This window comes from Saccharothrix sp. NRRL B-16348 (assembly GCF_001280085.1).
Taxonomy (GTDB): Bacteria; Actinomycetota; Actinomycetes; order Mycobacteriales; family Pseudonocardiaceae; genus Actinosynnema.
Window position 1 is genome coordinate 1 of sequence record NZ_LGED01000196.1, and the last position, 57,671, is coordinate 57,671.

Consider the following 57,671-nt stretch of genomic DNA (forward strand, 5'->3'; position numbering starts at 1 on the left):
GTCCAGGTCTGGCAGGTCGTGGGGCTCGTGGTGGTGGGGTTCGTGGGGTGAGGGCGGGGTGTAGGGGGCGGTTGGTGGGGAGTGGAGGTGGGGTGGGAGGGCGTGGGGGTGGGCTCAGGAACACGGTCCGGGCCGTCGCGCCACCCCTTCTTTTCCCGGCAACAAATTCTAGCTTTCCATTCATCCCCAAGGCTTGTGCCACTTTTGGGTGATCTCCGGTGGCTCTCGGGGACCCTCACCGGTCGGTTGGGTCGGGCTCCTCGCGCGACCCGGGGCTCTCCTCGGTCCTGGGGGCGCCGATGACGCCGTCCGACGACATCACCCACCGCGCCTCGCCGTGCGGTCGGGCGGGGTGGGGGGTTCGGGCCTTGGCCCGGATGCCCCGTAATGCCAAGTCCACCACGTGTCGAAGTGCGGCTGGGTCCCTACTCGTCACAGCCCTGCTCGTCACGGCCTTTCTCGTCACGGACCGGACATCCGACATGTCAGATCATCCCCTTCCGAAGGGCGTAGGCGACCGCGTGCGGCCGGTTGCGCAGGTTGAGCCGGGTGGTGATTCCGTAGAACACGTTCTTGATGGTCCGCTCCGAGTACGACAACCGGCCCGCGATCTCGGCCGTGTCCAACCCGTCGGCCATCAGCCGCAGCACGTCGGTCTCCCGGGCGGTCAGCCGGTCGCGACTCCCCTCCGGCGCCAGCACCTGCTGCTGCAACTTCTGCACGTGCCGCAGCAGCTCGGCCACCATGTTCGGCGGCATCGCACCGCCACCCGACGCGGCGGCCAGGACGCTGCGCAGCACCAACTGGTCGGTCACCGTGGCGCGCGGCAGGATCGCCACGATCCGGCACTCCACGGCCGTCAGCACGTCGGACTCGCCCACCTCGTCGACGATCAGCACCACCGGCGCGCCCACGTGGGCGGCGGCACGGCGCAGCCGCGACACGACCTCGGCGCCCAGCCGGTCGACCGCCATGACGACCACGTCGGGCTTCACGCGCACGGTGCTGTCCAGCACTTCCACATCGGGCCTCGAGCCGAGGTAGGTGATCAGGCCCGTCATGCTCAGGTGATCCGCCGCTTGGACGACGACCCGGATTCGCTCCACCGCTGCCTCCCGCAGTCTCGGATTGCACCACCGAGTCTGCGAGCCGCGGCTTCACGTGGTCTCAAGAGCGTCTAAAAGGATTCTTCACGCCGGCTGGATGACGTGAAGAGACGTGAAGAGACGTGAAAGAAGGGCCGGCGCGTCACGAGAACCCAACGCCTTGCACTCAACACCGCGGCCAAGCCGGTGGTCAAGAGGCGCTCAACCCGTTCAGCCCGGTCGGGTCGACGTCGACCCACCGCTCGTGCACCGACCGCAGCGTGTCGGCCAGGTCGTGCGCGGGCCGCCAGTCGGGGTAGTCGCGGCGGAACTTGCGGTTGTCGGTGATCCACCACCGGACGTCCGCGAACCGGTGCCGGGGCACGTACTCGAACCGCACCTCCTGCCCGGTCAGGTACTCGTACCGGGCGATCAGCTCCAGGATCGACGTGCCGCCCTCCCGCCCGCCGCCCGCGTGGTAGACCTCGCCGGGACGGGGGTCGCGGTAGAAGTGCCAGAACATCTCCACCAGGTCACGCGCGTCCAGCACGTCGCGCACCTGCTTGCCGCCGTGCCCGATCACCGGGAACGTCGCACCCCGCACGGCGCTGCGCACCAGGTGCGACAGGAACCCGGCCTGCTCGACGCCCGCATGCCGCGCGCCGGTGACGCTCCCGCACCGGAACACCCCGACCCGCAACCCCAGCAGGTCGGCGTACGTCTGCGCGGCCAGGTCGGCGGCCAGCTTCGACACCCCGTGGAACGTCCGGTTCCCGCCCAGCCGGATCGACTCGTCGACGCCGTGCTCGTGGTACGGGTGCGCCGGGTCGAGCTCCCACCTCGTCCCCGTCTCCACCAGCGGCAGGGAGTCCGGCACGTCGCCGTACACCTCCGTGGTGGAGGTCAGCACGACCACCGCCTCGGGGCAGTGCCGCCGGACCGCCTCCAGCACGTTCACCGTGCCGACCGCGTTGACGTTCAGGTCCACCACGGGCCGCCCGGCCGCCCACTCGCCGCTCGGCTGCCCGGCCGCGTGCACGACCAGCCGCACGTCCGTGCCGTACTCGCCGAACAACGCGGTGAGCGCGCTCTCGTCACGCACGTCCACCCGGTGGTGCCGGTAGTTCGGGATGCCCTCGACCTCCGCCAGGTTCTCCGCGACGGAACCCGCCGGCCCGAACAGGTGCCGCCGCATCCCGTTGTCCACGCCGACGACCAGGTCGAACCTCGACGCGAGCGCCCGCACCGCCTCCCCTCCCACCAAGCCCGCCGAGCCGGTGACCACTACCACGTCCATCTTCCGCTCCTCTCCGTCTGCAATGGACACTCAAGGCCGGCGGAAGAACTCCACCTCGCCCAACGCGATGTGCCGTCCCGCCGCCTGCCCGGCCGAGGCGCGCACGACCAGCCGGATCCGCACGACGCCGCTCACCGCCGTGTCGACGCGCTGCGGGCCGACCCGGTCGGCCAGGGGCAGCGGGACGGTGCGGGTGCCGCCGTCGGCGGTGGTGACGACCATGTCCAGCGCGGACACCCTCGCCTGCCCGGTGAACGCGCGTTCCTCCACGCCCGCGCCCGTGTGCACGACCACCGACAGCAGCCGGAACGGGGTCGCGAAGCCGAACTCCACCGCGTCACCCACGGCGGTGGCGCCCCAGTACCGGTTCGACAGGCCGTCCGCGGCCGCCGCCGCCGGGTGACCGGGCACCTCGGCGGTGGCGGTGGTGCTGCTCGGGCCGACGGCGACGGGCGTGGACGTCTTGTCGCGAACGTCCTCGATCAGCGCCAAAGCCGTGGGGTAGAACAGGATCGCGACCAGCAGCAGCACCGCGCCCGCGGCGAACGCGACCAGGCGACGCAGCCACCGCGAGGTGTCGCCGCGCCACCGCCACCTCCGTTGCGCCTGCCTGCCGCGGACCTCGCCCGCACCGGGGACCAACGGCGTGGCGCACCGCCGGCAGAACCGGCGTCCCGGCGGGTTCGCGACGCCGCACGCCGGGCACGGCGGCCCGACGACCACCTCGTCGTCCACCGCGCTCGGCAGCGGTCGCCGTGCCTCCGGTCGACCCGGCAGCACCGGTCCCGGACGCTCTTCGGTCTCGTCCTGCGGCGGCTGCGGTTCGGCGGCGGCCCAGCCGAGGTAGGTGCCGCAGTTGCCGCAGAAGTCGTCCGCGTCGCGCACCGGCGCGCCGCACTGCGTGCACAGGCGCATGTCAGTCCCCGTTCCCGCTCGGCACTTCGACGGCGCAGGCGACGTGCAGCGGGCACACCGCGTCGACCAGCGCCACCACCCGGTCCCGGTCGACCGGCCCGGACCGGCCCGGCCACACCCGCACCAGCACGACGTCCGACGGGCGGGGCAGGGTGGTGTCGGGCCGGGTCGACCAGGTCACGCCGGGGCCGTCCACCACTTCGGCGCGCACACCCAGGCACAGCTCCAGCCGGGCGACGAGACCACGTGCGGTGCCGCGCAGGCGGTGCAGCTCGACGGCGCGGCGCACCAGCTCCCGGCGCAGCGGCTCCGGCCACGTCGGGTCGAGGTCCGCCGCCACCCAGGACGACAGCCACGCCACGAAGTCGGCGGGCGCGAGGTCCGGGTCGAAGTACTCCGCCAGGTTGTCCAAAGTGGACAGGATGGCGGACAGCACGGCGTCCAGGCCCGAGGTGAACCGCTGGGCGAAGTCGTCCGCCGCGTACAGCGAGGGCAGCATCCCGCCCAGCGGGTAGCGGCTGGGCAGCTCGGGGAGCGCGACGCGGCTCATGACCCCACCACCACGGCGCGGCTCACGACCCCACCACCACGATCTGGTGCTGGTAGGAGAACACCAGCGCGTTCGGCGCCACCTCGACCCGGTCCACCGGCGCGCCACGTGCCCCGGTGATCGGATCGGCCGGGAACAGCCGGATCTCCTCCACCAGCCGCACCCCGCCGACGCCTTGGAGCACCGCGAAGACCTCGCCGTACTGCACCGGTCGGCCGAACTCCCACCCGGCGCCGTCCGTGCCGCCGCGCAGCGGGTTGAGGTAGCGGTAGAGCGCGTCCAACGCGTCCTCGCGCACCCGGTTGCCCTCCGCGTCCGGCGCCAGCACCCGTGCGACCACCGTGATGCCCTGGTAGCGCGGCGGTTCGACGACCAGCCGGGTGCCGAGCAGCCGCCGTTCGTCCAACCGCCTGGCCACCGCCGACACCACGTCCTCGGTCGGCACCAGCTGCTCGAACCGCAGCCGGTCGCCCTGGTCGGCCACCGCGTCGGGCACCACCAGCACCCGCGCCGCGCCCGGACCGGCGGGCAGGCACCGCACCCTGGCCAGCGACGGCGCGGCCAGCTTCGCGATGTGCTCGTGGTCCGCGGCGGTCACCGCGCGCTCCTGCACCCGGAGCTGGTGCGGCGCGCGCACCTTCGCCTCGGCCACCGTCTCGCCGTCGACCCCGCCGCGCGCGGCCTCGCGGTTCTCCACCGCCGCCACGTACGGCACGGAGCTGCGCAGCGCCGAGATCGCGCCGCGCGCCACGTTGCCCGCCCGTCCGCCGCCCGTGCGGTAACGGGGCACCTGCACCACCGAGCCCTTGGGCGGCACAGCGCCGTAGCGGCGCAGCGTGCCGTCCGCCTCGCGGACCGCGGGCGGGAAGTGGAACTCGCCGCGCACCGCGTCCAGCACCACGTGCCGGTCCTCCGGCGTCGACTCGCCGAAGTGGTCCACCACGGTCCAGTCCTGCCACCCGTCGCCCGCCGACACCCGCACTACCGGCGGGTCGCCGTCGAGCAGCACGGGGGCGCGCGGCACGGTGAACCGCTGCCCCGGCACGCCCGCCGTCTCGCCGAGCAGCACGTCGGCCTCGGCCTCCGCGTGCTCGGCCGCCGTGGTGCCGCCGATGGTGAACGCCTCGGCCTCCCGAACGGTCGGCGACTCCGAGTAGAACGGCTGCTCCCGCACCGGCTCGGTGACGCGGCAGCGCAGCCACCCCGCGCGGTGACCCGCCACCACGGAATCGGTGTGCCCCGCGGGCACGTGCAGCACGACCTCGCCGGGCCGGTTCAGGCCGCCGGTGCTGTCCTCGTCCACCTCGCACGGCTGCCAGTCCTGCCCGGTCCACGCCTCCCACACCAGGGGCGGCTGCCGGGGGTCGACGCCGATGCCCTCCACCCGGCTGTCCAGCCGCAGCACCACGACGCAGCGCGGCACGGCCGCCGTCAGCCCGAACAGCGTCGCGTCACCGGGCGTCGGCGTGGCCTGGAAGCACCGCACGTCCCGGCCCGCCTCCAGGTCCCTGGTGCGGTCGGTGTGCTCGCCCGACGCCGCCCTCGTCACCAGCCGCCCGACCGAGCACGGCACCACGGCCAACTCGTCGGTGGTGGCGAACACGACCGCCTCGGAGTTCTCCGAGCGGGCCGTGGCGACCTCGGTGCCGACGGCCAGCACGACGGCCTGCGGCTGCGGCGCGGACAACCAGAACGTGACGTCGGCGCGCGCCGCGGTCGGCGGGAACAGCGTGACGCCGAGCAGGTCCAGGAACGCCAGGTGGTTGCGCTCCGGCACCCGGTTGAGCCGGTAGACGAGCTGGTCGACCATCTGCGCGAACGTCTCGATGAGCGTGACGCCGGGGTCGGACACGTTGTGGTCCGTCCACTCCGGACAGCTCTGCTGGACGTACCGCTTGGCCTCGTCCACGAGCTGCTGGAAACGCCGGTCGTCCAGGTTCGGTGCGGGCAGCGCCATCAGTCCGCGCTCCCTTCGGCGGGGATGGTGTAGAAGGGGAAGACCAGGTTGCGCCGGTCGTTGGTGGACCGGATGGTGTAACGCACGTCGATGTACAGCGTGCCGACCTCGACGGCGTCGAACGCGACCACCACGTCGTCGACCTCGATCCGCGGTTCCCACCGGTCCAGCGCGGCGCGCACCTCGCGGGCGACGTGGCCCGCGGTGGCGCCGTCGGCCGAGGCGAACACGTGCTCGTGGATGCCGCAGCCGAACTCCGGGCGCATCGGCCGCTCGCCCGGCGCGGTGCCGAGCACGAGCCGGATGGCCTCGGTGATCTCCTGCTCGCGCTCGACCATCCCGATGCCGCCGGTCGGACCCGTCCGCAGCGGGAAGCCCCAGCCGCGCCCGATGAAGCTCTCGCTCATCACCGGCCTCCGATGTGGACGGTCAGCGCGCCGCTGAGGACGTTCGCCTGGCACGTGGTCGTGTCGCCGACCCGTGCCGCGACCACGCCGCCGATGAGCACCTGGCCGCCGATGCGGGGTTTGAGGACGTTCAAGGGCCCCATGGCGAGGTCTTTCGGCACGACGCACACGTGCAGGCTGCCGCCGACGGCGGCGGGCTTGCCCTCGATCAGCACGGTGGCCACCCGGGCGGCCACCGCGGGCGGCGGCGTGCCGATCGTGCCGCCGTGCGACGTCTTGTCACCCAGCCGGGCGGCGGGGGGCATGGTGATCTCCTTCGGGTCAGTTGATCCGGACGACCGCGCCCTTGAGCACGGCCTGGGCGCGGCCTTCGACGGAAACGTCGGTGCCGCCCCGCACGGACGCCGAGGTGGTCGCCTCGACGGACACCGTGTTGCCCTTCAGCACCAGGTCGCCGAGCCCGGCGTCGACGGTGATGCCGCGCGCGTTCATGCTGATCGAGCCGAGGACCCGGCGACCGCGCGGCGTGCTCACCCGGATGTCGATGCTCCCGGTCTTCTCGTCCAACGTGATGTCGAGCCGCTTGTCGCCGGTCTGCACCCGGACGCCGGCGGCGGTGAGGCCGTCCAGCAGCTCCAGCCGGTTGCCCGTGCGGGACACCAGCGACCGGCGGTTCACCCGGCCGCTCGTGCGGTCGACCAGCGGCACGTCGTGCGGCGAGGGGAGGTCGACGCCGTTGTACAGCCCGCCGAGCACGTACGGGCGGTCCAGGCTGCCCTGCTCGAAGCCGACCAGCACCTCGTCGTTGACCTCGGGGCTGAACACCCCGCCGCCGCGGACACCGCCCCACTGCACGGTGCGGACCCAGTCGGTGACGTAGTTGTCGTCCAGCCACGGGAACTTCAGCCGCACCCAGCCCCGCTGGTCGCGGCCGACCTCCTTGATGTCGGTGACGATCCCGGTCGCCAGACCCGGCATCCGCGGCGAGCGGCCCGGTGCGTTGCCGCCCAGCGCCAGCCCGGCCAGCGACCGGTCCGGCGAGCTGCTCACCGTGACGATGCTGCGGTAGCCGTGCTCGGGCTCCAGCACGTGACGCACCGACGTGGCGGTGTAGCGCCCGCTGAACGCGGGTCCGGCGTCCGCCAACGCGATCGGCACGCCCGCGCGCAGCGTCGGGTGGCCCTTGGCGACCGCCTCGATCTCGGCGTACCCGGCGCTCACCGCCTCGGCGAGCGAGCGTGCGGCGGTGTCCGCCTCGGCCTGCGTGCCGTACGGCGTGTCGGACACCAGCATGGTGGTCCTCCGGCCGGCGACGGACCCGCCGAAGCCGGGCAGCACGGTCTTGCTCCGGATGGCCGGTTCGACCGCCACGAACGCCTTCTTCGTGGCCACGTCCCAGGCGCGCACCTCGACCTTCTCGACCTGGTCGGAGCCGGTCAGCGAGGCGCGCAGCGACAGCAGGTCGCCGTGCCGGAGCACCAGCGGGCTGGTGGCGGTGAGCGCGGGCGCGCCGGACGCCGGCTTGGGCTTGAGCAGCTCCAGCTTGCCCTTGTCGTCCACCTGGACGGTCACGCCGTGCTCGTGGGCCAGTTGCTGGAGGAACTCCCAGTCCGACACGTTCGCCTGGCTGAGCTGCGCGTACCTGACGGGGGAGAGCTCGACGCGGCCGACGGTCAGCCCGGCGTTGCGGGCCACCTGGCGCACCACGGTGGCCGCGGGGACGTTGTGGAACGCCTCCACCCGGCGACCGCGGAACAGCCGGTGCGCCTTGCTCATGGCGCGGATGACGGTGAACGAGCCGGTCGAGTCGCCGTCCGTCTCCAGCCCGGTGACCTCGCCGCCGAACAGCTGCACCTGCGCCTTGGTCTCGACCGTCACCACCGACACCGTCAACGGCGTGCCGATCTCGATGCGGCTGTCGGTCAGCAGCTCGTGGTTGCCGTCGCGGTAGGTCAGCACCGCGAGGTCCGGCAGGCCGACGTTCTCGTCGACCACGCAGCTGACCAGCCTCTTGTCCCACGTGCTCGACAGCGAAGCCGCCTTCACGATCGGGTCGGCGGCGAACGACCGGAACGACTTGCCCGCGGACGGCTTCACCGGGCCTCCTCCATCGCGGGCACCAGCAGTTCGGCGCCCGGCGCGAGCAGCATCGGGTCGTCGATGTCGTTGGCCTCGGCGATGACCCGCCAGGCGGTGGCGTCGCCGTACTCGCGCCACGCGAGCTGCGGCAGGCTGTCGCCGGCCACGACGCGGTGCGTGCGGCGGGCCTCGCGCGACCCGGACGTCGGGTTCTGGCCGGGCGTGTCGCTGCCCGCCTCCTCGATGGACAGCGAGCACTTCGCGCGCAGCGGCCTGCCGTCGACGTCGAACAGCGAGTAGTCCACCGACAGGTTCGACAGCACGCCGTCGAACGACGTGGTCTTGGACGTGCCCCACTCGAAGCGGACCCACGGGCTCGCCGGCGTCTTCTTCGCCAGGCTCTTCTTGGTCGGCACGCAGGCGGTGAGCAGTTGCTCCACCCGCGTCTCGACCGAGTTGTCGTGCGTGGCGGTGGCGTCGAGGAGCACGTCGACCGACAGGTTCCGCGGTCCGCTGCCGACGAACTCGGGCATCGACGTCTCGTCCGCCAGGCGGGACGGGTTGCGCCGCCACTCGGTGTTCTTGCTCAGCGCCAACGTGTTCGGGTTGAACTGGAACTTCACCGTGGCCAGCTTGGCGCCCGGCTTCGCGCCCGCCTGCACGGGCGGTTCCATGATCACGAGCTGGGCGCGGGTGAGGCTCGCCCCCGGTTTCCCTGCCATGTCTGATCCTCGTCTCAGGACGCGTCGATGCCTTCGTGGGCGAATTCCAACGTCTCCACGGCGGCCTGCGAGTTCGCCGGGTCGAACGACGGGCCCTGCCAGCGGACCGGGACGATGCCCTGCACCTGCCAGCCGGCGATCCGGCTGCCGTCCGGGGCGAGGGCGACGATCTCGCCGTCCTTGCGCTCGACCTTCTTGATGACCTCGTTGAGCCACTTGACGACCTTGGCGGTGTCCGCCGTGACCGGTCGCGTCATGGTGATGTTGGACCAGGTGATGCGGGTGGGCAGCTGCCAGGCGAACCCGTTGTTGCCGCCCTCGGCGAACTGCTCGACCTCCATCTGCGCGCCCATGCCGTCGCAGGTGTGGAAGGCGCCCAGGTCGTTGCCCGCGATGGAGAGCTGGAAGAAGACGCTGGTGGCGAAGAGCGTGTCGGACATCGGTACCTCCTGGTTGGCTCGGGCCGCCGTGGTCAGCGGCGGCGGTCGTGCAACAGGCCCGCGCGCTCGCGACCGTGGCGCAGTTCGGCGCGCAGGAGCCTGCTGAGCGGGTCGAGCAGCCGGCGGGCGAGTTCGTCGAGGTCGGGCCGTTCCGGTCGGGTCGATCCGGGCCGTGTGGTTGGGGTCGGCCGGTCCTCGGTGTGCTGGGGGATTCGTTGGACGGTGACGGTCGGGATCGCCGGGGTGACGCGGTTGGTCTTCTGGACCGGCGTCGGGGCGGTCACGGGCGGGTGGGCGCGGGTGATGGGCTGGTGGGGCGGTTCGGGCGGACCGGCCACCGGCGCCGGCCGGACCACCGCGCGCTGGACGTGCTGCGTCGGTGTCGTGCGGGGTGGCGCCGGGGCGTGATGCGCGGGTGCCTTGGTCGTCGCGCGTTCGGGCCCGGTGCTGCCGGAGGGCCGGCGTGTCGCCGAATCCCGGGACGTCCACCGAAGCGGTACCGGCCGGGGCAGGTTCGTGGAGTTCGGCGGGTCGGCGGTGGCGGGGGAGACCAGTGGCCGCCGGTTCGGGATCAGGGGGGCCGTGGCGAGGTGGCGTTGCACGGCCGGGCGGGTCAGCTGGGCGACCGGCAGCTTCGCCTGGCCGGGTGACGTCTTGGTCGGGGCGGCGCTGGTGGGCGGGTTGTCGGCGGGTGCTTGTCGTTGTGCCGTGGGTTGGGTTGATCTGGTTGCGGTGGGTGGCACTTCTTGGCGCTGCACCACGGCGCTGGCTGGTAGTTGCGTCAGCGGTGGGCCCAGGACCGGTCCGGTTCTCGGCTTGACGTGGGTGGAGGGGCTGGCGGGGCGATGTGCCGGTCGTGGTGTGCCTTGGCCGGTTACCGGGATGCGTTGGACTACGGCGTCGGCGGGCATCCGCACCAGGGGCGCACCCAGCATCGGCTCCGTTCTCGAAGTGCGTGGTGGTTGCCGGTCCGGTGACGATCGTTCGGGCGAGGTGACTGTGGGTTCGGGCGGCGCGGCGGTGGTCGGTTCGTGCGGCACGGGTGTCGTCGATGTCGGATGGGATGCGGACCGGCGCTGCACCGCCGGCCCGCTCCCCGCCCGCGCGACCGGGATTGGCCGAAGGGGCGTCACCTCTCGGCGCGCCACGGTCAGCGGTGCGCCAAGCGGGTGCAGGGGGACCGGTGTGGTGGCCGGTGACCGCTGTGCGATCACGGGCTTCGGGGCGATCGAGCCGGAAGGGGCAATCGGACGGACCGGGCTGACCGGTGCGATCGGGGTGATTGGACTGGCTGGGGCGACCGGATCGGCTGGACCGGCTGGACCGGCTGGGGCGATCGGGGTGGCTGGATTGGTTGGGGCGACCGGGCTGGAAGGGACAATTGGGCGGACCGGTGCGATTGAGCTGGCGGGAGAGGCCGCTGACCGCTGCGCGACTGTTGGCCTTTGGTCGGCTTGGCTCGCTTGACTTGCTTGGCTGGCCTGCCCCGGCTGACTCGCTTGCCCCGCCTGGCTCGTTTGAGTCGCTTGGCCTGCTTGAGTCGCTTGGGCCGCGTGGCTCGCCTGGTTGGGCTGGCTCGCTTGCCTGGACTTTTCCGCCGCGCTGGCCTGACCAATCTGGCGGACCGGGCTGGCCGCCGACCGCTGCGCGACTATTGGCAGCTTGTCGGTCGGGCTCGGTCGGGCCGTCTTATCGACCCGGACGGCTTCGCCTCCCTGACCCACCCGGCTGCCCTGACTCCCTTGGCCCGCCACCTGGCCGACTTGGCCGACACCGGTCTGGCCGACACCGACTTGGCCGGCCTGGCTGGCGGGTGACCGCTGCGCGACTGTTTGCAGTTGGCCCGCCTGGCTCGGCCGGTCAGCCAAGCCCGCTGGACCTGGCTGGCTCGGCCGTTCCGTTTGATCCGCTTGAGCTGCCTGGCCCATCCGGCTGGTCTGGCTGGTCGCTGATCGCTGGGTGACCGTTGGCTTCCGGTCGATCCCGCCGGTCGGAGGCGCAGTGCTGTGGGCAGGGCTGTCGGTCGTGCTGCCGGTCGTGCCGGTGGGTGTCTGGGAAGGCGGCGGGCCAGGAGTGGCGGGCAGTGCGAACGTGAGCTGGTCGTTCCCCGCCCGCCCGCTGGGCTCGCCGGTCGGCCGTGCCAAGCCGTGCATCACGCCCACCGGAGCGCCGGGCAGGACCGCGTGGCCGAGTTGTCCGCTCAACGTGTGGTCCTGCCACGCCGCCAGGCCACCTCGGAACCGGAGGCCGTCGCTCACCGCGATGCCCTTGCGCTGGATCACCCCCGCCATCGGGCGGGTCGCGCGCCAGCCGCCGTCGGAATCACGGCGGAGCGCCGGAGCAGGCGGCTCGGGCACGGTCTTGCGGCGGAACCTGTCCCAGAAGCCCATCGGGTCACCCCCCTTCGTTCACCCTGGTGTTGATGCGTGCGATCTCGCGGACCCAGCGCCTGCGCTCGTGGTGCTCCAAGTCGAGGATCTGGCCCCGTTCCCAGTGGAAGTGGTAGGCCACGTACGCGACCTCCTCGTGCAGCCGGTCGGCCGCGTACGTCACGATTCCCCCAGGCGACCACCGGCCAGGTCGACCTCGAACCCGCTGCCGCACGACGGGCAGGTCACGCCGGCGCGGGTGTGCCCCTCGCTGTTGATCCGCCGGTAGAAGTCCTGGAGGAACGCGATGTCCGTGGCGTACATCCGTTCCACCACGCCGACGTTCACCTCGTCCACGGCGCCCAGCTCGGTGATCACCATGCTGAGCAGCAGCACGCTGAGGTAACCCGGGTTCTCCTTGACCCGCAGGTCGATCTGCGGTCGCAGCTCGTCCCGGGCCGTCGCCAGCCGCATCCGCCCGTGGCGGTGCACCACGCCCTCGCCGTCCACGTAGCCGCGCGGCAGCTCGAACTCGAACTCGGTGCGCAGCGCCGGTTCCCGGGCCGGGGAAGAGCGCCCGACCCCTCCAGCCGCGTCGACCGGCTCGGCCAGCTCGTCCAGCGAGTCGAGCCCGATCACCCGACGCCTCATCAGTCCTCCAGGGTGATGTCCTCGAAGGTGATGGTCACCTTCTCCAACGCGGCACTGGACTCGCCCGCCTTGAGCGACGGGCCCTCCCAGCGGCTGACCCACCCGTTGACCAGGTTCAGCCGCCGCTCGGTCTCGCCCTTGCTGTTCATGATCTCGATGGTGATGTTCTGGCGCGCCGTCTCGACGTCACCCTTGTTCACCGTCTCCTTGAGCCACTTGGTGAACTCCTTGCTCTTGTCCATCCCCCTGGTGACCGTGATCTCGCCGCCCTTGCGGGCGCCGGGCTGCTTGCGCAGCAACGGCTTGCCCTGAGGGGTCACCTGCGAGATCTCGACCACGTCCTCCTCGATCGTCACCCCGCTGACCTCCTGCAAGGACTCGACCATGTACGCGCCGAGCTGGAGGCCGAAGATGTGGGTGGAGAGAGCGTCGCCGTCTGCCATGACTGGTGCTGCCTTTCCGGATCCGCGCGGGCTATTCGCTGACGAGGCTGGTGTTGTCGGAGAACTGGGCGAGGCGGAAGACCACGAACTCGGCGGGCTTCACCGGCGCGACGCCGATCTCGCACACCACCTGGCCGAGGTCGACGGACTCCGGCGGGTTGTTGTCGCGGTCGCACTTGACGTAGAACGCCTCGTCCGGCGTGCGGCCGAACAGCGCGCCCTGACGCCACTGCTCGGTGAGGAACGCGGTGATGTTGCGCCGGATGCCGGCCCACAGCCGGTCGTCGTTGGGCTCGAACACCACCCACTGCGTGCCCAGGAGGATCGACTCCTCCAGGTAGTTGAACAGCCGCCGCACGTTCAGGTAGCGCCACGCCGGGTCGGACGACAGCGTGCGCGCGCCCCAGATGCGGATGCCGCGGCCGGGGAACGTGCGCACGCAGTTCACGCCGACCGGGTTCAACAGGTCCTGCTCGCTCTTGCTCAGCGCGACCTCCAGGTCGACCGCGCCGCGGATGACCTCGTTGGCCGGCGCCTTGTGCACCCCGCGTTCGGTGTCGCTGCGCGCCCACACGCCGGCGACGTGACCGGACGGCGGCACGAACGCGTTGCGACCGCTCGCCGGGTCGAAGACCTTGATCCACGGGTAGTACAGGGTGGCGTAGCGGGAGTCGTGGTTCGCCTCCTCCATCCGCCACTTGTGCACGCGCTGCGGCGACATCCCGGGCGGCGCGTCCAGCACCGCGACCCGGTCGCCCATCTGCTCGCAGTGCGAGATGACGGCCGCCTGCACCGTCTGCACGCCCTCCAGGTCGATGAGGCCGCGCCGGTAGGCGCTCATCAGGTCGGGCACCGCCACCATCGTGACCTCGTCGACGTTCTCCAGGCCGCCGAACCCGGTGCGCGCCGCGGCGTCGCCGACGTACTCCTGCGCGTCGAGCTTCACCGGCGCGGGCGCCTTGCCGGCGGCGGGCAACGGGACGGACTGCTTGTCCGGCCTGGTCAGCGCCGTGCCGGGCTGCTCGGTGACCTCGATCAGCTTTGAGCGCTCGGCGACCTGCGTCACCACGTAGTTCTTGAGGTTCCTGCGGGTCGACACGTCGAAGGTCTCCACGACCTTGTCGCCCTGGCGGACCAGCAGCTTGAAGCGGTCCTCCGGCGGGTTCTCGCCGTCGGGGTCGGCGACCTCGACGGAGACGTCCGGGCCCGCGGCGGGCAGGGCGGAGATCCGCAGCCCGCCCAGCGTCACGGGGACGGGCGCGGCCGGCGCGGTGTCGCCGTTGCCCGCGGCACCGCCGACCCGCACCACGTACGCCGCGCCACCCCCGTTGGCGAAGTAGCCGTAGACGGCGTGCGGGAGGTAGGCGTCCTCGGTGAACCCGCCGAAGTCGCGCACGTACTGGTTCCAGTTGGTGACCAGGGTCGGCTGGTGGAACGGTCCCTGTTCGGCGAAGCCGACGAAGGCGGCCACCGCGGTGCCGACTCCCTCGATCGGCCGGGCACCGGTCTGGACCTCCTCCACGTACACGCCGGGCGAGAGGTACTGCGGCATGGTCGCTCCTCGTCTGCTCTTCCGCTCTGGCACCACAAGCGTCGCCCGCGCACGACGGCGGCGGCAGGACCGGCGGGCCCCGGTCGAGGGCATCACCGGTGCCCCAACAGGCAATCAGCCGCGTCCGGGCACGCCGACGAGCGCCCGCGGCGGACGGGCGCTCGGCGTTCGCGGTGTCACCGGGCCTGGTCGGTCTCCAGCCACGGCCCGAAGTCGGCGGGCAGGACGAGCCTGCCGAGCTTGCGGTACTCCTGCCGCACGGCGGCCAGCACGTCGGCCATCCGCAGCGGCCGTCCGGCGGCGGCGGCCAGGTAGGCGGCGGTCACCGCGCACGCCCGGATCGACCCGCCGGCCAGCTCGAACCGCTCGGCGCAGAACGCGAGGTCGAGGTCGTCCGCCCGCGGCATCCGCGAGCCGAGGCAGCGGTCCCACAACGCGAGCCGTTGGGTGGCGTCCGGCGCCGGGAACTCGGCGATCACGTCGATCCGCCTGGTGAACGCCTCGTCCACATTGGACCGCAGGTTGGTGGTGAGCACCGCGATGCCGTCGAAGGACTCCATCCGCTGCAACAGGTACGCCGATTCCATGTTGGCGTGCTTGTCGTGCGCGTCCTTGACCTCCGAGCGCTTGCCGAACACGGCGTCCGCCTCGTCGAACAGCAGCACGCCGTGCACGCCCTCGGCTTCGGTGAAGATCCGCTCCAGGTTTTTCTCCGTCTCGCCGATGTACTTGTCCACCACCGACGACAGGTCGACCACGTAGAGGTCCATGCCGATCGCGCCCGCCACGACCTCGGCCGACATCGTCTTGCCCGTGCCCGACTCGCCGGCGAACAACGCCACCACCCCGCGTCCCCGGCCGCCGCCGGGACGCATGCGCCACTGGCCGAGGACCCGTTCCCGGTGCCGGGCCCGCAGCACCAGCTCGTCGAGCTGACGGCGGGTCGGTTCGGGCAGCACCAGGTCGTCCCAGTCGACGCCGGGGGTGATCCGCCGGGCCAGCTGCTCCAGCCCGGCTCCGTTCTGCGCCCGCACACCGGCCCGGACGTGCGCCAGGCCGACCGGCCGGTCCTCCAGCACGGCCAGCCGCGCGGCGACCGACACCGCGCGGTCCACCTGGTCCGTGCCGAGCCGGTACCCCGCCAGGTCGGCCACCAGCGCGGGATCGGCCGCCGTGCCGGTGGCGTCGGCCAACGCCCGCGCCCACCGGTCGGCCCGCCAGTCCTCCGCCGGCGGCGGCACGGGCACCGACACCACGGGGTGGGCCGTCCACCGCGGATCCCAGTGCCGCCTGCTGTGCAGGACCAGCGGCACGTCGCCGACCAGCGCGGTGAGGTCCCGGATCAGCCGGGCGCGTTCGGGCAGCAGCGGTTCCAGCGGGCCGAACACCAGCCCCGCGCCACGCAGCCGGGCTTCCCGGACGATCTCCGCGAACGGCGGATCGGTCCGGCCTGCCACCGCGGGCACGTCCAGCACCAGCGCGTCACGACCGGCCGCGGCCAGGGCGTCCAGGGCGAGCCGGCCCGCGTCGCCGTCGGCGTCACGCAGGTGGACCGACCGGATGCCCGCCCGCAGCCCCGCGGCGATCCTCCCGGCCAACGACTCCACCCCGGCCGCCGCCACCCGTTCGGCTGACGGCGACTCGATCCCGGCCGATGGCGACTGCGGCCCGGTGGTGATGCGCTCGGCCCACGAAGACTCCGGCCTGGCGGCGATGCGCCCGGCCGATGGCGATTCGAGGCCGGTGGTGATCGGCTCGGTCCACTGCGATTCCGGCCTGGCGGTGACCATCCCGGCCGGCGGCGACTCAAGCCCGGTGGTGGTGATGCGCTCGGCCCACGGCGACTCCGGCCCGGCGGCCATCCGCTCGGTCCACGGCGACTCCGAGGCACCGCCCGCACGCACCAGCCGGGCCGTGACGCCGATCGCCGGGTCGGGTTCGTCGTCGCCGAGCAGGTGGGCGACCACCCGGTCGGGTACGCGCAACGGCCGGGACAGCGCGGGCAGGCCGTTGTCCCGCACCTCCACCAGGCCGGCCGCCACCAGTGGCGCGGAGGAGGCGAACCGGAACCGTCCCCCGCCCGCCGCGGGCAGGCCGCACAGCTCCAGGGCCAGGCCCACGGTCGCCCGGCGACGGGTGACGTCGTCGTTGAGGTAGCCGTAGAGGCGTTCGAACCGGGCGTCCACGTCCGGCGCCACGGCCACCAGCAGGAACTCGACGTCCACCGGCTCCAGGGCGAACCGCCGGGCCAGGGTCAGCAGCCGGGGGCCGGGACCGGGCACCATCGCGGCGAGCACGTCGAGGTCCGGGTCCGCGTCCGGTGGCGGCAAGGGCTCCGGGCGGCCGTCGAGGACGCGCCGCACCGCCTCGGCGGTCAGGTAGAGCCCCCGGTGCGGGTCGTCGGGAGCCGGGTCGTCCGCCATCCGCGCCGCGACCGCCCGACGCACCCGCCACTCGACCGCGCCCAGCCTCGCCCACAGGTACGCCAGGTCCGACGACTCCGCCGTCGTCGCGGTCATCGGATCGGGCCGCCGCGTCGCCGCCGGTCGGCGGGGCGGGTGCGGGCGGGCGCGAAACCGCTGTCGCCGGCCACGTCGTCGTAACGCAGCCTGCGGGCGTCCTCCTCGGGTCCGCCGACCAGCACCAGACCGCCGGCGGCCGGTGGTGCGAGCGGGGTCAGGACGCCCGCCACCGGCGCGGTCACCACCAGGTTGACGGCCGGTTTGAGCCGACCGCCGAGCGCCGACCACACGTCCGTCGCCGCACGGCCCTCGGACACCGGGCCGCCCGACTCCACCAGCACGGTCAGGTCCAGCTCGGCCAACGACCCGGTCAGCCACTCGGACGGCAGCCTGCTGTGCCCCGCCAGGCACGCCAGTGCGCCCGACAGCAGCCGGTGCTCGTCCTGCGGCCGGTTCGTCCACGCCGTCACCAGGTAGGACAGCCGGAACCAGCGCGGCGGCTTGCGGTGCGCGACCAGCTCGTCGCCGTCGAACACCTCCAGGTCGCCCGCGCTGCGCCGGCTCGGGTCCTCGCGGATGTCGTAGAGGAACACGTTGACCGTCGGCGCGTTGCGCCGTGCCGTCCAGTCGGTGGTGGGCGCCTCGAACGCCAGCTCACCACCGCCGCCGGGCACGCCGCCGGCTTCGAGCAGCCGGCGGATCCCTTCGTCGACTTCGTGGATCACGACAACCTCCTCGGGAATCACCTGCGCCGCACCTCGTCGGGCGGTCCGACGGAGCCGGTCACGACGAGGAAGTCGGTGAGTGCGGGTCGGAAACCGGCGCCGGTGGCGGTGATCGTCCGCGGCCCGGTCCGGTCCTTGGCGAGGATGAGCAGCTGGGCGGTGAACCCGCCGTCCGGCCGCGGGATCGTCGGCGTCGCCGCCGCGGTGATGCCGGGCGACCAGGACAGCCGCACCGGCACGCCGGGCGGGAAGTCGACGCCGCGCACCGACGTGACGAAACCGGGTTCGCCGATCTCCGTCACGGCGACGATCCGGGGCAGCAGCACGCGCATCGGCGCGGCGGCCACGTTGTCCGCCGGGTCGGCGTCGGTGCCGGTGGTGCGCAGCGTGCCGCGCACGGTGGTCTCCAGCGGCGCGTCCGGCGCCAGGACGACCTGCACCACCTGCGACGCGCCCGGCGGCAGGTCCGGCAGCGGGCACCCGGTGGTCGCGCACCCCGGCGGCAGCGACGCCACCGGCACCGGCGCGGGCAGCGCGAAGTCCAGCCGCAGGCCGGTGGCCAGGGCGCCGCCGCCGTTGCGGACCGTGTAGGTCACCGTCGCCCGTCCGCCCACATAGGACGGGTTCGGCTGCACCACCACGGCCAGCGAAGGACCGGCCGGCGGCACGACGGGCGGCGGCGCGGGCGGCGGCGGTCCGGCCACCGGGTCGCGCACCGGGACCGCGGTGGCCGCGGCGTTGTCGGACGGCAGCACGTCGAGCACGGAGCCGGCCACCGACCAGGTGACGCTCCGCCGCCCGGGCACCACGCCCACCACGTCGGCGACGACGTCCACCGACGAACCGGGCTCGACCACCCCGAGGTCGCACCGCAACCCGGCCACGTCACAGGTCCCGCGCGCGGGACGCAGCGCCTCCAGCCGCACGCCGTCCGGGACGGCGACGGTCAGCGCGGTGCCGGGTGACGCGGCGGGACCGCGGTTGACGACGGTCACCGTCACCGGTGTCGTCGTGCCGGTGTCCGCGTCCGGCGTCGTGTCCGGCGCCTGGACGGCCAGGTCGACGGTCTGCTGCCAGGTCGGCTCCTTCTGCCTGCCCGGCAGGTCGGCCGTGATCCGCCGCAGCTCGCCCGTGCCGAGGTCGACCACGGCCAGCTCCTCCGGCGACGCGAGATCACCCTCGCGGCGCGCGGTCAGCACCACGCGGTCGCCGTCGGGGGCGAACGACACGTCCCTGGGCTGGAACGGCCCCGACGGCGGCGCGGTCAACGGGGTGGCGCACGTGGTCGCCCCCGAGGGCAGCAGCACGCGGCACCCGTTGTCCGCCAACGACACCAGCAGCACGCCGTCGGCCTCCCGGTTGAACGCCAGCGCCCGCCCGTCCGGGCTGAACACCGAGCTGTCGTCGGTCACCTCGCAGTCGAACCCGCAGACCGCCGCGGACACGTCCCGCTGCCGGTCGAGCGTCCCGGCGCGGGCGGTCCACACGTGGTTGTCGCGCACCTCGCCGGCAGGGCCGTCGAAGACCCGACCGCGGGTGAACGCCAGCGTGGTGCCGTCGGGCGACCACGCGGGCTGGGTGTCCTCCTGGTCGGCGGCGGACGGCGGTGGCGTCAACCGCCCCACCACGGCGCCGGTGGCCGCCTCGACCACCACGATCCGGCTCGCACCGCCGTCCGGCCGCACCCCGCCGGGCGTGCGGCGGGCGAACGCCAGGAACCGGCCGTCCGGCGACCAGACGGCGTCGAACTCCCAGTCCGCGGGCTGCCGGTCGGCGACCGGCAGCCGCCGCGCGTTGCCGCCGTCGGCGTCCACCAGCCACAGCCGCTGCACCCGCCGGCCGTCGACGTCCTCGAACCGGCTCAGCGCGATGGTGCGGCCGTCGGGGGAGTAGGACTGCCGCTGGGTCCACGGGTCGAAGCCGGCCCGCGGGCGGAACAGCAGGTTGGGGTCGTCGGCGACCCCCGGGTCCTCGCGCAGCACCGGCACGCCGAGGTCGCGCGGGTCCGAGCCGTCCGGCCGGACGTCCTGGAGCGTCGCGGTGAAGAAGGTCTCGGCGGACGTGCGGGCCACCACCAGGTGCTCGCCGCGGGCGTCCACCAGCCACGTCGGCGAGCCGACCGCGCGGTTCTCCGCCAGCATCAGGCCGGGCGCGGCCGTGACGGGCAGCCCGGGGCCGGTGTCGACCTGGTACACCTTCTCGACGTCCGGGTCGGCCGGGCAGGAGCACACCTGGTCCGTGCTGAGGAACAGCAGACCCGTGCCGTCCGGCTTCCAGGCGGGCCACCGGCCACGCCACCCGGCCTGGTCGCCGCCCAGCAGCGGCGCGCCGACCCGGCCACCGTCGAGCACGCGCAGCCGCGGGACGCCGCCGACGTCGAGGGTGTAGGCGATGCGGCCGTCACGGGGGTTCCAGTCCGGCTCGCCCGCGTCGCCGTCCGGCTCGTCGGTGAGCCGGGTGGCCCGGCCGCCGCCCACCGGGATCCGGTAGAGCTCGCGGGCGCCGTCGCGGTCGCCGGAGAACGCGACGCTCGCGCCGTCCGGTGCGAACGTCGGCCACGTCTCGTCGGACGGCGTGTCGGTCAGCCGGCGCAGCCCCGTGCCGTCCACGCCGACCAGCCACAGGTCGCGCCCGTCGTCCTCGCGCGAGTCGAACACCACGGTCCGCAGGTCGGGGGACAGCCGGGGGTGGCCCGCGTCGAGGCCCTCGGTGAGCCGGCGCACCGGACCGTCGGCCGCGCGCACGTACACCTGGGGCTTCGGGCCGTCGCGCAGGCTGGTGAACACCAGCAGCCCGCCGCGCGCCGAGACGTGGTCGTCGTGGTGCGCGGGTCCGGCGCCGAACAGCGCCGCGCTGGGCCGCAGCTGCTCGGGCACGGGACCGGAGACCGCGCCGAGGCTGCGGTGCCCGGTGCCCGCGTAGGCGATCCGGCCGGACACCGGGTCGTCCTGGAGCACCGCCGCCGACACCGACGTGGCGACGTCGTGCACCACGACGACCGCGGCGCTCAGCGCCAGCGCCGCGCCGATCGTGGCGAGGGGCCGGGTCGGCAACCAGCTCGACAAGGTGTCCACCTCCGTCTGGGGCATGTGCGGAGAATCGTCGGCCGGCGGACCGCCCGGCGCGGAGGTCCCGGCGGGCACGGCCGGGGCACGACTCCGGGCCGTTCGGGCAACTCAGATCAGGCCGTGCCGCATGGCGTAGCCGACGGCGTGCGCGCGGTTGCGCAGTTGCAGCCGGGTGGTGACCTCGTGCAGGACGTTCTTCACCGTGCGCTCCGAGAACGACGTCTTGGCGGCGATCTCGCCCGTGTCGAAGCCCTCCGCCACCAGCCGCAGCATGTCCGCCTCGCGCGCGGTGAGCGTGGACAGCGACGGGCCGTTGGGGTCGAGCACGCTGCGCTGCAACCGGCCCACGTGGTCGAGCAGCGTGCCGAGCAGGTCGCCGGGCAGCACCGCTTCTCCTTTGACCAGCGCGGAGATCACGCTCACCAACCGGTCCTGGTGCGCCTCGGACCGCCGGATCACCGCCGTCACGCCGCAGTCGATGGTCGTCTGGAGCGCGTCCTGGTCGAAGCGACCCACCACCAGGCCGATGCGCGTGCCGGACGACTGCCGCAACCGGCGCAACAAGCGGGCCGCCTCGTCGTCGACCCGGTCCACCACCACGAGCGACACGACGGCGCGCGGCTCCTCGTCCGGCCGCACCACCTCGACCTCCGGGCGGGGCCGCAACTGGTGCGTGATCCCGGCCCTGAGCACCGGGTCCTCGGCGTACACGGCCACCGGAATCCTGGTCATGACAACCCCTCCTGTGGAACGGCCGGCCCGCGTGGTCGGCGACCTCGATGTGAACCATCGTGGGGCGCGGCGGCGCTTCGGGGCACCGGCGTGGGACCTTCGGTGCACGGGTTTGCCCGTATGGTGCCCTTTTCTCCCTGCCCCGGGCGGTGGAGGCGTCCCTACCGTTCGTCGGGTGACCACAACGACCGAATTCGGTCTCCCCACCGTGGTTGTCACGCCCGGTCAGGAGACCAGCACGACGATGACGGTGCGCAACGACAGCGACATCGTCGAGGCGTACGAGTTCGAGGTGGTGGGCGGGTGCGCCCCCTGGACCACCGTCGAACCGGCACGGCTGTCGCTGTACCCCGGCACCTCGGAGCAGGTCGCCGTGGTGCTGCGGCCACCACGATCACCCGACGTGCGGGCGGGCGAAGTGCCGCTGGGAGTGCGGGTGCTGCCCGCGGAACGACCGGAGTCGGTGGTCGTGACCGAGACGACCGTGATCGTCGAACCGTTCGCGAAGCAACGGGCCCGGCTGATCCCCAAGCGCCGTCGCGCGTGGCGCAGCGCGCGCTACCGCGTCGAGGTGCAGAACGACGGCAACACGCCGACCGTCGTGACGCTCTCGCTGCCGGAAGCCGACGACCACCTCAAGATCGCCGTGTCGACCGCACCGGCCACAGTGGACCCCGGCGCGAAGGCCGAGCTGGAACTGCGGGCCCGCGTGGCGAAGACGCTGTGGTTCGGCAAGCCTGCGGTGTGGCCGGTGTGGCCGGTGCGGCTGGACGCGGTGGCGCTGGCGGCGGAGGAGCGGCACGAGCACGAGCTGGCCGGTGAGCTGGTGCAGCTCCCGATCCTGTCCAAGTGGCTCCTGTCGTTGCTCGGCGCCTTGCTGGCGCTGCTGCTGGCGTGGCTGCTGCTGGTGCGCCCGGCGGTCCTCAGCGCCGCACGGGAAGCCGCCGACGGCCGCGCCCAGGAGATCGCGCAGGCCGCCGAACCGCAGGCGCCCGCCGAGGAGCCGGGTGGCGCGCCGGACCAGCAGCCCGCCGGGGAACAGGGGCAGGGCCAAGGTCAGGGCCAGGGCACGAGTGGTGGCGGCGAGCAGAGCTCGGGCACCGTCGAGGTCCGCACGAACGCCGGCCAGCGGGCGACCGGCACCTACGTCGTGCCGGAGGGCAAGGTCTTCCACATCACCGACATCGTGCTGGCCAACCACCAGGGCGACGAGGGCGTGCTGACGATCGCGTTCGGCGAGCGCACGATCACCGTGATCGCGCTGGAGACGTTCCGCAACCAGGACTACCACTGGGTGACGCCGATCGACATCCCGGAGAACGGCACGGTGACCGTGACGGTCGACTGCGCCCGACCCGGCACGCCGGCGAGCGGCCGTCAGGCGCCGAACTGCGCGCAGCTGCTCAACGTGAGCGGCGAGATGGGCGACATCGCCCGCTGAACCCCGTTACCGCCGCGCACCCGTTGTGGTGCGCGGCGAACTCGTGCGTGGCGAAGGTCGGGGGTACGGCGAGGTTCCCGAACGCCTCCGCTCCGCTCACCGGCGTCGGGTGCGGCGGTTCCACTCGTCGAGCAGCGCGTCGATCCAGGCGTGCATCAGCTCGACCGTGGCGTGGTCGTCGGTTTCCCGGTAGTAGCGGAGGTCTTCGACGGCGGCGGCCAGCTCGAACCGCAGGTCGCACGACGCGATGTCGCCGGCCGCGGGCTTCACGGCTCACGCGTCGGCGAGTTGCGGGCCGCCATCCGGAACGCCTCGATGTACTTCGGCAGCTCGACGAGCGCGCGCTCCCACGAGCCCGCCATGATCTGCTCGGCGAACACCGTGTCGACCACGAGCCGGTCGACCTCCGGGTCGATGTCGTCGCCCGCCGCGTTCCGCAGCCGCCGCGACACCTCGATCCGGTGCGCGCGCGACCGGACGACCTCCAGGGTCCGCTCCAACCCGGCGATGACCCGCGCGGCCTCCTGCGGCTGCACCACCAGCCACCCCTTGGCCGCCAGGTCCAGGAACAGGTCGCCCGCGAACCTCTCGGGCGTGGAACCGTCCGCCACGCGACCTCCGCCCTCGTCGGACCACATCGCCTTCGCACCTCCGCACCGGCACCGGGGCCGGTACCGGTCCTCCGGAACCCCCGTCCGCCCGGCGGCAGGGAGCCGGCTTGAGCCCACCACGCGGAACGGGTGTGTCGGAAGCCCGTCGGGGCAGGTCTGCCCGTCCGTACCCGGGACGTGCCCCGCGATGGTCGACTCGGCGGCCTCCGTACTCCGCCGAACGGGTGACACGGTCTGGACCTGAACCGACACAGAACGTCCTGGTGCTACCGCGCGACGCTCCACTGTGCACCCCCGGTCCGCGTCCACTCCGACCCACGGGTGGTGGCTCACGTCGCCGTCAGCGCCGGCCGCAGGCATCCGTGATTCGGGCACGTCCGAGAGCTGGAGGAAGCCCGAATGGGTGTCGCGTTCCGAAGCACCGGAAGCACCACCGGCGCCGGCGCCGTCCGAGATCGTCAGGTGATCGGCAGGACGGCCGACGCCACCTCGGGGCAGGATGGCGGTACGGTGCCAGGACCGTTCGGCGCGTCCTGGCCCTGTCCTGACGTCGCGCCTGCCGCGATGACGCGCGGCTGTGCACTTCGGACAGACCGCGCGTCTCGAAGAAGGGGGTTGCGTTATCCGTCCTGTGTGGACTGTGCTGCCCGTGTGGACCGTGACCGTGGTGGCCCGTGGACCGGGGGTCGCGTCGTGAACTTCTGGGAGTTCGTGGTCGACCGGTGGAACCGGCTGCTGGTCGAAGCCCTGTTGCACGTCAGCGCCGTGGTGCAGTGCGCCGTGCTGGCCGCCCTCATCGGTGTCGGGATCGGGGTCGCGGTGTACCGCAGCCCTCTCGGGTCGACCGCCGCGACGGCGTTGACCAGCGCGATCCTCACCATCCCGTCGTTCGCCCTGCTCGGCCTGCTGATCCCGGTGCTGGGGCTCGGCGTGCCGCCGACCGTGGTCGCGCTCGTGCTGTACGGGCTGCTGCCGGTCGTCCGCAACACGATCGTGGGCCTCGGCGGCGTCGACCCGGCCGTGCGCGACGCGGCCCGCGGCGTCGGGATGAGCCGGCTCGGCGTGCTGACCAAGGTCGAGCTGAGACTCGCGTGGCCCGCGATCCTGACCGGGACGCGGATCGCCACCCAGATGCTGATGGGCATCGCCGCGATCGCCGCCTACGTCCGCGGCCCCGGCCTCGGCGTGGAGATCTTCGCCGGGCTGACCAGGGCGGGCAGCGCGAACGCGACCAACCAGGCGGTGGCGGGCACGCTCGGCATCGTCGTCCTCGCGCTGATCCTGGACGGGATCTTCGCGCTGATCGGCCGGTACACCGTTTCCAGGGGGATCCGTGGCCAGTGAGATCCAGCTCTTCGACGTGACCAAGCGCTACGCGGGCGTCGCGACGCCCGCGGTGGAGTCGGTCAGCATGACCATCCCGGCGGGGGAGACCGTGGTGCTGGTCGGCCCGTCGGGGTGCGGCAAGACCACCACGATGCGGATGATCAACCGGTTGATCGAGCCGACGTCCGGTCGGATCACCATCGACGGCGAGGACACGCTGTCGTTGAACCCCGACGAGCTGCGCCGCGGCATCGGGTACGCGATCCAGCAGGCCGGGCTGTTCCCGCACCTGACCGTCGGCCAGAACGTCGGCACGGTCCCGGGCCTGCTCGGCTGGGGCCGCGCCAAGGTGTCCGACCGGGTGGACGAGATGCTGGACCTGGTGGGGCTCGACCCGGCCGAGTTCCGCGACCGCTACCCGCGGCAGCTCTCCGGCGGCCAGCAGCAACGCGTCGGCGTCGCCCGCGCGCTCGCCGCGGACCCGCCCGTGCTGCTGATGGACGAGCCGTTCGGCGCGGTGGACCCGATCACCCGCGGCAACCTCCAGGACGAGCTGATGAGGCTGCAGTCCGAGCTGTGCAAGACGATCGTGTTCGTCACGCACGACTTCGACGAGGCGGTCAAGATCGGCGACCGGATCGCCGTGCTCGGCCCCCGGTCGCGCCTGCTGCAGTACGACACCCCGGAGGCGATCCTGGCCAACCCGGCCGACGACACGGTCGCCGGGTTCGTCGGCGCCGGCGCGTCGCTCAAGCAGCTCAGGCTGCGCCGCGTGCGCGAGGTCGGGCTGAGCGGGGCGCTGACCGCCCCGGTGACCGACCGACCCGCCGACGTCGTGCGCAGGCTGGCCGCGTCCGAGCACCGCTACGCGCTGCTGCTGGACGCCCGCAACCGGCCGGTGAGCTGGGTGCACGGCCTGGGGCAGCCGCAGCCCGTCGGTGACTCGGTGACGCTCCAGTCGACCCTCCAGGACGCCCTGGAGGCCATCCTCACCGAGGGCGGCGCGGCGGTCGTCACCGGCTCGCGCGGCGAGTACGTCGGGCTGGTCGAGATGGACGCCGTGATCGGCACGGTGCAGAAGCTGCGCGACGAACACGCGGAGGCGGACGCGTGACGGCGGCGACCGGCGCCCGCACCGCGACCTCCACCGCCACGACCACCGCCTCGCCGCAGCGGGCCGAGCGGCTGCGCCTGCTGGTCCAGCCGGTCGTCGTGGTGGCGCTGGTCGGCGGCGTGCTGCTCTGGGCGTTCACCCGCGACCTCGACTCGATCGAGCGGCAGAGCCTCAACGCGTCCGCGCTGGTGTCCGCGACCTGGGACCACCTGGTGATCAGCCTGGTGGTGACCGGGCTCGTCCTCGTCGTGGCCGTGCCGCTCGGCATCGTGCTGACCCGGCGGTGGGCCCGCCGGTCCGCGCCCCTGTTCCTCGGCATCGCCACGATCGGCCAGGCGTCGCCGGCGATCGGCATCCTGGTGCTGTTCTTCCTGGTGTCGGGCATGGAAGGGCTGTGGGCGGCGGTGCTGCCGATCGCCTTCTACACGCTGCTGCCCGTGCTGCGGAACACGATGGTCGGGCTCCAGGGCGTCGACCCGGCGCTGGTCGACGCCGGCCGCGGCATCGGCATGTCCGCCGCGACCGTGCTGCGGCGGATCGAACTGCCGCTGGCCGTGCCGCTGATCCTGGCCGGGCTGCGCACGGCCCTGGTGCACGCGGTCGGCGTCGCCACCCTCGCGGTGTTCGTCAACGGCGGCGGCCTCGGGCTGCTGATCGACACCGGCTACAAGCTGGCCAGGGTGCCCGTGCTGATCACCGGGGCGGTGCTGGCGGTCGGTCTCGCGCTGCTCGTGGACTGGCTCGGCGCGCTCGTGGAGACCTACCTGGGACCGAAGGGGCTGCGATGAGGCGGAGGACTCGACTGGCGGTCGCGGCGATGGCGCTGCTGACGACCGGCTGCGGGCTGGAGTCGTCGTTCGCGCTGCCGTTCGACGTGGGGCCCGGCTCGATCCGTCCCGTGCCCGAGCTGGCCGGGTTGGAGATCGCGGTCGGCTCCAAGGACTTCACCGAGAACCAGGTCCTCGGCTACATCGCCGAGGTCGCCCTGGTCGCGGCGGGCGCCGAGGTGCGGGACATGACCAACATCCAGGGCTCCAACAGCTCCCGCCAGGCGTTGCTCACCGGCGACATCGACCTGTCCTGGGACTACACCGGCACGGGGTGGATCAGCTACCTGGGCAACACGGACCCGATCCCGGACGAGCAGGCGCAGTACGAGGCGGTCCGCGACGCCGACCTGGCCCGCAACGGCCTCGTCTGGCTGGACTACTCGGCGATCGACAACACCTACGCCTTCGCCGTCACCGAGGAGTTCGCCCGCGCCAACGGCCTGCGGACCACGTCGGACATGGCCGCCCTGATCAGCAGTTCGCCGGACAAGGCGGTGTTCTGCCTGGAGACCGAGTTCGTCAGCCGCAACGACGGGTTCCCCGGTGTCGCGGAGGCCTACGGCTTCGACCCGGCGTCGGCCGAGGTCAAGACGTTCGGCACCGGCACGATCTACACGGCGACGTCCACGGGGCTGTGCAACTTCGGCGAGGTGTTCACCACGGACGGCCGGATCGTCGCGCTGAACCTGGTCGTGCTGGAGGACGACAAGAAGTTCTTCCCCCGGTACAACGCCACGGTCGTGCTGCGCCAGGACTTCCACGCCGCGCACCCGCAGGTCGGGGAGGTGTTGGCGCCCGTCGTGGCGAAGCTCGACAACGACACCGTCCGGGCGCTCAACGCCGAGGTGGACGTCGACGGCCGGGATCCGGCCACCGTCGCCCGGGACTGGCTGGTGCGTGAGGGGTTCGTGTCGCTGCCCGCGTCCTGACCCCGGCTCACGACCGCGCGTGGAGGCGTGCCAGCGCCTCCCGCGCGGTCAGGCAGCCGGCCGTGGCGAGTTCCAGGTTCGCCAGCGAGGCGGTGTGCGTGGCGTCGTCGGCGGCGGTCACGCAGTCGCTGATCACGTGCACGGTGAAGCCGAGGTCCGTGCCGTGGCGGGCGGTCTGCTCCACGGTCAGGTTGGTGGCCACGCCGGTCACGAACAGCGTGTCGACGCCCTGCTCCGCCAAACGGGCGGCCAGGTCGTTGCCGGCGAGGCCGGACAGCTTCTGGTTGTCGACCACGGTCGGCGTGCCGCCCGCCATCTCCGGGATCAGGAGCGCGCCGGGCGCGTCCGGCCGGAACGCCTCCTGCGCGTCGCCGACCGCCCGCATGAAGGCGGTGTTGCGCACCAGCCCGCCCTCGCCCTCGGGAACGGTGAACCTGGTGAAGAACACCGGCACCCCGGCCGCTCCGTGGAAACGCGCCGCCCGCTCGACGACGCCGCTGCGGGCCACCGGCTCGGCGAGCATCGGCCCGAAGAAACCCTCCGGCTTGACGACGTTGACCTGCCAGTGCAGCGCGAGCACCGCTGCCCGCGGTTGACCGTGGTTCATGCCACGATCCTGCCTCACCCGCGTGCTACGTCCCGGCGCGGTCCGGGGTGTTCCAGGCCACCTGCCCGCGCGGCCGGGCGTGCGCGCCGCCCAGCAGTTCGATCAGCACGCGGGCGCGGTCGGCTCGCCCCCGCGCGATGTAGACCGAGGCCGCTTGGTCCCACCACGACCGCCTGAACGCGGACCGCCGGCCGGGCGACGTCGTGGTCGCCGCGAGCACCCGCCGTTCCCGGGTGAGGTCACCGCTGTCGACGGCGAGCCGCAGCGCTTCGAGGTAGTGGGCCAACGCCGACTCGTCGCGGTCGTCCTCCCGCGCGAGCGCGCCCAGGAACAGCAGCGTGTCGATCCGCCCGGTCCGGTCGCCCAGGCGCAGGTCCAGGCGGAGCGCCGCCTCCAGCTGGAACCGCGCGCCCCGCAGGTCGCCCGCGCGCTGGACGCCGACCCCGAGCCGCCGCCGCGCCAACGCCTCGCCGCGACGGTCCCGCGACCTGCGGCACCGCTCGACCAGTTCGCCGTAGTGCGCCCGGACGGCGGCGTAGTCCCGTCGTTCCCACGCCAGTTCGCCGCTGTTGCCCACCGCGTAGGCCAGGTCGACGCCCGTGCCGACGCGCCGTGCCGCGGCGAGCGCGATGGGGAAGAGCACGTCGCAGTCGTCCAGGTGACGGCGTCCGAGCAGGAACTCGGCGAGCCGGAACACCAGGCGCATCGCGTACGTGGCCTCGCCCAGCTCGTGCGCGAGCACGGCCACCTTGACCAGGGTGGACCGCTCGGTCTCCAACCACCTGGCGTGCTCGGACGCCGTGCCGTGCACGTCGTCCCACTGGTCCATGGCGGTGATGTAGTAGTTGAGCATCCGCACGATCGCGCCCTCGCGGTCGCCGTCGTCCGCCGCCTGCTCCTCGGCGTACAGGCGCAGCAGGTCGTGGAAGCGGAACCAGCCGCGCGGCTCACCGGTTTCGATCATGTGCGCCAGTCGCAGCGACTCCAGCAGCTTCGCGGTCTGGCGCTCGTTGCGGGCGGCCAGCGCGGCGGCGGCGCCCACGCTGACCTGCTGGCCGGGGTTGAACGACAGCAGGCGGAACAGCCGCGCCTCCTCGGGCGTGAGCCGGTCGTAGGACAGGTCGAACGCGGCACGCACGCCCAGTCCTTCGCCGTAGGACAGCTCGCTCAGCCGGGTCACGTTGTCGCTGAGCGCCTCGGTCAACTCGTCCACCGGCTGGTCCGGGTCGCTCGCCAGGATCGCGGCCACGATGGTCAACGCCAGCGGCAGGTTGCCGCACAGCCGCGCGAGCTTCTTCACCGACTCCGGCTGCTCCACGACCCGGTCGTCGTCCGGGCGGGCGGCCCGCAGGACCTGGTCGACGAGCGACGCCGACTCGTCGCGGGCCAGCACGCCGAGGTCGATCAGGCGCGCGCCGGTGAGGTCCGCCAGCGTGTGGCGGCTGGTGACCAGCACGCGGTGCCGCGGCGTGCCGGGCAGCAGCGGCCGGACCTGTGCCGCGGACGACGCGTTGTCCAGGATCACGAGCGTGCGCTCGGACTCGGCCAGCCTCGACCGGTACAGCACTTCGCGGCCCGCCTGGTCGGCGGGGATGTGCTCGGACGGCACGCCGATCGCGCGCAGCAGCACGAGCAGCGCGACCTCGGGCAGCACCTGCTGCTGCGGGTCGTACCCCCGGACGTCGAGGAACAGCACACCGCCCGGGAACGACCCGGCGGCGTCGTGCGCGGCGCGGACCGCCAGCGTCGTCTTGCCGACCCCCGCCAGACCGGCGACCACCGACACCACGGCGCCCGGCGCGGTGTCGGCGCGCAGCACCGCGGCGAGCTGCGCCAGCTCCGGCTCGCGCCCGGTCACCACCCCGACCGGCGGCAGACCGGCCCGCGCGTGCGGCACCTGGGACGCGAACAACACGTCCCGCGCCTGGATGAGCGAACCCGCCACGGTGCCGCTCACGTCGTTGTGCGAATCGACCACGAGCCTTTCTACACTGAAGTCCCGTTTGCCGGGATGCTGCCACCCCGACGAGCCGGATTCGGGGATCAGCCCTGCTGACCGGCCTGCCGGGATTTCACCGGGGCCTGGACACGCAATTCTGCGGATAAGCCACTCGGTGGTGGTTCGACGTTATTCAGCCGAACACCGCGGACGATAAGGCGAACGGCCGGTGACGAACCGACAGAGGGGGAGCGGCTCAGGGCGCGGCGAGGCGGGAGAACCCGGCCGACCCGTGCCCGGCCTCGACCGCCCGTCTCACGGCTGCACGTCCGGCGCTGAGCACGCTGTCGTCCAGGCCGTTCGCGCGGACGGTGTCGATGACGTCGTCCAGGATCGCCGCCGCCGAGTCGAGGGTGGAGGCGTCACCGGGGAAGTGGTCCGCGGCGACGTGCTCGGCGACCACGTCGACGAGGCCGGGTAGCAGGCCGGTCATCACCTTCGCGTGCCCGGCGAGGTCGGCCGGGGCGATGTGCTCCGCGGCGGCCAGCCGGAACGCGTGCACCACACCGAACATCGCCGTCCAGAACAGGTCCAGCAGCGACACGTTGAACCCGGCGGCCCGGCCGGGGTCCTCGCCCAGGTGCACGCCGTTCTCGCCGAGCGCGGACAACGCGGCCCGGTGCGCCCGGTAGACGGCGTCCGGTCCGCTGTAGAGCAACGCCGCGTCCGGTCCGCCGACGATCCCGTTCAGGATCACGCCGTCGAGGTAGTCGATGCCGTGCCCCGCCGCCCACTCGGCCATCTCGCGGGCCTGCCGCGGCGAGCCGCCGGTGAGGTTGACCAGGGTGCGGCCCTTCAGCGCGTCGGCGTCGAGGATCGACTGCACGGCCTCGTAGTTCAGCACGCACACGACGACGAGGGGACTGGCGGCGATCGCCTCGGCGGCGGTGGCCGCGGTGGTGGCGTCGAGGTCGTTCCCCTTGCCCGGCGTGCGGTTCCACACGGTGGTGGGGTGGCCGGCGGCGGCGAACGCGGTCGCCAGCGCCCGGCCCATCGGTCCGAGTCCCAGGACGGTCACGGGTGTCATGGCGGCTAAGCTAAACCTTGACGTTGATGTCAGAGTCAAGCCGGGAGCCGTGGTGCGGATCGGGGAACTGTCGCGACGGACCGGCGTCAGCGAGCGCGCGCTGCGGTACTACGAGGAACACGGCTTGCTGCGCCCGGAACGGCGGCCGAGCGGCTATCGCGTGTACCGCGAGGCGGACGTGCCCGCGGTGCGGCGGATCAGGGTCCTGCTCGCGGCCGGGCTGAGCATCGCGCAGATCGTGGCCGCGCTGCCGTGCATGGTGGACGACGACGGCCTGCTGCTGCCGAGCTGCCCGGAGTTGGTCGACGAGCTGGTCAAGCACCGGGACCGGATCGGCGAGGCCATCGACGAGCTGGAGGCGACCCGCGGCAACCTGGACGCGATCATCGCCGCCGAACGGCGTGCCGGCTGACGGGGTTGTTACCGCTAACAGACTCACGTCGAACGCCTCCGGCAGCCGTAACCCACCTCCTGCTATACGAATCGCCACTGTCTCGAAAGGAGGTATTGAGCTTTCCGAACGTCCGCTGTTAACGTTCACACTTCCCTGAGAGCGAGGTGCCCATGACGGCCGCCAGCCGCACGACGCCGACCCGTTCCCGACACGCGTTCGCGGTCGCCGCGGTGGTCGGCGCGCTGCTGACCGGCTGCGGAACCGACCAGGGTGCGGCGGCGGACTCCGTGGTGCGGCTGTCGTTCTGGAGCGGCTACGCCGGGCCGAACGCCGTGGCGCTGGAGGAGATCGTCGACGAGTTCCACGCGGCGAACCCGGGCATCCGGGTCGAGATGAACTTCATGCCGTGGGACGTCTTCTTCAAGAGCCTCCTGCCCGCGTACTCCTCCGAGGGCGGGCCCGACCTCGCCGCGTTCGACAGCACCCGGCTCGCGCAGTACGCGAAGAAGGGCGTGCTGGCGCCGGTGGACGACTGGTTCGCGGCGAACCCGGAGTCGAACGTGCTGGTGACGGCCGCCACCGAGGCGGTGACCTACGAGGGCCGCAAGTACGCCGTGCCGATGACGTTCACCAGCCTCAAGCTCCACTACAACCGGACGGCGTTCGCCGAGGCGGGCCTCGACCCCGACCAGCCGCCGACCACGTGGGACGAGTGGCGGGACGCGATGACCAGGACGACGAAGGACCGCGACCGCGACGGGACGCCCGAGCGCTACGGCATGGTGCTGCCCGACCACGACACGACGCCGACGTGGCCGATCGCGCTCTGGGGCGGTGGCGGCGACCTCCTCGAAGCCGACGGCACGAAGTCCGCGCTGACGCGTCCCGAGTCGATCGCCGCCGTGCGGACGTGGGTGGACCTGCTGCGGGAGGAGGAGGTCTCGCCGATCGGCCTCACAGGGGAGGAGGCCGAGGCGTTGTTCCGCGACGGCAAGGCCGCGATGATGATCACCGGTCCGTGGGCGACCGCCGGCTTCCAGTCCGCCGGCGTCGACTTCGACGTGGCGCCGGTGCCACCGGGTCCGGTCCGCCAGGCCACCTTCGGCGCGACGACGTCGTTGGCGCTCAACGCGCGGCTCACCCCGGCCAAGAAGAAGGCCGCGCACGAGTTCCTGACCTACTGGGTCAGCGAGCGGGCGCAGGAGGGGTGGATGGAGGGATCGGGCTACCCGTCGATCCGGCTGGACCAGAACTCGTTGCCGGGCAACCCGTTCGTGGCCGAGTTCGCCGACGACGCGCGCATCGCCCGACCCCTGATGCCGGGCACCGTGGAGTTCGCGAAGATCTACGAAGACGTGTTCGAGCCGGCCATCCGGGACATCGTCGCGGGCGAGGTCGAGGTGGCGGACGGGTTGGACGCCGCCGGGCGCCGCATCGACGAGATCCTCACCGGGTGACGGCCCGTCCCTCCCGAGTGGCGCCGCTGCGCCGCCACAGCACGCCGACGCCCAGGGCGGCCAGCACGCCCAGCGCGCCGCCCGCCGCCACGACCTGGTGCGGCGGCACGTGCTCCGCGGCGAGCCCGGCGGCGGCGACGCCGAGGCCCTGGGCGATCTTGAGCGCGGTCACCGCCAGGCCGTAGACCTGCCCCCTGGCCTCGTCCGGTGTCCACAGGGCGAACGTCGGCGAGGCGATGGCGTGGTAGCTGGACGCGGCGCCGGACGCCACGAACAGCAGCACCAGGGCCGGCAGGCCGGGGTGCAGGACGCAGACGATCAGCGGCGCGCTGGTGGCCACCGCCAGCACCGGCAGGGCGCGCAGCTGGGTCGCCTCCGGGCGGGTGGCCACGACCAGGCTCGCCAGGGCGCAGCCCGCCGGGTAGGCGGCGAACAGCAGCCCGGCCGCCACCGGCCCGCCGCCGAACTGGTCGGCCAGCGGCACGGCCAGCGCCTCACCGCTGATGTAGAACGCCGACAGCGACGCGAAGCAGATCAGCGCGAGCAGCCTGCGGTCACGCCACACCAGGGTCGCGCCGGCCGTCATCGCACGCCACCACCCCGGCCGTGCCACACCGGCGCCACCGGGCGCGGGACGGCTCTTCACCCACGAGGCCACGGCCGCGGCCGACACCGCGAACGACACGGCGTCCAGCAGCAGCACACCGCCCGTGCCCACCGCGATGACCAGGACACCGCCTGCGGCGAACCCGGCCACCTGGGCGGCCTGGCTCACCGTGGACAGCGCGGCGGCGCCCGCGCGGAACGCGGGACCGGGCAGCACGTGCGGCAGCAGCGCGGTCCGGGCCGGCACCGCGGGAGCCCCGGCCAGTTGCAGCAGCACCAGCAGCCCGCACACCACCGGCCACGGCAGGACCGGCACGGCCATCAGCGCGACCAGCACGGCGCGCACCAGGTCGGAGCACACCATCACGGCGCGCCGCGGGTACCGGTCGGCCAGGCCCGCCAGCAGGGGACCGCCGATCAGGTCGGGCAGGAACGTCAACGCGTAGGTGATCGCCGCCCACGCGGGCGAGCCGGTGTCGCGGAACACCAGGACGGTGAGCGCGACCCTGGCGAACTGGTCGCCGATGGTGGAGATCGTGTGGGCGGCGAACAACGCCCGGAACTCGGCGGAGGCGAACACTTCGCGGTACCGCACCGGCCCGCCGTCCTGGTCGACCATCCCGTCAGCCGGCGGTGCCGGACGGCGCGGTTTCCACGCGGTCCCGACCGTTGTTCTTCGCGCGGTACAGGGCGGTGTCGGCGGCCAGCAGCAGCTCGTCGACCGTGCCGCCGTTGACCGGGAACACCGCCACGCCCAGCGACGCGGTGATCCGCAACGCGCCGCCGACGCCGACCCCGGCGCCGGGCACGTCGGTCAGCGGCACCCGCACCGCGGCGCGGATGCGTTCGGCGACCTGCCGGGCGTCGGCCGGGTCCGTCCCGGGCAGCAGCACCACGAACTCCTCACCGCCCCACCGGCCGACCAGGTCGCCGTCGCGGACCTGGCGGCGCAACTCGTCGGCCACCGCCCGCAGCGCGTGGTCACCGGCCAGGTGCCCGCGGGTGTTGTTGATCTCGCTGAAGTGGTCGAGGTCGAGCAGCAGCACGGCCATCGGCACGTTGGTCGCCGCGGAACGGGCCAGCTCGGCGGCGGCCCGCTCGGTCCAGGCCACCGAGGTCAGCGTGCCGGTCTTGCCGTCGACCCGCGCTGCGGTGCGGTAGACCGGCAGCAGCAGCCCCAGGTGCATCCCGAGCATGGTCACCACCAGCACCGGCACCACCCACGGCGCCGTGACCAGCACCACCGCCAAGCCCGTGCCCAGCCCGATCGACGCGGCGATGACCAACTGCTGGCTCAACGGCCCCAGCACGTCGCGGCCCGGCCGGACCGGCGTGGACAGCAGGATCGCGCCCACCACCAGCGCGAGGTTGACCAGCCAGTACGCGACACCGGCCGCCACCAGGGCGCCCAGGTCGACCGGGCCGGTCAGCTGCGCGGCGTGCGGCAGCGCCGGATCGGGGTGCACCACCAGCAGGATCGCGCCCGCCGACCAGGAGCCGAGCAGCACCGTGGCGGCGGAGAAGACCTTGCGGTGCAGCGGGCTGCGCCGGTAGATCCGCAGCCAGCCGTAGCCGTAGCTCACCGCGACCAGGCAGGCCAGCAGCGGCGGCGGCAGCACCAGCACGCCCGCGAACAGCCAGATCGACTGCGGATGCGCGTACGGGCTGCCCTCGGCCGCCACCTCGCGCACCCGTTCCAGCCCGCGCGCCGCCTCGAAGTGCACCACGGCCGCGCCGGCCAGCACCGCGAACCACACCCAATGGCGGCCCGTGACCGGCGTCAACGTGGCCACGGACGCCACCGCGGCCACCGCCACGACTTCCACCGCCAGCACGTACACCAGGACGACGCGCGGCAGCCGCCACAGCGACCAGCCGCGCCACCACCCCAGAGGGGATGCGCGCAGTCGTCGGCCCCCAGCGACCATATGGGTGTCACCGCCTCACACAGGTGATGACACCGTAACCAAGCCCTCACACAGAGTCGAGCACCCCAGGAGAGCACATGAGCACCGTCACCATCACCACCGGCAACGGCCGCCCCAACGACTGGCGCACCGGCCGTCCCAACGACTGGCGACGCTGAGCACCACCCGGCCCGGCCGCGACCCCTCACGTGCGGCCGGGCCGCCCACTCCCACATCACCCGTGCTCGTCCACGTTCAGGCGCTCGATCTGCGGCGATCAGGACGTCACGGCATCGACGCGGACCTCGTCGCCCCGCCACCGCGAGCGCAGCCTCCGGTCGTGGCTCGCGAGCACGACCGCGCCCGGCCCGGGGCCCAGCGCGTCCTCCAGCTCGTCACAGAGAGTGGGGGACAGGTGGTTCGTCGGCTCGTCGAGCAGCAGCAGCCCGGGCGGGTCGGCCACGACGAGCGCCAGCGCGAGCCGCCGCCGCTGGCCCACCGACAGGTCACCGACGGGCTTGTCCACGTCCCACTCGTGCAGCAGGCCCAGCGAGAGCAGCGGCACGGCCTCGGCCCGCGCCGGGCCGAGCACCGACTCGTAGGTCTCCCGCGCGGTGCGGCCGGGCCGGTCGAACCGGGTGTCCTGCCCCAGCAGGCCGACCCGGAGCCCATCGCGCCGGCGCACGCCGCCCGGTTCGAGCAGGCCGGCCAGCACGAGCAACAGGGTGGACTTGCCCGCGCCGTTCGGCCCGGTGACCAGCAACCGCGCGGTCGCAGGCACGTCGAGGCGGTCGATCGCGAGCCGTCCGGGCACCCGCACGTCCCGCAGGGACACCAGCACGTCGTCGGGCGCCTGCTCCGCGACAGGGTCCACGACGGCGTCCACGAGGGTGTCCGGGACGAAGCTCAGCGGCCTCGGTGGCGCGGGGACCTGCCGCCGCGCCAGCTCTTCGAGCCGGCGCGTGGTGTTGCGCACGCGCCGCGCGATCTGGTTCTGCACCCGGCCCGCCCGGTGCCCGTAGCCCATCTTCTCGTTGTCGCGCGGCGCGCGGTTCGGCGCGACCTTGTGCGTGGTCACGCCGAGCGCGTCGCGCAGGGCGGCGAGTTCCGCCTGCTCCGCGGCCCAGCGCTCCTGCCAACGCACCCGTTGGGCGCGCTTCTCGGCCAGGTAGGCGGTGTAGTTGCCGCCGTAGCGCACCGGACCGCCCGGCGCGGGATCGAGGTCGACCACGTCCGTGCACACCGCGTCCAGGAACGCCCGGTCGTGGCTCGCCACCACGACGACCCCCGGCAGGCCGCGCAACTGCTCCTCCAGGAAACCGGCCGCGTCGTCGTCCAGGTGGTTCGTCGGCTCGTCCAGCAGCAGGGCGGACGGCCGGCGGACCACCAGCGCCGCCAACGCGAGCCGCGCCCGCTGCCCGCCGGAGAGCGAGCCGAGGGTGCGGTCGTGCGCGACGTCGTCCAGGCCGAGCCCGGCGAGCACGACCTTCGCCCGCCGGTCGGCGTCCCACGCCTCGTGCAGCTGGGCGTGGTCGAGGCGTTCGGCGTACGCGGCGAGGAGGTCCGCGTCGTCCGGCGCGTCGGCGAGCAGGCCGGCGAGCCGGTCGAGTTCGGCGACGTCCTCACGGGCGCCGGCCAGCGCGTCGTCGAGCACGTCGGCGACCGCGGCCCCCGGCTCGAACGACAGCTCCTGGTGCAGGTAGCCCAGATCCGGTGGCCGTTCGACGCGGCCCCGGTCCGGGTGGTCCACGCCCGCGAGCACCCGCAGCAGCGTGGACTTGCCGGCGCCGTTCTCGCCGATCAGCCCGATCCGGCGGCCCGGCGCCGCGGTCAGCGAGACGCCGTCGAGGACGCGCCGTCCACCGAGGACGCGCACGAGGTCGTGTGCGAGCAGAGCTGCTTCGGCCATGGCTCAGCTCGCCGTCGGCTCGGCGGTTTCCCGCAGCCGGCCGTCCTCCAGCCGGAGCCGCCGGTCGATCCCGATCTCGGCGAGGAACCGCTCGTCGTGGCTGACGACGACGAACGCGCCCTGGTAGGCGTTGAGCGCGCGCTCCAACTGCCCGGCGCTGACCAGGTCGAGGTTGTTCGTCGGTTCGTCCAGCAGCAGCAGTTGCGGCGCCGGTTCGGCGAACAGCACGCAGGCCAGCGTGGCGCGCAGCCGTTCACCGCCGGACAGGACGCCGACCGGGAGGTGCGCCCGGGAACCCCGGAACAGGAACCGCGCCAGCAGGTTCATCCGCTGCGCCGGCGGCATCGCGGGCGCGAACCCGGCCAGGTTCTCGGCGACCGTGAGGCCGCCGTCCAGCAGGTCGAGGCGCTGCGACAGGTAGGCGATCCGACCGTCGGCCCGCTTGACGTCGCCGCCGTCGGGCTCCAGGTCGCCGTGCACGATCCGCAGCAGGGTGGACTTGCCGGAGCCGTTGGGCCCGGTGAGCGCGATCCGCTCGGGCCCGCGGATGGCCAGGTCGGCGCCCTCGCCCGCGAACAGCTGCCGCTCGCCGTAGCCCGCGCGCAGGCGTTCGCCGAGGAAGAGCGTCCGTCCGGCGGGCACCGCGGTCTGCGGCAGCTCCAGGGAGATCTTCTGCTCGTCCCGCAACGCCCGCTCGGCCTCGTCCAGCTTGGCCTTGGCCGCGCCGACCCGCGCCGCGTGCGTCCCGCTCGCCTTGCCCGCCGACTCCTGCGCGTTGCGCTTCATCGTGCCGGCGAAGATCCTGGGCAGCCCCGCGTTGCCCAGGTTGCGCGCCGCGTTGCTCGCCCGGCGCGCGGCCCGTTCGCGAGCCTGCTGCAGCTCCCGCTTCTCGCGCTTGAGCTCCTGCTCGACGTTGCGGATGTTCTTCTCGGCGACGTCCCGCGCGGCCTCGACCGCCCGCTCGTACTCGGTGAAGTTCCCGCCGTAGTAGCGGACCTCGCCGCCCTCGATCTCGGCGACGCGGTCCACCCGGTCGAGCAGGGCGCGGTCGTGGCTGACCACGAGCAGGCAGCCCGACCAGTCGTCCAGCACGTCGTAGAGCTTGCGGCGGGCATCGAGGTCCAGGTTGTTGGTGGGCTCGTCGAGCAGCAGCACGTCCGGCCGCTTGAGCAGCTGGGCGGCCAGGCCGAGGGAGACGACCTGGCCGCCGCTGAGCGTGTGCAGGCGGCGGTCGAGGGCGAGGTCGCCGAGACCCAGCCGGTCGAGCTGGGCGCGGGTGCGCTCCTCGACGTCCCAGTCGTTCCCGATCGTGGTGAAGTGCTCTTCGGCGACGTCACCGGACTCGACGGCCGCCAAGGCACGCAGGACGGGTGCGACACCGAGGACTTCGGCGACGGTCGGCTCACCGGTCAGCGGCAGGTCCTGGGGCAGGTAGCCGAGCACGCCGTCGACCGTGACGCTGCCCGCCGACGGCCGCAGCTCGCCCGCGATCAGCTTGAGCAGGGTCGTCTTGCCCGCGCCGTTGGGCGCGACGAGACCGGTGCGGCCGGTCGGGACGGTGCAGGACAGCCCGTCGAAGACGGGGGTGTCGTCGGGCCAGGAGAAGGACAGGCCGGACACGACGACGCAGGTTTCGGACATGTTTGTGAGACCTCTGATGTGACGCGGGCAACACGGTGCCCAAGAGGAAAAGGTGGACGACTAAGACGGCCACAGCGGCAACGCCGATGGCCGATCACATCCGGGCTCACCCGGAGATGTCGTCTTCACCTGCCACGTCGGGTCTCCTTCACACGGCTCTCCCCCTCGACGATAGCAAAGGCCGCCGAGGGCACGTCAACTGTCGGCCGTCGGCGTGCCGATCGAGCCGGGCGGCCGGATGGCGGAACCCGGCGGCGGGCGGGCGCGTCGGACGGGGCATGGCAATCGGCCGAATGGCGACCAGGATCCCGGTGGTGCTCGCGCTCGCCGCCACGTTGGTGGCGGTCGATCCCGCGATGTCCGGCGCGTGCGCCTGCGGCGCGTTCATCGCCAACGACAAGCTGCGCGCCCAGCAGGAGACCGCGCTGGTGGAGCTGACCGGCCGCACCGAGTCGATCACGCTCTCGGTGCAGGCGCGGTCCGAGGCGACCCAGGCGGCGTTCCTGATGCCGGTGCCCGCGCGCGCCCGGTTCGAGGTGGCCGAGGGCGAGCTGTTCACCGAGCTCGACCGGATCAGCCGCCCGGACGTCGAGGTGCGGCGGGTGGTCGTGGACGGCGACGGCGCGGGCGCGCCACCGCAGTCCGATCGCGGCGCCACCGTCGTGGACCACGTCGAGGTCGGTCCCTACGAGGTCGCCCAACTCGCCGGCACCGACGCCACCGCCGTGACGGAGTGGTTGGGCGCCAACGACTTCACCCTGCCGCCGGCCCTCGGTGGCGCGCTCGTGCCGTACCTCGCGGAGGGCTGGCTCGTCGTCGCGGTGCGCCTGGCGCCGACCTCCGGCAGCCTCTCCGACGGGCTGCCGCCGATGCGGCTGGCGTTCGAGACCGACACACCGGTCTACCCGATGCGCCTGTCCGCCACGGCCGAGGGCAGGCAGCCGCTGCGCCTGTACGTGCTGGCCGACCACCGGATGGACATCACCAACCCGGCGCCGACGAGCAGCGCGCCCGACCTCACGTTCGCGGGCGAGGTGAAGCCGGACCCGCAGTACCCGACGTTGTCCGCGACGCTGACCGGCCCGCGCTTCCTGACCCGCTACGACGCCGAGTTCCGGCCGGCGAAGATCACCGACGACATCCGCTTCACGCGTGCGGCGACCGACGAGCCGCACCGCGCGGTCGTGATCGTCAAGGAGTACGTCCGCTCGCCGTGGCCGATGCCCGCGGTGCCGTTGATCCTGATGGGGTTGGTGCTGGTCGTCGGCGCGGTGGTGGTCGTGCGGCGGCGCCGGCCCGCCAAGGCGTGACGACGTGCGCTTGTCCCAGGCGCCGCCGCACGGCCCGGGCGACGGCTATGCTGTGGCCGACCGCTTCGCCTTCGATGGCTTCGGGTGCGCCGCGAAGCACCCGCTACCGATGAGCCTTTCCCTTGTCCCGCGGGAGGACCGCTCCCGCACGTCATGACGTCGGTGCGGGTGAGCACCCGCGCGGACCTGCGGGCCGCCCGCCGCCGTCGACCTCATTCGTGCTGGGGACACCTCGTCGCCGCGCCGCTGTGGCCGATGCACGGCGAGAACCTGGGCACGCTGCTGCGCACCTGCGACGCCGTCGGCGCGTGCCTGGCGGTGCCGCGACTGCCCTGGGTGCCGGAAGCCCTGGCCCGGGGCAACACCCTGCGCCACCGCACGTGCGTGCACTTCACCGGCGACCCGGTGCGCTGGCTGACCCGACAACGCGAGCAGGGAGCCCGGGTCGTCGGCGTCGAACTGGCCGACGAGTCGATCCGCCTCGCCGACCTGCCCGCGGCACGGGCGCGCACCGTGGCCGTGCTCGGGCACGAGCGGCACGGCATCGAGCCCGCCGCCGTCGACCTGCTGGACCAGGTGGTGGAGATCCCGATGGTCGGCCACGGCACCACGCTGAACGTCGCCGTCGCCGGATCGCTGGTGCTCTACAAGCTGGCCGGCCTGCTGTGACCACGCGCCGTGCCGTGCGGCGGGCTACTCGAACGGGCAGCCGGGATTCGGGGCGTCCACCGCCAGCGGGCTGCCGACGGGGTTCACGTACAACACCTCCAGCACCAGCGGTCCCGACTCCAGGTTCCGTCCGATGTGGACGTAGCCGGGCCCGGCCTCCTCGGCGATCGCCTCACCGCCGTGGTACACGCCGTCCACCGAGCAGTCGGCGCGGTAGTGGGTCAAGGTCCCCTCCTTGACGAGCCCGAACACCGAGCCGGGGTGGTAGTGCCACCCCGTCGCGCCACCCGGCGCGATGGTGACCTCCCGGACGACGTACTCCGTGTCACCGACCACGCGCTGGACCAGCGTGACCCCGCTGACCCCGGTGCCCGGCGTGGCCGAGGCCGCGGGCGCCAGACCGACGCCCACCACGACCGCCAAGAAGATCCCCACCACGTTGCGCATGCCTCCAGGATCCACCCCACCGCCGTCACCACGACGAAGATCACCCGGACGGACGACGGATGGCCCGGCGGTGGGCGGCGCGGAGGGCGTCACGCCACCGGAACGCCGTCCGGCAAAGCCAGGTACGCGTACACCTTGTTCTGCCACAACGCGGAGCCGGCGATCCCGTCGCGGCGGTCCTCCAGCGGGAACCCGTAGCGCGGGAGTCGAGGTCCGCGTACGCGAGTTCCTTCATCGAGCGCACTTGTGGTTTGGCAAAGGCGCGAAGCACACCAAAGGGCAACGGTTCGGACGTCCGCACGCAACATCGTCGCGCTATGGCCGTGATCGCGGGCGAGGAGCAGGCTTCGGTTGCCGCGACGTCCTGGGGGACATGGCATGCGTCGTTCGCGCCCTCGCACGTCCGCGGCACGCCAACACTCTCCGTCGAAGGGAAACGGCATTGCCGTCCTCAACGCCCTCACCACGTCAGTCACACCGTTCGCCGCTCCGCCGGGTCGCCGTCGCGGTGATGGCCGCCGGCGCGCTCCTGGTGCCTGCCCTGCCCGGGTCGGCCTCCGCGTCGGCCGGCGCGGACGAGTCGGTCGCGGTCGGCCGACCGACGCCCGACTCGCCGGTCAGCGGGAAAGCGGTGCCCGCGCTGCGCGGTGACGCGGCCAGAGCCGCCGCCGGCGCGAAGCTCGGCGAGCAGGTCCTCCAGCGGGGCGAGGCGTTCCAGGCGAGACACGAGCAGCGGCGGGCCGACACCGTCACCCTGCCGCCGTGGAGCGGTTCCCTGCACTCCGTCTGGGGCGCGTTCCCGACCGTCGTCTCCGACGGCGCGCAGGCGACCCACACCATCAACCCCGGCATCAGCATCCCGCCGGGCAACCCCGACGTGGTGTACGCGCCGACGCTCGTGCCGAGCGGCAAGACCTGCATCGAGGTCACCACGTTCTACTGGCAGGGCGGCAACGGCGTCGGCGCGTGGGACTGGTGCGCGGCCTCGCCCGGCTTCGCCGCCGTGGCCTGGATCGACGCCACCTTCCTGAGCACCTACACCACGACGTTCCAGGGCCTGCCCGCCTACACCGTGCTGGACGTGCAGACCGACCCCGTGACCAACTCGTGGACGGCCTACCTGTACAACTACACGACCTCGACGTGGGACGCGCTGTTCACCAGCGCCGACCCGATCAAGCTCGTGGACCCGCACGGCGGCTGGAGCATGTTCGAGGTCTACACGGAGTACAACCCCGCCACCGGCGAGGGCTACTACTGCACGGAGACCTACGGCACCCAGTTCCACGCCGCGAACCTCCAGATCAAGGTCAACGGCACCTGGACCGCGCTCACCACGGGCAACTCGTCGGTGACGCCGCCGGGCAGCGTGTCCAGCACGGACTTCGGCTGCTACGGGCTCTCGTTCACGCTGCAGACGGCGAACAGCCACTGGCAGGTCTCGCACTGACCCGCCACGGCGAGCGCGACCCGGAACGGCAGTAGCCGCAACGGTTCGACCGCGGTGCGGGCGGCACCGGCCGTCCGCACCCGCGGCGCCTCGTGCATAGGTCGGCCCGGGCGGGGGTACCTACGGGCACCGACCCGAGGAGGAGCACGTGGCGCACCGCCGGCAGAGATGTGGTTGAACGGGATGGTCGAACGCTGGTACCGCAACGGGATCATCTACTCCGCCGACGTCTCGACGTTCCAGGACTCCGACGGGGACGGCGTCGGCGACCTGCCGGGGTTGGCGAGCCGGCTCAACTACCTGTCCCGATTGGGTGTGGACACCGTCTGGCTCAACCCGTTGCACCCGTCGCCGCGGCGGGACGGCGGGTACGACGTCGTCGACCACTACGGGGTCGACCCGAGGTTCGGCACCCTCGGCGACTTCGCGGACCTGCTGCACCAAGCCGACGAGCGCGGCATCCGGATCATGATCGACCTGGTGCTCAACCACACCAGCGACCGGCATCCGTGGTTCCGCTCCGCGTGCGCCGACCGTGACTCGCCGTACCGGGACTGGTACGTGTGGTCGGACGCCGAGCCCGCGGACCGGTGGGACGGCGCGGTGTTCCCGGGCTCGGAGGACGCCACTTGGACCTATCAGGAGGAGGCCGGCCGGTGGTACCGGCACCGGTTCTACTCCTGGGAGCCGGACCTGAACACCGACCACCCGGCGGTGCGCGACGAGTTCTGCAAGATCATGGGCTTCTGGCTGCGTCTAGGGGTGGCCGGGTTCCGGGTGGACGCCACCCCGTTCGTCATCGAGTCCCGCTCGGCGCCGCCGGAGCCGGATTACGAGCTGCTCGGCGGGATGCACCGGGTCGTGTCCTGGCGCAGCCGGGACGCCGTGCTGCTCGCCGAGGCGAACGTGGAGACCGAGCGGTTGCTCGACTACTTCGGCGACGCCGACGGCGAGGCGAGCCGGATGATGATGCTGTTCGCCTTCCGCCTCAACCAGGCCATGATGCTCGCGCTCGCCCGCCACGACGCCACGCCGATCCGGGACGTGCTGGCCACGTTGCCCAGCCTGCCGAAGGAAGGGCAGTGGGCGACGTTCCTGCGCAACCACGACGAGGTCGACCTGTCCGCGCTCACCCCGGAGGAGCGGGAGGACGTGTTCCGCGAGTTCGGCCCGGAACCGGACATGCGGGTGTACGAGCGCGGCATCCGGCGCCGGATGGCGTCGATGCTGTGCGGCGACCGGCGTCGGATCGAGCTGGCCTACAGCCTGCTGCTGTCCATGCCGGGCACGCCGGTCATCCGGTACGGCGACGAGATCGGCATGGGCGAGGACCTCGCGCTGCCCGAGCGCGACTCGGTCCGCACGCCCATGCAGTGGACCGACACCCGCAACGCCGGCTTCTCCACCGCGCCGCCGGAACGCCTGATCGCGCCGGTCATCGCCGACGGCCCCTACCGCCACCAACTGGTCAACGTGCTCGACCAGCGCCGCGACCCGGACAGCCTGCTGACCTGGTTCGAGCGGATCCTCCACACGCGCCGCGAGTGCGAGGAGATCGGCGTCGGCGACCACGAGGTCGTCGACGTGGGCGAGCGGGACGTGCTGGCGCACATCGCGCGCGGTGAGCACGGCGTGGTGCTGTTCGTGCACAACTTCGGCGAGCGTGACCTGCGGTTACAGGTGCCGCCCCTACCCGGCGAGGCGCACCGGCCGCTGTCGGTGGCCGCCGACGGCGAGTACCCCGAGGACATCGACCTGCTGTCACTGGAGGTGCGCGGCCGGGGATACCGGTGGCTACGGCTCAACCACACTCCTTGGGACTAGCGCGTGTTTCAGCTGTGGCGTAGCCAGATGTTGATGGCGGCGACGTGGACGGTGGCCTGGTAGCGGACGGCGAGCTTGTCGTACCAAGTGGCCACGGCCTGAGCAGGTTGATGCCGCATTCGACGGCGTGGCGCTGTTTGTGGACCTCGGTGTCGAACGCGGGTCGCCGTCCGCCGTGGGCGCCTTTGGCCTTGCGGTGGGCGACCTGGTCACGTGGTTGGGCGATGGTGGCTTTGATCCCGCGTCGGCGCAGGTGGGCGCGGTTGGCTCTGCTCCGGTGATGCGGGTTTTCTTGGTCGTCAACCCGTCTATCAGAGACCTCGCCACGTCCGGGGCCAACGACACGCCGCCGGCAACCTCGCCCTTTAACGCGCCCTAGCCGGAGCGGAGTGCCACCCACACGGGCGACCTGCGGGACGTTTGCCTCCCCGGAACGCCGGCAAGCCCCCAGGAACGAGCCGTTCGCCGGAGGGAGCGCGATGACCGGCTTTTTCGGGCCCGCCGGTCCGGGCAGGAGTTCGTTCGACGACTTCCTGGCGCAGTTCTTCGGCGCCGGGCCGATGGGGCGCCGCTCCTACCCGGTCGACATCACCAGCCTGATGAGCGACCAGGCCAGGGACCTGGTGTCCGACGCCGTCAGGCAGACCGGCGAGTGGGGGCGCGCCGACGTGGACACCGAGCAACTGCTGTGGGCGGCCACCCGGCAGACCATCACGAGAGCCCTCCTGGAGCGCGCCGGCGCCGACCCGGACGAGCTGGCCGGCCGGATCGAGCGGCAGTCCGAGGTCGGCGAGCCGCGTCCGGGCCAGGTGCGGCTGACGCCGGCCGCCAAGCGCGCCCTGCTCGACGCCCACCAGGTCTCGCGGGGCCTCGGCTCGTCGTACATCGGGCCGGAGCACCTGCTCCTGGCGCTGGCGGCCAACCCGGAGTCCGGCGCGGGCCGGATGCTGCGCGAGGCGCGGGTGACGCCGGAGACGCTGGCGGGGCGGGACGAGCCCGCGCGTGACCGCGGCGGGGCCCGCCCGGCGGGCGCGGCGAAGTCGACCACGGCGACGTTGGAGCAGTTCGGCAACGACCTGACCGAGCTGGCCCGCTCGGGCAGCCTCGACCCGGTGATCGGGCGCGACGGGGAGATCGAGCAGACCATCGAGGTGCTGTCCCGCCGGACGAAGAACAACCCGGTGCTGATCGGCGAGGCCGGTGTCGGCAAGACCGCGATCGTGGAGGGTCTGGCGCTGCGCATCGCCGCCGGCGACGTGCCCGACAACCTGGCCCGCCGCCGCGTGGTCCAGCTGGACCTGCCCGCGATGGTGGCGGGCACGCGCTACCGCGGTGACTTCGAGGAGCGCATGACCCGGCTGCTGGACGAGATCCGGACCAACCAGGACGAGCTGATCGTGTTCATCGACGAGCTGCACACCGTGGTCGGCGCGGGCTCCGCGGAGGGCGCGATGGGTGCGGGGAACATGCTCAAACCCCCGCTGGCGCGCGGCGAGCTGCACATCGTCGGCGCGACCACGCTGGACGAGTACCGCCGCGACATCGAGACCGACCCGGCCCTGGAGCGCCGCTTCCAGCCCATCCTGGTGCCCGAGCCCAGCGTCGAGGACACCGTCTCGATCCTGCACGGCCTGCGCGACCGCTACGAGGCGCACCACCAGATCCGGTTCACCGACGAGGCGCTGGACGCCGCGGCGACGTTGAGCGACCGGTACGTCGCCGACCGGTTCCTGCCGGACAAGGCCATCGACCTGATCGACCAGGCGGGCGCGCGGGTGCGGCTGCGCGCGGGGCGCGGCCCGGCCAAGGTGCGCGACCTCCGGAACGAGCTGGACCAGCTCATGCGCGACCGGGACCAGGCGGTCGGCGAGGAGGACTACGAGCGGGCCGCCCGGCTGCGCGACGCCATCGGCCAGCTGCGCCGCGACGTCGACCTGGCCCGTTCCGACGGCCACTCGCCCGACGTGCCCGAGGTGACCGCCGAGGACATCGCCGAGGTCGTCGCACGGCTCACCGGCGTGCCCGTCAGCCGGCTGGCCGAGGAGGAGCGCGAGCGGCTGCTGCGCCTGGAGGAACACCTGCACGGCCGGGTCGTCGGCCAGGACGAGGCGGTGCAGGCGGTGGCCGAGGCGGTGCGCCGCTCCCGGACCGGGCTGGCGGAGCCGGACCGGCCCTCGGGCAGCTTTCTGTTCCTCGGACCCACCGGCGTGGGCAAGACGGAGCTGGCGCGCACGTTGGCCGAAGCGCTGTTCGGCCACGAGAGCAACATGATCCGCCTCGACATGAGCGAGTACGGCGAGCGGCACACGGTCAGCAGGCTCGTCGGCGCGCCGCCGGGGTACGTCGGCCACGAGGAGGCCGGTCAGCTCACCGAGGCGGTCCGCCGCCGCCCCTACTCCGTGGTGCTGCTCGACGAGATCGAGAAGGCGCACCCGGACGTGTTCAACATCCTGCTTCAGGTCCTCGACGACGGCAGGCTGACCGACGCCAGGGGCCGCACGGTCGACTTCACCAACACCGTGGTCATCATGACCAGCAACATCGGCTCCGACCTCGTCACGTCGAGCACCCAGGGCGCGCTCGGGTTCACCCCGGTCGACGAGCGCGACACCGAGCAGCCGTTGCGGGAGCGGCTGATGCGCCGGCTGCGCGAGACGTTCCGGCCGGAGTTCCTCAACCGCATCGACGAGATCATCGTCTTCCGGCGGTTGGCGGAGCAGCAGCTCCACCGCATCACCGAACTCATGCTGGAGCACACCAAGCGCCGTGCCCACGCCCAGAACATCGAGCTCGACGTCACCTCCGACGCCGTCGCGTGGCTGGCCCGCCGCGGCCACCAGCCGGAGTTCGGCGCACGACCGCTGCGGCGCACGATCCAGCAGCAGGTCGACAACCGGCTCTCCCGCATGCTGCTCGACGGGAGCGTCACGCCCGGCACGCGCGTGCGCGTCGACGCGGGCGACGACCAGCTCACCATCACGACCGCGGACTCCGCCGCCTGAGCCCGCCTCAGGAAGGCTTGCGCGCGCCCTTGCACGCCTCGATGCGGGTCTGGAGGAAGCCGAGGCGGGGGTTGGGGAAGTAGTTCTGCCACGGTTCGCCGTCCGCGTGCGGGCCGAGGACGCGGAACTGGTCGACGGCTTCGTCGTGGCGCTCGGCCATCATCAGGGCGGCGATGGCGAGGCCGCGGTCGGAGCGCTGCGCCTTCGTGGCGGCACCTTCACCGGCCAGGCGGGGCAGCAGGACGTCCAGCGCGTCGCGCACCATCGGTGAGCGCCACACCTTCGGGTCGTCCTCGACGCCTTCGAGGGCGGCCAGGATCGGCAGCGCGGCCAGGGCCGGCGACGCGTTCGCCGCGCGCGTGGCGAAGTCGCACATCAGCTCGTGCGACCCGCGCCACTTGCGGCACCAGTACTGCAGGGCCTGCACGTGGCCGTGCCGGTGGTGCGGCTCCCGTGCGCACAACTCGTCCCACACCCGGCCGAACCGGTCGTGGTCGTAGGACAGGCCGCGGGCCAGCGTCGCGAGCGTCGTCCACGGCGTGGGGTCCTCGGGCAGCGCCTCCGCCGCCCGGTGTGCCGCGACCTGCGCCTTGGTCAGCAGGCGGTGGAACGCCGCGAACTGGGCGGGGCCGGTCTGCGCGGCGCGTGCCGCGCCGCGCGCCTCCCACGCCAGGTGCAGCAAGGACTGCGCGTGCAGCACGGCGAGATCACCGTTCGACGGATCGGCGTCGTGCCACTCCTGGAGGAAGGCGCCGTTCTTGACGGCGCGGTCGGCCAGCGCCCGCACGACCTGCTCGCGGCGCTCCCAGTCGCCCCGCGTGGCCGACAGCAGCCGCGCGCCGGGCTCCCAACCGCCCTCGGCGGCCGCGGCGCACGCGGCGTCCAACTCGGCGTCGACCGGTCCCCGCACGACCACCTCGACGTCGGGCACCAGACCCCAACGGGTGACGTCGACCCGTCCCGAGAGACGTGCCGCGACCACCTCGTCGGGCAGGTCGTCGAACTCGACCCCGCGCCGCTTGGCCTCCCGCATGAGCGAGACGACGGCGAGGAGCTTCCCGGGCTGCTTCAGCAGGGACAGGACCACGTGGTGCTCTCCTGGAAAACGGCCTGGGGCAAGCGCCTTCGGCGATGGTCGGGAGGTTTCGGAGCACGGCCGAAGGCGGCCCCGCCGGACGCTACCGGCATGATCCACCCGCGCAAAGGCGCAATCCTGAGACGAACGCCACGCCGGCTCGTGTAACGCCGCGCCGACCGATCGCGGTCGTCCCTCCGTGCTCGCCGCGTGACACGCGATCCACGTCAGTGTGGTTTGGCGCAGTCGATACACCTGGTCGGGCAGCGCTCGACCGTCGCCCGTCCGATGATAGGTCCGTCCAGGGTGGACGCTCGCCGGATCGGCGCCGACGACGCGTGGGTGGGCGAGTTGCCGCGATCGGGCTGTCCGGTAGGAAGTGTCGCGCTTTCCTTATCACCCATGGTGACTGGCGCGGTCCCGGACAGGGCGACCCGGTGACCCGTGCGGGCCCAATCGCGTCCGTCGCCCTGCGTCCGCCTCGATTCCGTTGTTACGTTCGGGGCGATCACCGTCCCCGCAGGGCGCGCAGCCGCGTCCGACCCCTCGTCCACGAACGGAGATCGGATGTCAACGGATCGGTTCGGCGGCAACGGGAAGCTGTGGGACGTGGTGGTCGTCGGCGCCGGTCCGGCCGGTGCGACGGCGGCGCGGGTGGCGGCCGAAGCGGGGTGTGGCGTGCTGCTGCTCGAACGCGCCGCCGTGCCGCGGTACAAGACGTGCGGCGGCGGGCTGATCGGGTGCGCGCAGGCGCACCTGCCCCCGGGACTCGGCGTCACGGTCCGCGACGAGATCGACTCGGTCACCTTCGGGTTGAGGGGGCAGCGCGAACGCACCGTCAGCTCCACCACGGAGGTGCGGTGCAAGATGGTGTTCCGCGACGAGCTGGACGCCGCGCTCACCAAAGTGGCCGCCGAAGCAGGCGCCGAGGTGCGCGACCGGACCACCGTGGCGGGGTTGGAGGACGGCGCCGGCGAGGTCGTCGTGCGCACCGCCGACGGCGAACGGATCCGCGCGCGGGCGGTGGTGGGCGCCGACGGCACCGCCGGGCGGGTGAGCCGGCACATCGGCGTGTCGTGCGAACAGGTGGACCTGGCGCTGGAGGTCGAGGTCCCGGTCGACCCGCGCGACGCGGCGAAGTGGCGTGGCCGCATGCTGATGGAGTGGGGACCGCTGCCCGGCTCGTTCGGGTGGGTCTTCCCCAAGGACGACCTCTGCACGGCCGGTGTGGTCGCCGCACGCGGGCAGGGCGACGCCACGAGGGCGTACATGCGGGAGTTCCTGGAACGCCACGGCTTGGCGCACCTGACACCGCTGCACGACACCGGCCACCTGACGAAGTGCCGCCGCCCCGACTCGCCGCTGGCCCGCGGTCGCACGGTCGTGGCGGGCGACGCCGCCGGGCTGTGCGACCCGTGGTCGAGGGAGGGCATCTCCTTCGCGCTGCGCTCGGGCGCGTGGGCGGGCGAGGCGGCCGCGGCGATCGCACGCGTGGTGCACCCCGTGGACCTGGGGCGGGCGCGCGACACCTACACCGCCGCGGTGCTCTCCACCCTGGGCGCCGAGATGCGCGCCTCGCGCAAGGTCATGGACGTCTTCACCCGTCGTCCCGGGATCGTCCACACCGCGCTGACCGCCGTGCCACCGGTGTGGCGCAGGGTCGACTCGTACCTCGGCGGCGACACCACGATCCCGGCGCTGCTCGGCACGCCGGTCGCCCGCGTGGCGCTCAAGGCGGTCGGCTTGTTCACCTGAGTCCTCCGGGAGGTCGCGCCCGACCCGGACGAGCGAAACCCAGCCGGTGACCGGCAACGCAGGAGGGATCCCAGCATGGACGAAGACAACCCGGACGCCGGGCGGCAGACGCCGGTGGCGATCATCGGCGCCGCGTGCCGGACCCCCGGCGGCGTCACCTCGACGGACGAGCTGTGGCAGCTCCTGCTGGACCGGCGCGACGTCGTGGCCGGTTCCGACCCGGGCCGCCGGTGGTCGGAGGACGAGCGGGTGGTCCCCGCCGACCTCGCGGACCCGGCCGCCCTGCGCAGCGGCTCGTTCCTCGACGGCATCGACCTGTTCGACCCGGGTTTCTTCGGCGTGCCCGTCCGGGACGCGCCCAGCGTCGACCCCCAGCACCGGCTGCTGATGGAGACCGCGTGGGAGGCGTTGGAGGACGCCGGTGTGCCGCCGCGGTCGCTGGCGGGTTCCCGCACCGGCCTGTTCATCGGCATCTCCGGCGCCGACTACGCCAAGCGGTTCACGCTGGCGGACTTCAACGTCTACCACGGCATCTCGGCGGTCACCTCGGGCGCGCCGGGCCGGATCTCCTACATCCTCGACGTCAACGGGCCGTCGCTGGCGGTGGACGGCGCCTGCGCCTCCTCGCTGGTCGCGGTGCACTTGGCGTGCCGTTCGCTGCACAGCGGCGAGTCCGACCTCGCGCTGGCGGGCGGCGCGACCGTGCAGCTGGAGTGGGCCGGCCTGATCGGGTTCGCCCGCGCCGGCGCGTTGTCCTCACGCGGGCGGTGCGCGGCCTTCGACGCGAGCGCGGACGGCTTCGTGCGCGGCGAGGGCTGCGGGATGGTGGCGTTGAAGCGGCTGGCCGACGCGCGGCGGGACGGTGACCGCGTGCTGGCCGTGATCGCGGGCACGGCGATCAACCACGCCGGGCGGATGCAGGGCATCACCCAACCGTCGCGCGGCGCGCAGCACGCCGTCATCCGGGCGGCGATGCGCGCGGCGGGCGTCACCCCCGAGGACATCGGCTACGTGGAGGCGCACGGCACCGGCACTCCGGTGGGTGACCCGATCGAGTTCGGCGCGCTGTCCGACGCGTACGGCAAGACCGGCGGTCCCTGCGCGTTGGGCTCGCTCAAGACCAACATCGGCCACCCGGAGAGCGCGGCGGGCGTGCTCGGGCTCATCAAGGCCGCGCTGGCGGTGCGGCACGGGACCATCCCGGCGAACCTCCACTTCACCCGGTGGAACCCCGAGATCGACGCGGACGGCACCCGGTTCGTCGTGCCCACCGCCACCACCGCCTGGGACAGCCCCGGGCGACCTCGCCGTGCCGGGGTGTCGGCGTTCGGCGTCACGGGGGCGAACGCGCACGCCATCGTCGAACAGGCGCCGCCCGCGCCGGCACCGACCCGCCGCCCGCGGGCTCGGCTCGACCGGGCGGTGGTGTGCCCGGTGTCGGGTGCCTCGCCGGGCGGGCTGGCCGCCACGGCACGCCGCCTCGCCGAGCACGTGGACGCCACGCCCGCACCCTTGCCGGACGTCGCGCACACGCTCGCCGCGCACCGCAGCCACTTCCCCACGCGCGCCTGCGTGGTGGCGTCCGACCGGGCAGGCCTGGTGGACGGCCTGCGCGCGGTGGCCGAGGGTCGGCGCCACCCCGCCGTCGTCACCGGGCCGACGGGGGATCCCGGCATGCCGGTGTGGGTGTTCTCCGGGCACGGGTCGCAGTGGCCCGGCATGGCCCGCGACCTGTTGGACCGGGAGCCCGCGTTCACCCGCATGGTCGACCGGCTCGACGCGGTGGCCGCGGCGGAGGGTGTCCCGGTGCGGCGGCTGCTGGCCGAGGGCGAGCCCCTGGAGCGGATGGACGTGGTCCAGCCGGTCGTCTTCACGGTGCAGACGGCGCTGGCGGAGCTGTGGCGGGACCGGGGTGTGCGCCCGGCCGCGGTGGTGGGCCACTCGATGGGCGAGGCCGCCGCGGCGGTGGCGGCGGGGATGCTGACCCCGGAGGAGGGCTTGCGCGTCACGCTCGCCCGTTCGTCGTTGCTCCAAAGGGTCGCGGGTGGCTGCATGGCCGTGGTCGCGCTGCCCGTCGAGCAGGTCGAGGCCGAGATCGCCGACACCGCGGGCGTGTCGGTCGCGGTGGTGACCGCACCCGCGTCGACCGTCGTCGCGGGCGACGGACCGGCCGTCGCGGAACTGCTGCGCCGCTGGCAGGACCGAGGGGTGTTCTGCAAGCGGATCGCCGTGGTGGTGGCCGCGCACTCGCCGCAGGTCGAGCCGATCCTGGCGGAGATCGCCGCCCGCACGTCGTGGTTGTCGGGGAACCCGGCGACGACGCCGTTCTACTCGACCGCGGTCGACCCGCGGGAGCGGGTGGTGTTCGACAGCGCTTACTGGGCGCGGAACCTGCGTGCGCCGGTCCGCTTCGACCGGGCCTGCCGGGCGCTGGTCGAGGACGGGCACCGGGTGTTCCTGGAACTGTCGCCGCACCCGCTGCTGACGCAGGCGGTGGAGGAGACCGCGCTGGCGATGGGCGTGCCGGTGGTGACGGCGGCTTCCCTGACGCGGGACGGGGACGGGCGCGAGTCGGTGTGCCGGGCCGCCGCCGCGCTGCACGTGGCCGGCGTGGCGGTGGACCTGGTCGCGGTCAACGGCGGCGGCGAGCGGATCACGTTGCCGCCCACGGCTTTCGACCGCTCCCGGCACTGGCAGGACCACGAGCACGGGTCGCGGGGCGCGGCGGCGCACATGTGGCTCGGCGAGCGGTCGGCCGTGCCGGACCCGGAGGCCGAGGACGGCACGCGGCACGTGTGGACCGCCGACCTCGGCACGGACCGCGTCGAGTGGCTGGCCCAGCACACCTTGCGCGGCATCCCCCTGGTGCCCGGCGCGGCGCACGTCGAACTGGTCCTGGCCGTCTCCGCCGCCGTGCTGGACTGCGCCCCGGACGAGATCCGGCTGACCGACGTGCGGTTCGAGCGCGTGCTGCCGTCGGCGGCATCCGTGCCGTTGCAGGTGGCGGCCACCCGGACCGGTCGCCGGGTGGAGGTCGAGGTCGTCCAGCACACCGGTGGCGGGTGGGACCGGGTGGCCGCGGCGACGGCGACCTGGTGCGAGGGGCCGGTCGACGTCCACCCGGCGTTGTGCCCGCCCGAGAACCCCGCGGCGCCCGACGACCTGTACGCGGCGTTCCGCCGGATCGGCCTGGAGACCGGCCCGGCGTTCCACTCGATCACCGCCACCACCGACGACGGGATCACCCGGCTCGCCGTGCCCGGCGAGGCGGAGATCCGCACCGGTGCGCCCCGCGTGCACCCGGTGCTGTTCGACGGGTGCGTGCTGTCGGTGGCCGCCTGCCTGGTCCGCGGTGGGGATCCCGCCGACGACGACGGGGACGGGCCGTGGGTGCCCACGCGGATCGGCGAGATCGTGCTGCCTGCCGACCCCGGCCGCATCACGTGGGTCCGCGCCGAGGTGCGCCGCGACGGCACGTCCGCGACCGGCCGCGCCGACCTCTACGACGACGCGGGGGAGTGGGTCGGCGCGATCGAGGACGTCGACGTCGTCCGCAACACCCGGGCCGCGGCCGACCGGTCGCGGCTCAACGCGAGGCTGTTCGAGGTCTCCTGGCGACCGCTGCCCCTCCCGGACCAGCCGACCACGCCGACCGGCCGCTGGGTCGTGGTCGAGGAGCCGGGCGACGACGACGGCGTCGCCGAACGGGTCGCGACCGCGCTGTCCGAGGCGGGGGCGCGGGCCGAGGTCCACCGCGACACCTCGACCGTCCCCGACCCGGACGCCGCCGCGGTCGTCTGGTGCGCCACCGGCGACCTCGACGACCTGGACCGGGTGACGAAGGTGACCGCGCTGGTGCGCGAGCACGGCGCGCACGACTCGCCGCCGCGGTTGTGGCTGGTCAGCCGGAACGCGCGCCCGGTCCTCGACGGCGACCCGGTCGACCCCGGCGTGTGCGCGTTGCGCGGGCTGCTGCGGGTGGCCGCGGTCGAACAACCCCAGTCCGCCGTGAGCTGGGTCGACGGCGACACCGGCACGGCCGAGGACCTGGCCGACGTCGTGGCCGAGCTGACCGCGGGCACGCCCGAGACGGAGGTCGCCTGGCGGGCCGGGCAGCGCCACGTGGCCAGGATGGCGCGCGCGCCGCTGGCCGCCCGACCACCGCGGACCACCCGCGAGGTCGACGCGGTCGTCGGCGTGGACGAGTTCGTCCTGCGCCCCGACGAGGACGGCGGCCTCGACCTGCTGCGGCTGGTCGCGACCGACGCGCCGCCGCCCGTGCCCGGACCGGGGCAGGTGCTGCTGCGCCCGGCGGCGTGCACCGTGCACTTCCGCGAGATCCTGGTCGCCCTCGGCATCTACCCGACCGACGACGGCACGCTGCCCGCCCTCGGCTCGGACGCCGCCGGCGTGGTGCTGGCGGTCGGCGACGGCGTGGCCGACCTGAAGCCCGGCGACCTGGTCACCACCGTGATCACGGACGGCCGCGGTTCGATGGCGTCGCACTGCCTGACCAGGGCCGACCTGACCGCCCGCATCCCCGACGGCTTCGACCCCGTCGACATCGTCCCGTCCGTGCTGACCTACATCACCGCGTGGCACTCGTTGCACGACCTCGCGCGGCTGCGGGCGGGCGAGACGGTGCTGGTGCACTCCGCCGCCGGCGGCACCGGGCTCGCCGCGATCGCGGTCGCCCGGCTGCTCGGCGCGGAGGTCATCGGCACCGCGGGCACCGAGGCGAAACGCCGCCACCTGCGCGAGCACGGTGTGGAGCACGTGTTCGACTCACGGGGCCTGGACTTCGCGGAGCAGGTGCTGGAGGCGACCGGCGGGCGCGGTGTCGACGTCGTCCTCAACTCGCTGTCCGGCGCCGCCATGCGCGCGTCGCTCGACCTGCTCGCGCCGGGCGGGCGCTTCATCGAGATCGGCAAGCGCGACCTGTACGACGGGGCGCGCGTCGACCTCGGCAAGTTCCGGCACGGCAACACCTTCACCGCCCTGGACCTGGTGCTCACCGCCAACGAGCAGCCGGTCGTGTTCCGCACGGCGATGCTGCGGGTGCTGGCCGAACTGGCGGCGGGCAGGCTGCCCCTGCTGCCGAGCGCGGTCGTGCCGCTGACCGAGGCGGCGGAGGCGTTCAAGCAGCTGGCTTCCGGCGACCTCATCGGCCGCGTCGCCCTCTCGTTCCCGCCGGTCGGACAGCGGATCCGCGTGCAGGCGCCCACACCCGAGCACGTGGTGCGCGCCGGAGCCGCCTACATCGTCACGGGCGGCACGCGTGGCCTCGGCCTGGAGGCGGCCCGCTGGTTGGCCGACGCCGGCGCCGGCCGCGTCGTGCTCGGCGGTCGCGGCGACCTCGCTCCCGACGCGGGCGCCGTGCTGGCCGCGATCCAGGCCACCGGGTGCGGGGTGGAGGTGGTGCGCGGCGACGTGGCCGACCCCGGAACGGCCCGGCGCCTGGTCGCGGCGGCGGGGGAGGGCCTGCGCGGCGTCCTGCACACCGCCGTGGTGCTGGACGACGCGCCGCTGAGCGCGATGACCGACGAGAAGCTGGCCCGCGCGTGGCACCCGAAGGTCACCGGCCTGCTGAACCTGCACCACGCGACCGACGGCCTCCCGCTGGACTGGTTCGCCGTCTTCTCGTCCATGTCGTCGATGCTGGGCAACGTCGGGCAGGCGAACTACGCCACGGCCGGCTCGTGGGTGGACGCGTTCGCCCGGTGGCGGCACGACCGGGGGCTGCCCACCCTCTCGGTGGACTGGGGCGCCTGGGGCGAGGCGGGCCGGGCGACGGACTTCGCCGCACGCGGGTTCGACACCCTCTCCACCGCGGACGGGTTCGTCGCGCTGACCGCGCTCCTGCGGCACCAGCGGGTGAACACCGGCGTCTTCGACTACCAGCCGGAAGTGCTGTTCCGCGCGTTCCCGCACGCGTTGGACAGCCCGCTCCTGGCCGACCTGCGCACCGGTGAGGCCGCGCGCCGCGACCCGACGTCCGCCCTCGACCTGCGCAACGAGCAACCGGGACCGGCGCGGGAGCGGATGGTGCGCGACGCGGTGGTGCACACCCTCGCCGCGCTGCTCGGCACGCAACCGTCCGCGGTCGCCGCGCACGCGAAGTTCACCGACCTCGGGCTGGACTCGCTGCTCGCCGTCGCCTTCACCCGCAGGCTCCACGTCGACCTGGACGTCGCCCTGACCCCCGCGGAGGTGTGGGCGCACCCGTCGCCCGCCGAGCTGGCCGACCACATCGACTCGTCGTTGGGCTCACCCGTCGGCAACGGGTGAGCGGGCGACACCGCCGAGCCAAAGATCCGCCACGAGGGGGAAATCGGATGACCGCCTGGACAACTCTGTCGGCCAAGCTGGGTGCGGTCAGGGGAGCGCTGGACGACCGGACGACGTGGCGGGCGGCGTTGGCGAAGGCGGTCGTGTTCGACATCGCCCAGCACGCGCGGAACCGGCTGGCGCTGGCGCTGGTGGTCTTCTTCATCCCCGCGTGGATCGGGTTGGTGAAGGCCGTGCTGCCCGACCGGAGGGTCGACTTCCACTCGAAGGTCGCCGGGCGGGCGCTGTCGGTGCCCGCGGACGAGCTGATCACGATCTCCGGCGCGATCAACGCCGTCACGCTGATCGTGGGGTTCATGATGTTCGCCGCGGTGCGCCGGTCCGGGGAGTTCGACCAGCGGCTCGTGCTGGCCGGCTACCCGAAGTCGGCCATGCTGCTCGCGAAGCTGGCGGGGCTGCTGCTCGTCTCCGGCGCGGTCGCGGTGTACGCCGCCGCCGTCATGACGCTGCACTGGGAGCCCCGGCAGGTGTGGCTGATCGCGGTCAGCCTCTTCATCAGCGGCCTGACCTACGGCGGCCTGGGGTTCGTGCTCGGCCTG

General features: G+C 73.2%; 46 protein-coding genes (1 of these 46 running past the window's edge). 16 read left to right on the forward strand and 30 right to left on the reverse strand.

Annotation, left to right across the window (positions count from 1 at the left end; translation table 11 throughout):
• Positions 1–485 precede the first annotated feature (485 nt).
• From ADK67_RS19130 to ADK67_RS19220, 19 genes are all read right to left on the reverse strand, one after another.
• Positions 486–1,106: a helix-turn-helix transcriptional regulator gene (locus tag ADK67_RS19130; RefSeq protein WP_053717812.1), complete on the reverse strand. Its 621-nt coding sequence runs from the start codon at positions 1,104–1,106 to the stop codon at positions 486–488.
• A 190-nt stretch (positions 1,107–1,296) separates the two neighbouring features.
• Positions 1,297–2,382 carry an NAD-dependent epimerase/dehydratase family protein gene (locus tag ADK67_RS19135; RefSeq protein WP_053717813.1) on the reverse strand — a complete coding sequence of 362 codons (1,086 nt, stop codon included), beginning with the start codon at positions 2,380–2,382 and terminating at the stop codon, positions 1,297–1,299.
• A gap of 30 nt (positions 2,383–2,412) precedes the next feature.
• The gene (locus tag ADK67_RS19140) at positions 2,413–3,297 is read right to left on the reverse strand and encodes a zinc ribbon domain-containing protein (protein WP_053717814.1); all 885 of its coding nucleotides are present in this window, start codon (positions 3,295–3,297) and stop codon (positions 2,413–2,415) included.
• A gap of 1 nt (position 3,298) precedes the next feature.
• Positions 3,299–3,847: a phage tail protein gene (locus ADK67_RS19145; RefSeq protein WP_053717815.1), complete on the reverse strand. Its 549-nt coding sequence runs from the start codon at positions 3,845–3,847 to the stop codon at positions 3,299–3,301.
• A 22-nt stretch (positions 3,848–3,869) separates the two neighbouring features.
• Positions 3,870–5,804, reverse strand: coding sequence for a putative baseplate assembly protein (locus ADK67_RS19150; RefSeq protein ID WP_053717816.1), 1,935 nt, complete (start codon positions 5,802–5,804; stop codon positions 3,870–3,872).
• Positions 5,804–6,211: a GPW/gp25 family protein gene (locus ADK67_RS19155; RefSeq protein WP_053717817.1), complete on the reverse strand. Its 408-nt coding sequence runs from the start codon at positions 6,209–6,211 to the stop codon at positions 5,804–5,806. The genes ADK67_RS19150 and ADK67_RS19155 overlap by 1 nt, the downstream gene beginning before the upstream one ends.
• Positions 6,211–6,516 carry a PAAR domain-containing protein gene (locus ADK67_RS19160; RefSeq protein ID WP_053717818.1) on the reverse strand — a complete coding sequence of 102 codons (306 nt, stop codon included), beginning with the start codon at positions 6,514–6,516 and terminating at the stop codon, positions 6,211–6,213. The genes ADK67_RS19155 and ADK67_RS19160 overlap by 1 nt, the downstream gene beginning before the upstream one ends.
• 16 nt (positions 6,517–6,532) lie before the next feature.
• Positions 6,533–8,308 carry a VgrG-related protein gene (locus tag ADK67_RS19165; RefSeq protein WP_053717819.1) on the reverse strand — a complete coding sequence of 592 codons (1,776 nt, stop codon included), beginning with the start codon at positions 8,306–8,308 and terminating at the stop codon, positions 6,533–6,535.
• A complete protein-coding gene (locus ADK67_RS19170; protein ID WP_053717820.1) occupies positions 8,305–9,012 on the reverse strand; it encodes a CIS tube protein in 708 nt (235 codons plus the stop codon). The genes ADK67_RS19165 and ADK67_RS19170 overlap by 4 nt, the downstream gene beginning before the upstream one ends.
• 14 nt (positions 9,013–9,026) lie before the next feature.
• Positions 9,027–9,452, reverse strand: coding sequence for a phage tail protein (locus ADK67_RS19175; RefSeq protein ID WP_053717821.1), 426 nt, complete (start codon positions 9,450–9,452; stop codon positions 9,027–9,029).
• A gap of 32 nt (positions 9,453–9,484) precedes the next feature.
• Entirely contained in the window at positions 9,485–10,195 is a 711-nt protein-coding gene (locus ADK67_RS19180) for a hypothetical protein (protein ID WP_157620592.1), read from the reverse strand.
• 1,651 nt (positions 10,196–11,846) lie between these two features.
• Complete coding sequence (locus ADK67_RS52625; RefSeq protein WP_197289519.1) at positions 11,847–12,005, reverse strand: DUF6760 family protein; 159 nt, start codon at positions 12,003–12,005, stop codon at positions 11,847–11,849.
• Entirely contained in the window at positions 12,002–12,472 is a 471-nt protein-coding gene (locus tag ADK67_RS19190; protein ID WP_053717824.1) for a hypothetical protein, read from the reverse strand. Before ADK67_RS19190 ends, ADK67_RS52625 begins: the two co-directional genes overlap by 4 nt.
• Complete coding sequence (locus tag ADK67_RS19195) at positions 12,472–12,915, reverse strand: phage tail protein (RefSeq protein ID WP_053717825.1); 444 nt, start codon at positions 12,913–12,915, stop codon at positions 12,472–12,474. The genes ADK67_RS19190 and ADK67_RS19195 overlap by 1 nt, the downstream gene beginning before the upstream one ends.
• Before the next feature lie 31 nt (positions 12,916–12,946).
• Positions 12,947–14,467, reverse strand: a complete 1,521-nt coding sequence (locus ADK67_RS19200; protein WP_053717826.1) for a phage tail sheath family protein — start codon at positions 14,465–14,467, stop codon at positions 12,947–12,949.
• Positions 14,468–14,643: 176 nt separating this feature from the next.
• Complete coding sequence (locus ADK67_RS48260; RefSeq protein ID WP_053717827.1) at positions 14,644–16,986, reverse strand: AAA family ATPase; 2,343 nt, start codon at positions 16,984–16,986, stop codon at positions 14,644–14,646.
• Entirely contained in the window at positions 16,983–17,654 is a 672-nt protein-coding gene (locus ADK67_RS19210) for a DUF4255 domain-containing protein (protein ID WP_053717828.1), read from the reverse strand. Before ADK67_RS19210 ends, ADK67_RS48260 begins: the two co-directional genes overlap by 4 nt.
• 17 nt (positions 17,655–17,671) lie before the next feature.
• The gene (locus ADK67_RS19215) at positions 17,672–20,743 is read right to left on the reverse strand and encodes a DUF11 domain-containing protein (RefSeq protein ID WP_082403588.1); all 3,072 of its coding nucleotides are present in this window, start codon (positions 20,741–20,743) and stop codon (positions 17,672–17,674) included.
• Between the two features lie 87 nt (positions 20,744–20,830).
• Positions 20,831–21,454 (reverse strand): helix-turn-helix transcriptional regulator, encoded by a 624-nt coding sequence (locus ADK67_RS19220; RefSeq protein WP_053717829.1) that lies wholly within the window; start codon positions 21,452–21,454, stop codon positions 20,831–20,833.
• Positions 21,455–21,629: 175 nt separating this feature from the next.
• Between ADK67_RS19220 and ADK67_RS19225 the strand changes: the two genes are divergently transcribed.
• On the forward strand, positions 21,630–22,895 hold the full coding sequence (locus tag ADK67_RS19225) for a COG1470 family protein (RefSeq protein ID WP_197289520.1): 1,266 nt from the start codon (positions 21,630–21,632) through the stop codon (positions 22,893–22,895).
• A 96-nt stretch (positions 22,896–22,991) separates the two neighbouring features.
• On the opposite strand, the gene ADK67_RS51030 is transcribed toward ADK67_RS19225, so the two are convergent.
• Together ADK67_RS51030 and ADK67_RS19230 are read right to left on the reverse strand one after the other, a co-directional pair.
• Positions 22,992–23,165, reverse strand: a complete 174-nt coding sequence (locus ADK67_RS51030; protein WP_157620594.1) for a hypothetical protein — start codon at positions 23,163–23,165, stop codon at positions 22,992–22,994.
• Positions 23,162–23,506, reverse strand: a complete 345-nt coding sequence (locus tag ADK67_RS19230) for a hypothetical protein (protein WP_231648260.1) — start codon at positions 23,504–23,506, stop codon at positions 23,162–23,164. Before ADK67_RS19230 ends, ADK67_RS51030 begins: the two co-directional genes overlap by 4 nt.
• Positions 23,507–24,199: 693 nt before the next feature.
• On the opposite strand from ADK67_RS19230, the gene ADK67_RS19235 reads away from it, so the two are divergent.
• Genes ADK67_RS19235 through ADK67_RS19250 form a run of 4 tightly spaced genes read left to right on the forward strand, consistent with a single transcriptional unit; the run spans position 24,200 to position 27,705 of the window.
• Entirely contained in the window at positions 24,200–24,850 is a 651-nt protein-coding gene (locus ADK67_RS19235; protein ID WP_053717941.1) for an ABC transporter permease, read from the forward strand.
• Complete coding sequence (locus ADK67_RS19240) at positions 24,840–25,946, forward strand: ABC transporter ATP-binding protein (protein WP_053717831.1); 1,107 nt, start codon at positions 24,840–24,842, stop codon at positions 25,944–25,946. The genes ADK67_RS19235 and ADK67_RS19240 overlap by 11 nt, the downstream gene beginning before the upstream one ends.
• The gene (locus ADK67_RS19245; RefSeq protein WP_053717832.1) at positions 25,943–26,734 is read left to right on the forward strand and encodes an ABC transporter permease; all 792 of its coding nucleotides are present in this window, start codon (positions 25,943–25,945) and stop codon (positions 26,732–26,734) included. The genes ADK67_RS19240 and ADK67_RS19245 overlap by 4 nt, the downstream gene beginning before the upstream one ends.
• Entirely contained in the window at positions 26,731–27,705 is a 975-nt protein-coding gene (locus ADK67_RS19250; protein WP_053717833.1) for a glycine betaine ABC transporter substrate-binding protein, read from the forward strand. The genes ADK67_RS19245 and ADK67_RS19250 overlap by 4 nt, the downstream gene beginning before the upstream one ends.
• A 7-nt stretch (positions 27,706–27,712) precedes the next feature.
• Here the strand turns inward: ADK67_RS19250 and ADK67_RS19255 are convergent, their stop codons facing one another.
• The 3 genes from ADK67_RS19255 to ADK67_RS19265 all read right to left on the reverse strand — a co-directional run bounded on the left by ADK67_RS19255 (position 27,713) and on the right by ADK67_RS19265 (position 31,338).
• Positions 27,713–28,312: a cysteine hydrolase gene (locus ADK67_RS19255; RefSeq protein WP_053717834.1), complete on the reverse strand. Its 600-nt coding sequence runs from the start codon at positions 28,310–28,312 to the stop codon at positions 27,713–27,715.
• 25 nt (positions 28,313–28,337) lie between these two features.
• Positions 28,338–30,290 (reverse strand): ATP-binding protein, encoded by a 1,953-nt coding sequence (locus ADK67_RS19260; RefSeq protein ID WP_053717835.1) that lies wholly within the window; start codon positions 30,288–30,290, stop codon positions 28,338–28,340.
• A 217-nt stretch (positions 30,291–30,507) separates the two neighbouring features.
• Positions 30,508–31,338, reverse strand: coding sequence for an NAD(P)-dependent oxidoreductase (locus tag ADK67_RS19265; protein WP_053717836.1), 831 nt, complete (start codon positions 31,336–31,338; stop codon positions 30,508–30,510).
• Between the two features lie 52 nt (positions 31,339–31,390).
• On the opposite strand from ADK67_RS19265, the gene ADK67_RS19270 reads away from it, so the two are divergent.
• Together ADK67_RS19270 and ADK67_RS19275 are read left to right on the forward strand one after the other, a co-directional pair.
• The gene (locus tag ADK67_RS19270; protein WP_053717942.1) at positions 31,391–31,750 is read left to right on the forward strand and encodes a MerR family transcriptional regulator; all 360 of its coding nucleotides are present in this window, start codon (positions 31,391–31,393) and stop codon (positions 31,748–31,750) included.
• 152 nt (positions 31,751–31,902) lie between these two features.
• On the forward strand, positions 31,903–33,189 hold the full coding sequence (locus ADK67_RS19275; RefSeq protein ID WP_053717837.1) for an ABC transporter substrate-binding protein: 1,287 nt from the start codon (positions 31,903–31,905) through the stop codon (positions 33,187–33,189).
• On the opposite strand, the gene ADK67_RS19280 is transcribed toward ADK67_RS19275, so the two are convergent.
• The 4 genes from ADK67_RS19280 to ADK67_RS19295 all read right to left on the reverse strand — a co-directional run bounded on the left by ADK67_RS19280 (position 33,179) and on the right by ADK67_RS19295 (position 39,252).
• On the reverse strand, positions 33,179–34,414 hold the full coding sequence (locus ADK67_RS19280) for an MFS transporter (RefSeq protein ID WP_053717838.1): 1,236 nt from the start codon (positions 34,412–34,414) through the stop codon (positions 33,179–33,181). The two genes, ADK67_RS19275 and ADK67_RS19280, sit on opposite strands and share 11 nt — an antisense overlap.
• Positions 34,415–34,418: 4 nt before the next feature.
• Positions 34,419–35,723 (reverse strand): GGDEF domain-containing protein, encoded by a 1,305-nt coding sequence (locus ADK67_RS19285; protein WP_082403590.1) that lies wholly within the window; start codon positions 35,721–35,723, stop codon positions 34,419–34,421.
• 256 nt (positions 35,724–35,979) lie between these two features.
• Positions 35,980–37,611 (reverse strand): ABC-F family ATP-binding cassette domain-containing protein, encoded by a 1,632-nt coding sequence (locus ADK67_RS19290; RefSeq protein ID WP_053717839.1) that lies wholly within the window; start codon positions 37,609–37,611, stop codon positions 35,980–35,982.
• 3 nt (positions 37,612–37,614) lie between these two features.
• Complete coding sequence (locus tag ADK67_RS19295; protein ID WP_053717840.1) at positions 37,615–39,252, reverse strand: ABC-F family ATP-binding cassette domain-containing protein; 1,638 nt, start codon at positions 39,250–39,252, stop codon at positions 37,615–37,617.
• A gap of 278 nt (positions 39,253–39,530) precedes the next feature.
• Here ADK67_RS19295 and ADK67_RS19300 point away from each other — a divergent pair, with 278 nt between their 5' ends.
• Positions 39,531–40,562: a DUF2330 domain-containing protein gene (locus ADK67_RS19300; protein WP_063797652.1), complete on the forward strand. Its 1,032-nt coding sequence runs from the start codon at positions 39,531–39,533 to the stop codon at positions 40,560–40,562.
• Positions 40,563–40,715: 153 nt separating this feature from the next.
• On the forward strand, positions 40,716–41,231 hold the full coding sequence (locus tag ADK67_RS19305) for a TrmH family RNA methyltransferase (protein WP_053717842.1): 516 nt from the start codon (positions 40,716–40,718) through the stop codon (positions 41,229–41,231).
• Positions 41,232–41,255: 24 nt separating this feature from the next.
• Here ADK67_RS19305 and ADK67_RS19310 read toward each other — a convergent pair whose 3' ends face one another.
• The gene (locus ADK67_RS19310; protein ID WP_053717843.1) at positions 41,256–41,678 is read right to left on the reverse strand and encodes a cupin domain-containing protein; all 423 of its coding nucleotides are present in this window, start codon (positions 41,676–41,678) and stop codon (positions 41,256–41,258) included.
• A 511-nt stretch (positions 41,679–42,189) separates the two neighbouring features.
• Between ADK67_RS19310 and ADK67_RS19315 the strand changes: the two genes are divergently transcribed.
• The 4 genes from ADK67_RS19315 (at position 42,190) to ADK67_RS19325 (ending at position 47,954) form a co-directional block, all read left to right on the forward strand.
• Positions 42,190–43,128: a hypothetical protein gene (locus ADK67_RS19315; RefSeq protein ID WP_053717844.1), complete on the forward strand. Its 939-nt coding sequence runs from the start codon at positions 42,190–42,192 to the stop codon at positions 43,126–43,128.
• Positions 43,129–43,311: 183 nt separating this feature from the next.
• The gene (locus ADK67_RS19320; RefSeq protein ID WP_053717944.1) at positions 43,312–44,952 is read left to right on the forward strand and encodes an alpha-amylase family protein; all 1,641 of its coding nucleotides are present in this window, start codon (positions 43,312–43,314) and stop codon (positions 44,950–44,952) included.
• A 127-nt stretch (positions 44,953–45,079) separates the two neighbouring features.
• On the forward strand, positions 45,080–45,331 hold the full coding sequence (locus ADK67_RS49115; protein ID WP_082403592.1) for a hypothetical protein: 252 nt from the start codon (positions 45,080–45,082) through the stop codon (positions 45,329–45,331).
• Between the two features lie 100 nt (positions 45,332–45,431).
• Positions 45,432–47,954, forward strand: coding sequence for an ATP-dependent Clp protease ATP-binding subunit (locus ADK67_RS19325; protein WP_053717845.1), 2,523 nt, complete (start codon positions 45,432–45,434; stop codon positions 47,952–47,954).
• A gap of 7 nt (positions 47,955–47,961) precedes the next feature.
• Here the strand turns inward: ADK67_RS19325 and ADK67_RS19330 are convergent, their stop codons facing one another.
• Positions 47,962–49,041: a hypothetical protein gene (locus ADK67_RS19330; RefSeq protein WP_053717846.1), complete on the reverse strand. Its 1,080-nt coding sequence runs from the start codon at positions 49,039–49,041 to the stop codon at positions 47,962–47,964.
• A gap of 555 nt (positions 49,042–49,596) precedes the next feature.
• On the opposite strand from ADK67_RS19330, the gene ADK67_RS19335 reads away from it, so the two are divergent.
• The 3 genes from ADK67_RS19335 to ADK67_RS19345 form a co-directional block, all read left to right on the forward strand.
• Positions 49,597–50,784 carry a geranylgeranyl reductase family protein gene (locus ADK67_RS19335; protein ID WP_053717847.1) on the forward strand — a complete coding sequence of 396 codons (1,188 nt, stop codon included), beginning with the start codon at positions 49,597–49,599 and terminating at the stop codon, positions 50,782–50,784.
• A gap of 75 nt (positions 50,785–50,859) precedes the next feature.
• Positions 50,860–57,072 carry a type I polyketide synthase gene (locus ADK67_RS19340; protein WP_053717848.1) on the forward strand — a complete coding sequence of 2,071 codons (6,213 nt, stop codon included), beginning with the start codon at positions 50,860–50,862 and terminating at the stop codon, positions 57,070–57,072.
• 47 nt (positions 57,073–57,119) lie between these two features.
• Positions 57,120–57,671 carry the 5' portion of a hypothetical protein gene (locus tag ADK67_RS19345; protein ID WP_053717849.1) on the forward strand. The gene runs 597 nt beyond the window's last position, so only the first 552 of its 1,149 coding nucleotides appear in the window; its start codon is at positions 57,120–57,122; the stop codon falls past the right edge of the window.

Bases quoted from the DNA above. Each gene is read 5' to 3' on its own strand.
- ADK67_RS19305 (WP_053717842.1), top strand. From the start codon at position 40,716: ATGACGTCGGTGCGGGTGAGCACCCGCGCGGACCTGCGGGCCGCCCGC.
- ADK67_RS19290 (WP_053717839.1), bottom strand. From the start codon at position 37,611: ATGGCCGAAGCAGCTCTGCTCGCACACGACCTCGTGCGCGTCCTCGGT.
- ADK67_RS19295 (WP_053717840.1), bottom strand. From the start codon at position 39,252: ATGTCCGAAACCTGCGTCGTCGTGTCCGGCCTGTCCTTCTCCTGGCCC.
- ADK67_RS19300 (WP_063797652.1), top strand. From the start codon at position 39,531: ATGGCAATCGGCCGAATGGCGACCAGGATCCCGGTGGTGCTCGCGCTC.
- ADK67_RS19155 (WP_053717817.1), bottom strand. From the start codon at position 6,211: ATGAGCGAGAGCTTCATCGGGCGCGGCTGGGGCTTCCCGCTGCGGACG.
- ADK67_RS48260 (WP_053717827.1), bottom strand. From the start codon at position 16,986: ATGACCGCGACGACGGCGGAGTCGTCGGACCTGGCGTACCTGTGGGCG.
- ADK67_RS19285 (WP_082403590.1), bottom strand. From the start codon at position 35,723: ATGGTCGCTGGGGGCCGACGACTGCGCGCATCCCCTCTGGGGTGGTGG.
- ADK67_RS19160 (WP_053717818.1), bottom strand. From the start codon at position 6,516: ATGCCCCCCGCCGCCCGGCTGGGTGACAAGACGTCGCACGGCGGCACG.
- ADK67_RS19215 (WP_082403588.1), bottom strand. From the start codon at position 20,743: ATGCCCCAGACGGAGGTGGACACCTTGTCGAGCTGGTTGCCGACCCGG.
- ADK67_RS19250 (WP_053717833.1), top strand. From the start codon at position 26,731: ATGAGGCGGAGGACTCGACTGGCGGTCGCGGCGATGGCGCTGCTGACG.
- ADK67_RS19325 (WP_053717845.1), top strand. From the start codon at position 45,432: ATGACCGGCTTTTTCGGGCCCGCCGGTCCGGGCAGGAGTTCGTTCGAC.
- ADK67_RS19140 (WP_053717814.1), bottom strand. From the start codon at position 3,297: ATGCGCCTGTGCACGCAGTGCGGCGCGCCGGTGCGCGACGCGGACGAC.
- ADK67_RS19190 (WP_053717824.1), bottom strand. From the start codon at position 12,472: ATGAGGCGTCGGGTGATCGGGCTCGACTCGCTGGACGAGCTGGCCGAG.
- ADK67_RS19145 (WP_053717815.1), bottom strand. From the start codon at position 3,847: ATGAGCCGCGTCGCGCTCCCCGAGCTGCCCAGCCGCTACCCGCTGGGC.
- ADK67_RS19150 (WP_053717816.1), bottom strand. From the start codon at position 5,804: ATGGCGCTGCCCGCACCGAACCTGGACGACCGGCGTTTCCAGCAGCTC.
- ADK67_RS19335 (WP_053717847.1), top strand. From the start codon at position 49,597: ATGTCAACGGATCGGTTCGGCGGCAACGGGAAGCTGTGGGACGTGGTG.
- ADK67_RS19175 (WP_053717821.1), bottom strand. From the start codon at position 9,452: ATGTCCGACACGCTCTTCGCCACCAGCGTCTTCTTCCAGCTCTCCATC.
- ADK67_RS19255 (WP_053717834.1), bottom strand. From the start codon at position 28,312: ATGAACCACGGTCAACCGCGGGCAGCGGTGCTCGCGCTGCACTGGCAG.
- ADK67_RS19220 (WP_053717829.1), bottom strand. From the start codon at position 21,454: ATGACCAGGATTCCGGTGGCCGTGTACGCCGAGGACCCGGTGCTCAGG.
- ADK67_RS19135 (WP_053717813.1), bottom strand. From the start codon at position 2,382: ATGGACGTGGTAGTGGTCACCGGCTCGGCGGGCTTGGTGGGAGGGGAG.
- ADK67_RS19275 (WP_053717837.1), top strand. From the start codon at position 31,903: ATGACGGCCGCCAGCCGCACGACGCCGACCCGTTCCCGACACGCGTTC.
- ADK67_RS19200 (WP_053717826.1), bottom strand. From the start codon at position 14,467: ATGCCGCAGTACCTCTCGCCCGGCGTGTACGTGGAGGAGGTCCAGACC.
- ADK67_RS19195 (WP_053717825.1), bottom strand. From the start codon at position 12,915: ATGGCAGACGGCGACGCTCTCTCCACCCACATCTTCGGCCTCCAGCTC.
- ADK67_RS19340 (WP_053717848.1), top strand. From the start codon at position 50,860: ATGGACGAAGACAACCCGGACGCCGGGCGGCAGACGCCGGTGGCGATC.
- ADK67_RS19265 (WP_053717836.1), bottom strand. From the start codon at position 31,338: ATGACACCCGTGACCGTCCTGGGACTCGGACCGATGGGCCGGGCGCTG.
- ADK67_RS19170 (WP_053717820.1), bottom strand. From the start codon at position 9,012: ATGGCAGGGAAACCGGGGGCGAGCCTCACCCGCGCCCAGCTCGTGATC.
- ADK67_RS19320 (WP_053717944.1), top strand. From the start codon at position 43,312: ATGGTCGAACGCTGGTACCGCAACGGGATCATCTACTCCGCCGACGTC.
- ADK67_RS19280 (WP_053717838.1), bottom strand. From the start codon at position 34,414: ATGGTCGACCAGGACGGCGGGCCGGTGCGGTACCGCGAAGTGTTCGCC.
- ADK67_RS19315 (WP_053717844.1), top strand. From the start codon at position 42,190: ATGGCCGCCGGCGCGCTCCTGGTGCCTGCCCTGCCCGGGTCGGCCTCC.
- ADK67_RS19310 (WP_053717843.1), bottom strand. From the start codon at position 41,678: ATGCGCAACGTGGTGGGGATCTTCTTGGCGGTCGTGGTGGGCGTCGGT.